Annotated in this window: 53 protein-coding genes and 1 tRNA gene (1 of these 54 running past the window's edge); 26 read left to right on the top strand and 28 right to left on the bottom strand. The window is 69.2% G+C overall.

The window, feature by feature from the left end; all coding sequences use genetic code 11:
- A protein-coding gene (locus D3273_RS02080; RefSeq protein ID WP_129222979.1) for a phage tail tape measure protein crosses the window boundary here: on the top strand, positions 1-606 show its final stretch. It extends 2,793 nt beyond the left edge of the window; the window shows 606 of its 3,399 coding nt (coding positions 2,794-3,399); its start codon lies off the left edge, out of view; it ends in the stop codon at positions 604-606.
- 17 nt (positions 607-623) lie between these two features.
- The gene (locus D3273_RS02075) at positions 624-1,259 is read left to right on the top strand and encodes a hypothetical protein (RefSeq protein WP_129222977.1); all 636 of its coding nucleotides are present in this window, start codon (positions 624-626) and stop codon (positions 1,257-1,259) included.
- 2 nt (positions 1,260-1,261) lie between these two features.
- On the opposite strand, the gene D3273_RS02070 is transcribed toward D3273_RS02075, so the two are convergent.
- Positions 1,262-1,942, bottom strand: coding sequence for a recombinase family protein (locus D3273_RS02070; RefSeq protein ID WP_129222975.1), 681 nt, complete (start codon positions 1,940-1,942; stop codon positions 1,262-1,264).
- Between the two features lie 249 nt (positions 1,943-2,191).
- Here D3273_RS02070 and D3273_RS02065 point away from each other — a divergent pair, with 249 nt between their 5' ends.
- On the top strand, positions 2,192-2,479 hold the full coding sequence (locus tag D3273_RS02065) for a hypothetical protein (protein WP_129222974.1): 288 nt from the start codon (positions 2,192-2,194) through the stop codon (positions 2,477-2,479).
- Entirely contained in the window at positions 2,469-3,407 is a 939-nt protein-coding gene (locus D3273_RS02060) for a hypothetical protein (protein WP_129222972.1), read from the top strand. The genes D3273_RS02065 and D3273_RS02060 overlap by 11 nt, the downstream gene beginning before the upstream one ends.
- Positions 3,408-3,458: 51 nt before the next feature.
- Here the strand turns inward: D3273_RS02060 and D3273_RS02055 are convergent, their stop codons facing one another.
- Positions 3,459-4,463, bottom strand: coding sequence for a tyrosine-type recombinase/integrase (locus tag D3273_RS02055; RefSeq protein WP_129222970.1), 1,005 nt, complete (start codon positions 4,461-4,463; stop codon positions 3,459-3,461).
- 21 nt (positions 4,464-4,484) lie between these two features.
- Positions 4,485-5,084 carry a helix-turn-helix domain-containing protein gene (locus tag D3273_RS02050; RefSeq protein WP_165359337.1) on the bottom strand — a complete coding sequence of 200 codons (600 nt, stop codon included), beginning with the start codon at positions 5,082-5,084 and terminating at the stop codon, positions 4,485-4,487.
- Positions 5,085-5,163: 79 nt separating this feature from the next.
- On the opposite strand from D3273_RS02050, the gene D3273_RS02045 reads away from it, so the two are divergent.
- Together D3273_RS02045 and D3273_RS02040 are read left to right on the top strand one after the other, a co-directional pair.
- Positions 5,164-5,403 (top strand): helix-turn-helix domain-containing protein, encoded by a 240-nt coding sequence (locus tag D3273_RS02045; protein WP_129222966.1) that lies wholly within the window; start codon positions 5,164-5,166, stop codon positions 5,401-5,403.
- A 683-nt stretch (positions 5,404-6,086) separates the two neighbouring features.
- Complete coding sequence (locus D3273_RS02040; RefSeq protein ID WP_129222964.1) at positions 6,087-6,347, top strand: hypothetical protein; 261 nt, start codon at positions 6,087-6,089, stop codon at positions 6,345-6,347.
- A gap of 1,406 nt (positions 6,348-7,753) precedes the next feature.
- On the opposite strand, the gene D3273_RS02035 is transcribed toward D3273_RS02040, so the two are convergent.
- The 8 genes from D3273_RS02035 to D3273_RS02000 all read right to left on the bottom strand — a co-directional run bounded on the left by D3273_RS02035 (position 7,754) and on the right by D3273_RS02000 (position 15,700).
- A complete protein-coding gene (locus D3273_RS02035; RefSeq protein WP_129222962.1) occupies positions 7,754-10,237 on the bottom strand; it encodes an AAA family ATPase in 2,484 nt (827 codons plus the stop codon).
- A gap of 717 nt (positions 10,238-10,954) precedes the next feature.
- Positions 10,955-11,248: a hypothetical protein gene (locus tag D3273_RS02030; protein ID WP_129222960.1), complete on the bottom strand. Its 294-nt coding sequence runs from the start codon at positions 11,246-11,248 to the stop codon at positions 10,955-10,957.
- 382 nt (positions 11,249-11,630) lie between these two features.
- Positions 11,631-11,704 (bottom strand) — tRNA-Gln (locus D3273_RS02025).
- A gap of 184 nt (positions 11,705-11,888) precedes the next feature.
- Complete coding sequence (locus D3273_RS02020; protein ID WP_129222958.1) at positions 11,889-12,569, bottom strand: hypothetical protein; 681 nt, start codon at positions 12,567-12,569, stop codon at positions 11,889-11,891.
- Positions 12,570-12,651: 82 nt separating this feature from the next.
- Positions 12,652-13,230 carry an invasion associated locus B family protein gene (locus D3273_RS02015; protein ID WP_129222956.1) on the bottom strand — a complete coding sequence of 193 codons (579 nt, stop codon included), beginning with the start codon at positions 13,228-13,230 and terminating at the stop codon, positions 12,652-12,654.
- Between the two features lie 115 nt (positions 13,231-13,345).
- A complete protein-coding gene (gene mdcG, locus D3273_RS02010; RefSeq protein WP_129222954.1) occupies positions 13,346-14,038 on the bottom strand; it encodes a malonate decarboxylase holo-[acyl-carrier-protein] synthase in 693 nt (230 codons plus the stop codon).
- Complete coding sequence (locus D3273_RS02005) at positions 14,035-15,255, bottom strand: DUF2252 family protein (RefSeq protein WP_129222952.1); 1,221 nt, start codon at positions 15,253-15,255, stop codon at positions 14,035-14,037. The genes mdcG and D3273_RS02005 overlap by 4 nt, the downstream gene beginning before the upstream one ends.
- A 7-nt stretch (positions 15,256-15,262) precedes the next feature.
- Positions 15,263-15,700, bottom strand: a complete 438-nt coding sequence (locus tag D3273_RS02000; RefSeq protein WP_245500933.1) for a hypothetical protein — start codon at positions 15,698-15,700, stop codon at positions 15,263-15,265.
- A 133-nt stretch (positions 15,701-15,833) separates the two neighbouring features.
- Here D3273_RS02000 and D3273_RS01995 point away from each other — a divergent pair, with 133 nt between their 5' ends.
- The 3 genes from D3273_RS01995 (at position 15,834) to D3273_RS01985 (ending at position 19,784) form a co-directional block, all read left to right on the top strand.
- A complete protein-coding gene (locus tag D3273_RS01995) occupies positions 15,834-16,313 on the top strand; it encodes a GNAT family N-acetyltransferase (protein WP_165359336.1) in 480 nt (159 codons plus the stop codon).
- Between the two features lie 262 nt (positions 16,314-16,575).
- Positions 16,576-17,787: an NADP-dependent isocitrate dehydrogenase gene (locus D3273_RS01990; protein ID WP_129222948.1), complete on the top strand. Its 1,212-nt coding sequence runs from the start codon at positions 16,576-16,578 to the stop codon at positions 17,785-17,787.
- 137 nt (positions 17,788-17,924) lie between these two features.
- On the top strand, positions 17,925-19,784 hold the full coding sequence (locus D3273_RS01985; RefSeq protein ID WP_129222946.1) for a potassium transporter Kup: 1,860 nt from the start codon (positions 17,925-17,927) through the stop codon (positions 19,782-19,784).
- Between the two features lie 43 nt (positions 19,785-19,827).
- Here D3273_RS01985 and D3273_RS01980 read toward each other — a convergent pair whose 3' ends face one another.
- Positions 19,828-21,024, bottom strand: coding sequence for a glycosyltransferase family 87 protein (locus D3273_RS01980; protein ID WP_129222944.1), 1,197 nt, complete (start codon positions 21,022-21,024; stop codon positions 19,828-19,830).
- Entirely contained in the window at positions 21,021-21,458 is a 438-nt protein-coding gene (locus D3273_RS01975; protein ID WP_165359335.1) for a pilus assembly protein N-terminal domain-containing protein, read from the bottom strand. Before D3273_RS01975 ends, D3273_RS01980 begins: the two co-directional genes overlap by 4 nt.
- A gap of 333 nt (positions 21,459-21,791) precedes the next feature.
- On the opposite strand from D3273_RS01975, the gene D3273_RS01970 reads away from it, so the two are divergent.
- From D3273_RS01970 to puhE, 7 genes are all read left to right on the top strand, one after another.
- A complete protein-coding gene (locus D3273_RS01970) occupies positions 21,792-21,968 on the top strand; it encodes a Flp family type IVb pilin (RefSeq protein ID WP_129222940.1) in 177 nt (58 codons plus the stop codon).
- 108 nt (positions 21,969-22,076) lie between these two features.
- Positions 22,077-22,580, top strand: coding sequence for an A24 family peptidase (locus D3273_RS01965; protein ID WP_129222938.1), 504 nt, complete (start codon positions 22,077-22,079; stop codon positions 22,578-22,580).
- Positions 22,581-23,262: 682 nt separating this feature from the next.
- Entirely contained in the window at positions 23,263-24,075 is an 813-nt protein-coding gene (cpaB, locus tag D3273_RS01960) for a Flp pilus assembly protein CpaB (protein ID WP_129222936.1), read from the top strand.
- Positions 24,072-25,604 carry a type II and III secretion system protein family protein gene (locus D3273_RS01955; protein ID WP_129222935.1) on the top strand — a complete coding sequence of 511 codons (1,533 nt, stop codon included), beginning with the start codon at positions 24,072-24,074 and terminating at the stop codon, positions 25,602-25,604. The genes cpaB and D3273_RS01955 overlap by 4 nt, the downstream gene beginning before the upstream one ends.
- A gap of 53 nt (positions 25,605-25,657) precedes the next feature.
- On the top strand, positions 25,658-26,422 hold the full coding sequence (locus tag D3273_RS01950; protein WP_129222933.1) for a CpaD family pilus assembly protein: 765 nt from the start codon (positions 25,658-25,660) through the stop codon (positions 26,420-26,422).
- Positions 26,419-27,672 carry a CpaE/TadZ family protein gene (locus D3273_RS01945; protein ID WP_129222931.1) on the top strand — a complete coding sequence of 418 codons (1,254 nt, stop codon included), beginning with the start codon at positions 26,419-26,421 and terminating at the stop codon, positions 27,670-27,672. The genes D3273_RS01950 and D3273_RS01945 overlap by 4 nt, the downstream gene beginning before the upstream one ends.
- 302 nt (positions 27,673-27,974) lie before the next feature.
- Positions 27,975-29,849 (top strand): putative photosynthetic complex assembly protein PuhE, encoded by a 1,875-nt coding sequence (gene puhE, locus D3273_RS01940; protein WP_129222929.1) that lies wholly within the window; start codon positions 27,975-27,977, stop codon positions 29,847-29,849.
- Between the two features lie 43 nt (positions 29,850-29,892).
- Here puhE and D3273_RS01935 read toward each other — a convergent pair whose 3' ends face one another.
- Positions 29,893-30,753 (bottom strand): DMT family transporter, encoded by an 861-nt coding sequence (locus tag D3273_RS01935; RefSeq protein WP_129222928.1) that lies wholly within the window; start codon positions 30,751-30,753, stop codon positions 29,893-29,895.
- A 153-nt stretch (positions 30,754-30,906) separates the two neighbouring features.
- On the opposite strand from D3273_RS01935, the gene D3273_RS01930 reads away from it, so the two are divergent.
- The 5 genes from D3273_RS01930 (at position 30,907) to D3273_RS01910 (ending at position 36,697) form a co-directional block, all read left to right on the top strand.
- A complete protein-coding gene (locus tag D3273_RS01930) occupies positions 30,907-32,295 on the top strand; it encodes an aminotransferase-like domain-containing protein (RefSeq protein ID WP_245500932.1) in 1,389 nt (462 codons plus the stop codon).
- A gap of 171 nt (positions 32,296-32,466) precedes the next feature.
- Positions 32,467-33,108 (top strand): cysteine hydrolase family protein, encoded by a 642-nt coding sequence (locus D3273_RS01925; protein WP_129222926.1) that lies wholly within the window; start codon positions 32,467-32,469, stop codon positions 33,106-33,108.
- 174 nt (positions 33,109-33,282) lie between these two features.
- On the top strand, positions 33,283-34,710 hold the full coding sequence (locus D3273_RS01920; protein ID WP_129222924.1) for a TadA family conjugal transfer-associated ATPase: 1,428 nt from the start codon (positions 33,283-33,285) through the stop codon (positions 34,708-34,710).
- A complete protein-coding gene (locus D3273_RS01915) occupies positions 34,710-35,699 on the top strand; it encodes a type II secretion system F family protein (protein ID WP_129222922.1) in 990 nt (329 codons plus the stop codon). The genes D3273_RS01920 and D3273_RS01915 overlap by 1 nt, the downstream gene beginning before the upstream one ends.
- Positions 35,700-35,719: 20 nt before the next feature.
- On the top strand, positions 35,720-36,697 hold the full coding sequence (locus tag D3273_RS01910) for a type II secretion system F family protein (RefSeq protein WP_129222920.1): 978 nt from the start codon (positions 35,720-35,722) through the stop codon (positions 36,695-36,697).
- 53 nt (positions 36,698-36,750) lie between these two features.
- On the opposite strand, the gene fumC is transcribed toward D3273_RS01910, so the two are convergent.
- The 10 genes from fumC to D3273_RS01860 form a co-directional block, all read right to left on the bottom strand.
- Positions 36,751-38,163, bottom strand: coding sequence for a class II fumarate hydratase (gene fumC / locus D3273_RS01905; RefSeq protein ID WP_129222918.1), 1,413 nt, complete (start codon positions 38,161-38,163; stop codon positions 36,751-36,753).
- 131 nt (positions 38,164-38,294) lie between these two features.
- Positions 38,295-39,113: a tetratricopeptide repeat protein gene (locus tag D3273_RS01900; protein ID WP_129222916.1), complete on the bottom strand. Its 819-nt coding sequence runs from the start codon at positions 39,111-39,113 to the stop codon at positions 38,295-38,297.
- 202 nt (positions 39,114-39,315) lie between these two features.
- Entirely contained in the window at positions 39,316-39,480 is a 165-nt protein-coding gene (locus D3273_RS01895) for a Flp family type IVb pilin (RefSeq protein WP_129222914.1), read from the bottom strand.
- 205 nt (positions 39,481-39,685) lie between these two features.
- On the bottom strand, positions 39,686-40,429 hold the full coding sequence (gene phoB, locus D3273_RS01890; protein ID WP_129222912.1) for a phosphate regulon transcriptional regulator PhoB: 744 nt from the start codon (positions 40,427-40,429) through the stop codon (positions 39,686-39,688).
- Between the two features lie 65 nt (positions 40,430-40,494).
- Positions 40,495-41,220, bottom strand: a complete 726-nt coding sequence (gene phoU / locus D3273_RS01885; protein ID WP_129222910.1) for a phosphate signaling complex protein PhoU — start codon at positions 41,218-41,220, stop codon at positions 40,495-40,497.
- Between the two features lie 26 nt (positions 41,221-41,246).
- Positions 41,247-42,065 (bottom strand): phosphate ABC transporter ATP-binding protein PstB, encoded by an 819-nt coding sequence (pstB, locus tag D3273_RS01880; RefSeq protein WP_129222908.1) that lies wholly within the window; start codon positions 42,063-42,065, stop codon positions 41,247-41,249.
- Between the two features lie 10 nt (positions 42,066-42,075).
- The gene (gene pstA / locus D3273_RS01875; RefSeq protein WP_129222906.1) at positions 42,076-42,918 is read right to left on the bottom strand and encodes a phosphate ABC transporter permease PstA; all 843 of its coding nucleotides are present in this window, start codon (positions 42,916-42,918) and stop codon (positions 42,076-42,078) included.
- Between the two features lie 4 nt (positions 42,919-42,922).
- Positions 42,923-43,918, bottom strand: a complete 996-nt coding sequence (pstC, locus tag D3273_RS01870; protein WP_129222904.1) for a phosphate ABC transporter permease subunit PstC — start codon at positions 43,916-43,918, stop codon at positions 42,923-42,925.
- 215 nt (positions 43,919-44,133) lie between these two features.
- Positions 44,134-45,183, bottom strand: a complete 1,050-nt coding sequence (pstS, locus tag D3273_RS01865; RefSeq protein ID WP_129222902.1) for a phosphate ABC transporter substrate-binding protein PstS — start codon at positions 45,181-45,183, stop codon at positions 44,134-44,136.
- A 159-nt stretch (positions 45,184-45,342) separates the two neighbouring features.
- Positions 45,343-46,380: an ATP-binding protein gene (locus D3273_RS01860; protein WP_129222900.1), complete on the bottom strand. Its 1,038-nt coding sequence runs from the start codon at positions 46,378-46,380 to the stop codon at positions 45,343-45,345.
- Between the two features lie 241 nt (positions 46,381-46,621).
- Between D3273_RS01860 and rfbC the strand changes: the two genes are divergently transcribed.
- Genes rfbC through D3273_RS01840 form a run of 4 tightly spaced genes read left to right on the top strand, consistent with a single transcriptional unit; the run spans position 46,622 to position 49,852 of the window.
- A complete protein-coding gene (gene rfbC / locus D3273_RS01855; RefSeq protein WP_129222898.1) occupies positions 46,622-47,194 on the top strand; it encodes a dTDP-4-dehydrorhamnose 3,5-epimerase in 573 nt (190 codons plus the stop codon).
- Positions 47,191-48,270, top strand: coding sequence for a dTDP-glucose 4,6-dehydratase (rfbB, locus tag D3273_RS01850; RefSeq protein ID WP_129222896.1), 1,080 nt, complete (start codon positions 47,191-47,193; stop codon positions 48,268-48,270). The genes rfbC and rfbB overlap by 4 nt, the downstream gene beginning before the upstream one ends.
- Before the next feature lie 5 nt (positions 48,271-48,275).
- Complete coding sequence (gene rfbD, locus D3273_RS01845) at positions 48,276-49,175, top strand: dTDP-4-dehydrorhamnose reductase (RefSeq protein ID WP_129222894.1); 900 nt, start codon at positions 48,276-48,278, stop codon at positions 49,173-49,175.
- Between the two features lie 14 nt (positions 49,176-49,189).
- Entirely contained in the window at positions 49,190-49,852 is a 663-nt protein-coding gene (locus tag D3273_RS01840; RefSeq protein ID WP_129222892.1) for a regulatory protein RecX, read from the top strand.
- Positions 49,853-50,042: 190 nt separating this feature from the next.
- Here D3273_RS01840 and D3273_RS01835 read toward each other — a convergent pair whose 3' ends face one another.
- From D3273_RS01835 to D3273_RS01825, 3 genes are all read right to left on the bottom strand, one after another.
- Positions 50,043-51,278, bottom strand: a complete 1,236-nt coding sequence (locus tag D3273_RS01835; protein ID WP_129222890.1) for an argininosuccinate synthase — start codon at positions 51,276-51,278, stop codon at positions 50,043-50,045.
- A 170-nt stretch (positions 51,279-51,448) separates the two neighbouring features.
- Complete coding sequence (locus D3273_RS01830; protein WP_129222888.1) at positions 51,449-51,859, bottom strand: hypothetical protein; 411 nt, start codon at positions 51,857-51,859, stop codon at positions 51,449-51,451.
- Positions 51,860-52,014: 155 nt separating this feature from the next.
- On the bottom strand, positions 52,015-53,289 hold the full coding sequence (locus D3273_RS01825; RefSeq protein WP_129222886.1) for an amidohydrolase family protein: 1,275 nt from the start codon (positions 53,287-53,289) through the stop codon (positions 52,015-52,017).
- A gap of 157 nt (positions 53,290-53,446) precedes the next feature.
- Between D3273_RS01825 and D3273_RS01820 the strand changes: the two genes are divergently transcribed.
- The gene (locus D3273_RS01820; RefSeq protein WP_129222884.1) at positions 53,447-53,722 is read left to right on the top strand and encodes a hypothetical protein; all 276 of its coding nucleotides are present in this window, start codon (positions 53,447-53,449) and stop codon (positions 53,720-53,722) included.
- 224 nt (positions 53,723-53,946) lie between these two features.
- Here D3273_RS01820 and typA read toward each other — a convergent pair whose 3' ends face one another.
- Entirely contained in the window at positions 53,947-55,770 is a 1,824-nt protein-coding gene (typA, locus tag D3273_RS01815; RefSeq protein ID WP_129222882.1) for a translational GTPase TypA, read from the bottom strand.
- Positions 55,771-55,829: the final 59 nt, after the last annotated feature.

Below are 55,829 nucleotides of genomic sequence, written 5' to 3'. Positions count from 1 at the left end.
GCTCGCGGGCTGGGCATTGTGTCGGGCGTGGGTGATGTCGCCTTCGCCGCTCAGAGCGTCATCGATATCGGCACGGCCCGGCGAGATCGGGAGAACGATGTGGAGGGGCAGATCCGCCGCCGGTTCGATGCGGACGCCGCGCTGAAGCGTCGAATGGACTTCAGCACGTTCCACGACAGGGAGTATGGGAAGATCGGCTTCAACCCCTTCCGCTCCGGGATGCCCGAAAGCGTGTGGGAACAGGGGCGCCGGGCGGCCGATGAGTTCCACCGTGATCCCGAGGGTACGCGCGGCCGGAATGCGGTGGCGAACGAACGGCTGACAACGGCCGGGCAGGTGCCCGCGGGTCCGGCGCAGCCGCTCCAGGTGACGGTCGCGCCGTCTCAGGTGAGCGTCAACGGGTCCGCTGAGGTTCACAACACTACGTCCATCATCATCGAGCCGTCCACCTACTTCCTTGGGTTGGTGCGGACGGTGGAGCACTTGGCTCAACTCAGTCTGTCGGGCAAGATGGGAGAGACCATGATGGGTGGAAAGCTCGCCGGCAACAACGGCGTTCAGCCTAGCATGCCGTCACCGGCCTTGCTCGGGACCGGGCATATGTGAATTTTGTGGAGCTAGGCGTGGCGGACTTGAAGAATAGCGACAAACGCTTCTTGTTCGCTGTGCTTGCCGTTCCATCCCTCATGCTGGTCTATGGCCTTGTTCGCGCGATGCCTTGGACACCCGATTGGGTTGCAGCATACGGTGGATGGCTGAGCGGTATAGGCAGCTTCGCCGCCGCTGGAACGGCGTTGTGGGTGAGTACGCAAGAGCAGAGAAATAAGGAGAGGGAGCAGAAAATCGATTTGGACAAAAAAAGGCATGTAATACTCACTCGTATTCAAATTTATACGCTGAAAATTAGGACGCATGTTCAGGGAGTTTTACGACATGAGAGAGACGGCAGGCTTCGTATTATATTTGAGCAAGGTAATTATGAAGGTCTGTATGAGGTCCTATTTGGGCAGATCCGCCTTAATCCCCGGGACCCATTTAACGAGTTGCCCCTTATCGACGAAATCAGCGCTCCCATAATTATGTTTGAAGAAGAGCTTTCAGGTTATTTCGACTGCCTCGACCATATTAGAAAAAATAAAGGGAAGCCACCTCTGTTTTGGTATAACTCTGCCGTTGCCCGTGCAGCTTCGATCGAGATCAAAGCTACAAGGCTCAATGAGGCCGCCGTCTCACTCATCAAAACACTGCGAACGTCTTAGTTCTACCTTTCAATCGTCGCCAGCACGCGTTGCACCTGAACCGCCGACCATGTGCCGCCGCGCGCCGTGGGGATCTCACGGGCGTTCAACGCCTCAGCGAGGCCCCGCAGCGTTGTGACGCCGTCCGCCTGCAATGACGACAGGATGGGGGCAAGGTCCCCGGCGCGGGCCTTGGCCTTGCTCTGGCGGACCTGAGTGCCCTTGGCGCGGCCAGCGGCGCCGACCACGGCCAGGTTGCCCCGATCGCCGCCGAGCTTCGTGCCGCGAGCCTTGGCCGCCGCCAGCGCCGCCTTGGTGCGGGCGGAGATCATCTTGCGTTCGGCCTGAGCGACAACGGCCATGATCCCCACCACCATCTCATTGGCTTCGGGCATGTCGGCAGCGACGAACCGCACGCCGGCCTTCTGAAGGCCAAGCAGGAAGTGCGCATCGCGGGACAGCCGGTCCAACTTCGCGATGACCAGCGTGGCGCCGTGGAGCCGGCACAGCGCCATGGCCTCGGCCAGCTTCGGGCGATCGTCATTCTTACCGCTCTCGACCTCGACCACTTCGGCGATGAGCGACCAACGGCCGCCGTTGAGGAAGTCCGTCACCGCCGTGCGCTGCGCATCCATTCCCAGGCCGCTGGCGCCCTGCTTGGCGGTGGAGACCCGGAGGTAGCTGACGAACTTGCCATTTGCCATGGTGCCGACCCGCTGCAACGAAACACACTACGTTCGTTGCCAGAAACGTAACACAGCGCGGGGCAGTGTCAACCCCGCCACCGTGGCGTGGGAGGATGCCAAGCGCCCGCGGTGACCGGCTCAGGTGAGGCATTGACGCAACACTGGACAGAAAATCCAGCAAGCTCAAGGACCCTTCCCAATTTGAGCTTGCTACGCTGAAATCTGTTTTTTACGATCTTGGAACTTCTAAACATAGAGGTGGCTTTGATGTCGAAGTCGGGGAATATTCTTTTAATTGCTTTCATGCTGAATCTCAGCATTTTGGTTCCAACTGTTGCTTTGGCTGTCACAAATAAGGCCGAGGCTAGGAAACACCATCGAGCAGCTTTTGTAAGGAAATCAGGCACTAAGAAATTGCCGCAGATCACGGTAAAAAACGGCTCTATCGAGTCCCCGGAAACGGTTCCACTCTTCAAGAGCGTTCCTATTTCCAGCCTGCCGCAAGCCTTCCCGAAGTTCTTCGACCTGGACAAGGAGGGCAACAATGGAAAGTAGCAGAAATATTTTTATATCATTGTTCTCGCTATCAACTTTACTGGGTGGTTGCGGGCTTAGCGTTCCGACTCTGCATGAACCGTACGAAGAAGCGGACGTAGATGATGCAATGAGTTATCGCATCCAAAAGAGTATATATTGTGAGCTTCGAAAAGCCGTCAGCTTATACGGTCCTAAGAAAATATATCGATATGGGAAAATAGAGGACTCCATACCCAACGATTGGGCGGCGCAAGAAACGTTGCAGTTGCAGGTCGATGAGACTGGATCTCTCAATGCAAATATCGCCTACAATCAAACATTACGCACGGCTAGTCTTCCCTTTAAGGGTCAGGACCAAATCAAGGTGCCGCAGAGTTTCAGTCTCCCAGTTGGTGCTACGGCGTCCTCACAAGCAACACGAAATGAGAAGTTACTTTTCCTTTACGATCTCGGTCAATTCAAGATGCCGATCGATGTTGAAAAGGATTCATCGTGCCGACAACCTGGTGGGCCGCCTTATAAGGATTTGGACAGGCACGGTAGCTCTCTTTTGTTTGGAGATCTGGGCATAGGAGACTGGCTGAAAAGTGCTCTAGCAGCCTACAACAGTTTACCTACCTCGTATTCATTGGATAAATCACAGACGAAATACAATGCATTTTCATATGAGGTCAAATTCATCGTTACAACAACGGGTACGGTGAACCCGATGTGGAAGTTGGTGACAATATCAACGGGGGGGGGCGCTAACCCGCTCATCTCGGAAAGTAGGATGCGGACGCATGATCTGCTGATTACGATCGGTCCAACGCAAGAGAGTAAAACCCCTAGAGGCTTTGCTATAGGCAGAGTGCCGTCGCAAGCAGCTTTGAATCTTCACTTCACAGGTGAAATTCAGCAGGCAATCAGCGCTGGCTTCAGGTCGGCACTTGCACCCATCCAATGATAGCATGATTGTCGCCACGAAGGCGGAGGGTTGGTACATCACGGAATCCAGCTAGAAATCCAGCGATTCAGCCGCCTTGCGGAGGTACTCCGGGCTGAACCGCGCATAGACCTTTCGCGTCACGGTCACGTCGCGGTGCCCGAGGAATTGTGCGATCTCTTCCATAGGCACGCCGCCCTCAGCCATCCAAACCGCGGCGGTGTGACGGAACACATGGGCGGTGACGCCTTCGACCCCACTGCGCCGGCACGTCTGCGCCAACGCCGTTTTGAGCGAGGCGACGCGCCCGCCGCGGTACTGCACGACGAACGCCGTGGAGCCCATGGCAATGTGATCTCGCTGGCGCGCGGCCAAAAGCTCGGCGTGCAAGCGGTCGTTGATCGGCACGATGGCCCGTGATTTCGCGGTCTCTGGTGCTTTCGGGTCTGTGAGGTGAAGCCGGCGCCGTCCCATGTCTATTCGATCCCACGTCAGCCCGAGGATGGCTTCCCGGCGGGCCGCAGTCGCCAGCGCGAGTACGCAGAACAGCCGAACATGTAGGGCCGCGATCCCGTCCAGGAAGGTGCGCGCCTCCGCCTTGGTCAGGAAGCGATCCCGCGGCGGTGGAGCGCGCGGCCGAACGATGACCGGCGCACGGTCAAGCAGTCCTGCCTTGACGGCGTAGTTCAGTGCGTTTGAGAGGCGGTTCAGCTCCGTCAGGATCGTCCCGTCCTTGCGGCCCTGGCCCCGCCGATATTCAATGTAGCGTCGGCACGCCTCTTCGGTGATGAGGTAGGCTCGCAGATCGCCGAAGAATGAGAGCAGATGCTTCCACTCATAGGCCATCGTCGTGTAGGCCGGCCGGCCTTTAAGCCGCTCGCGATACCGCTCCCATACCTCGGCGATGGTGATTGTTGGCGCCCGCGCCTGTGCCATCGCTCGGATGAACGCGTCGGCGCGGACTTCAGCCTCAACCTTTTCCGTGGTGCCGAGGGAGTACCGCCGCGATCGGCCGTCCTCCCGCCAGTAGAGGGCGAACCGGCCCCGATGAAGCCGGAGCCGGTAGCTATGGAGCATTCAGCCTCCGAATGGGTGAGGTCATGAGGCTGCGGCCCTCGCAGAGCGTGCATTGGCTCGCAGACGAGTCGCGACGGCATTGAGGATGAGGGTTGTTCGGCTGACATCGCCGGCTGCCTCAGCCAGCATGCTGCGGATGGAGTTCGCGCGTTCGAACCTGTCCAGCGCATCGCGGCGGATCCGGTGCCTTTGGCCGACTCGGAACGCGGGCAGGTGGCCGCCTTCGATGAAGTATCGAATGGTTTCACGCTTGCAGTTCCACCGCTCGGCTATGTCAGCCGTCGTCAGGGTCATTAAGCGGACCTCGGCCGCGGTCGGCGCGCGAACCTGATGCCGAGCCTTGCCGACCCACTCCGCCGCTTGCAAATCGTCCAACTCGAATGTCTCGTCTTCGAAGTCGGGATGATCGGAGAACATGTGCAGCGTGAAGCCAATGTCCGCGTTCCGGCACAGCAGGGAGCCGAAGGCGCACCATTCGTGGACCCACGCGCGCGTGGTCTTGACGCGCTGGGCTGGTGCGAGCGCCTCGGTGCGCTGCATTATGAGCGCCATGGCGTCGCCGAGGTCGGCGGGGTTGACGAGGTAGTCATGTCGGATCGCGCAACGGCGGGACGGGTTCATGGGTGATCTCACGGCCTTAACCTGGCGCAAATTATTCCAGCTTACGGCGTAGTCAACGCATTTTGTTCCAGGTTGGCCCATGATCTCCGTCAGACAGCTCAAAGCCGCTCGCGCCCTCCTTGGCTGGAGCCAGGATGAGATGGCGTCGAAGTCCGGCCTTTCGCGCACCACGCTCGGGCGTCTCGAAATGGCCGACGAACAGCTCGGCGGATATGCGACCACACGAGACAAGATCGTCCGCACATGTGAGGCGGCAGGCATAACGTTCCTCTCCGAGGATGATGGCTCCGAAGGAGTTAAGATCAGCGGCTCGGAATGAGCAAGTTCAATGTGTGTCGGGACATGTAGGTCCTCACACATACATCGTATGCGCTGGCAGACTTATGTCGCTCTGCCGCCTCTGCACTTGTCGTGTTTGTCGGGTTCTGGAGTGAGTGATTGCATGGTGCGACAAGTTGGCCCGTCTGCGCATGCTGCTGTGCCGAGCGAGACATCCATGCTCGAACGCCGCACGATACGCCTATGAGGCTAAGAGGCACATCGGTTCGGCTCGCCTGCATCGCGGTGGGTGCAGCGCTGTCGGCATGCTCTCTCGCGCCCGAACCACCGCCCGATGTGGTCGCTCCCCTCGCGCCGCTACCGCCCCACGGCCTCACTTTGCGCATGTCAGGCCGGGGCATCGCCCGCCATCGCATGCACCTCGCACGAGAGACGAAGTCGCATCGCCACTGCGCCAACTTCGGGTACGGCCAGCGCTCGGCGTTCGTCCGAGCATTGGCCCGGAGGAACGAACGTCACCGCAGCTCGACCCGACGCCGGCCCTTGCAAGCCCCGTCCCGAACGGCGCGACAAGGCCCCCACCCATCGGAGCATGGGGCGCCACCATTCCTGGCGCTGTGTCTGTGCGTCCTGGTAGCTGGGCAACTTCACCATAGAGTGTGTGTTGAGCAGGCACGCGCGCCGGCCACGTCCCATCCCGCCGGCCGCGTCGAGGTCCGAACGATGACCATCCGCGCCGCCGGCATCATGACAGCCATAGGCCTCACCATCGCGGCGACGATGCCGCTCGGCGCCATGCCGCTGAGCCGCATGTCGCTGGGCCTTGATGTGCAGCACGTCAGCCTGCACGAGCTGTCATCGCGCTCGCTACTCATCCGCCGCGGCGTGACGACGTTGGCGGTGGGGCCCGAGTGGACGGAAGGATGGGGCGTGCCGATCGTCGGCAGCGTGCGCATCCGATCTGCGCAACTGGAGCGTTGGTAAGCCGTGAGCGGCTCGCTGGCGGGCGTTTGATTGATCAGGCTAGTCAGGTAGCGGGCAGGTCAACTTTGCTTCTGTGCGAGGCTGTGACGAGCGCCTGAGAGCATGGGGCAGGGCACGGCCCCGCCGGCTGGTGGGCTGGAGCTGGCACGCGGCAGGCGTGGCGCGCTGGAGGCGGCAGGCTGGCACCGCCCCCCCCCGGTCACGGGTCCCTGCTAGCCACCCCCCGGGGGGCCGGGGGCTTGCGCTGCCCCTGAAAAGCACATCGATTTTTTGTGAAATACGAACTGTTGGCCAGAGGCGTCGAGCAAAGCGGCCGTGAGTTTGCGACTGTTCGATCAATGGCGCACAAGCGTTTTCACAACGGCCGGTATGAGAAGTTGGTCGTTCTCCGCTTGGTTTTGACCTCCATCACTTACCCACATGACTAGATAACATTGAGCATTAGGTTCGATATCGCTTTCATCTGGTACACTTGAGCCTTGTATAAGGCTGAATCCGATAAGTGCAGCCTGATGGGCAGGTATTGAGAATTGGCTTGTATCTTCTCGGAGGCGAAGCACAAAGTTAGACTTTGGCTTCCCTTCGGCGCTACACCTTACGAAGGCACCTGGCTCGGGGTACACAGGTAGGCTTAAGGGATTGATCGCTCTTAGGACGACTTCACCGGGCAGAACCGTATGAAGTTCGGTTTTGATCGGGTTCGGTTTGTGTGGAAACTGATTTGCATAGTTCGAGTACGCTAAACTCGCGAGAGAAAGGGCACCAATCACCCAAGGCGATCCCACGCCTACCAAACGCGTCCACCAGTACAAGCCCTGGAAAGAACGACATTTGGGGCAGACTGTCGCGCGCCTGTCTATCGGGCTGAAGCAACTTGAACACGGCTTTTCAAAAAGACCTGCAGCAGGGGAAGGTTGACCTGCGGGAACGGGCTGAGCGTCAGTCATCCATCATCTCGCTGTCGTGATAGGCGCGACACCTAGCGTGGTCCGGATGCCAAAGGAATGACCCCTATCCCGCCCGAACGCAGCGATCCCCAAAATTTCGACCCGCTCCGGCATGTTGCGTTCCACCTCGACCGGATCAGACACCGCGCCCAAGCTACTGCCCCCATCCTGCTTCGCTCGGGCATCGGTGAGCCTGCGATCTGCCTTCGTCCGCCTTCATCCGCTCCGTCCGGCTCGCCCCTCCCCCATCCTTAAAGGATGGGGGGAGTGGACGGACGAAGCCCAAAGGTTTACGGAAACAGCCCTTTTCCGGACGAAGGCGGACGAAGCTAAGCCGTTGCACGCACTAGCTTACTGCGTCCGTTTCCTCGCCCATGTCCTTCGTCCGGCCGGACACCCGTTTTCCGGACGAAGCGGCCGGACGAAGAACCGGACGAAGGAATGCCGTTTCCGCGTGCCTCAGGAGCCCTCGGGCAGGGAGATTTGCCGACTGTTTCCCGTTCCGATCCGGCGGAGACGTGGGGGTGTTGTCTCGACAAGATCCGCTATCAGATCCTGCAACACCGTTCGGCCGAGCGGTTCTTTCCTTCCGCGGCGGCGTTTGGCGTTGAAGGTCGCGAGTAGGTCGCCGAACCGGATGGCCTGCTCAGGCGCCTCCGCAACGATTCCGAGGATGAGATCATGGCGGGCGACCTCTTCAGGGTCTGGCGGGATGGGGGTAGCGTCGACAGGCTCGGGCAGGGCAGCCGCCTCGGCCTGATCCTCATCGTCCACGGCGCCCATCGCCGAACCATCTGAAGGCTGCTTGCCCGGCTTCGGCAGCTCGACCACCGCCACCGGCGCCCGTTCCATCACGCCATCCGTGTTGAGCCCCGCATCCCACTCGACCACCTGAAACCGCACTACCTCGCGGCTGCCGCTATCCCGCTGCTTGCCGGGCACCAGCATGAGCGCGCCCTTCTCCGCCTTCACGCTGAAGGCCGCGTCCACGTTGGACGTCACCGCCGTCGAGCCTGCCGCGCCCTTGCTCGGGTCCTTTGTCTCGTGATGCACGAAGCCGACCGCGCAGCCGTGAGCATCGCGCAGCCGGGCCAGCCTCGCCGTGAACACCCCTACGTCCTTCGCAAGGTTCTCATCCGCGCCGGGCGTGACCTGGCGCATGGTGTCGAAGATGACGAGCGCGCATCCGACGTCGTGGCGCTGGTGGAACGTCTCAACCTGCTTCGATATGGCGACGAAGTGCGCATCGCTGGTGAACATGTCCGTAGCGACCCGGCGAGTTTCAATCGGCCCATCATCCTCGGCGAAACCGATCGCAGTTTGCCGGAGGTGCCAAGCATCTTGCCGCCGCACGAACCCGTCCGGCCCCTCTGGGCACACGTAGAGCACGCCCGCCCGCATCACCTTCCGCCCGGCCCAATCGCGGCCATAGGCGATGCTGTAGGCAAGATCCGTCGCGATGAGCGTTTTGCCGGTGCCCTCTCGGCCATGGATGACGAACACCGTGTTCGCCGCGATCATGTCGGCGATGAGCCAAAGCGTCGGTTTCCGCGTCCTGGTGCGCAGGCTGGCGCGGGTCTCATATACAGGAGCGGGCGTGATCTCGGGCGCGTTGACGGCCGCGCGCAGGCTTTCGAAGTTCGATGGCAGCGGCTCCCATATGCCCGCCCGAATGCTGCCGAGCATAACATCCAGGCGCTTCGCCGCGGCGCGGCTCAGGCTGTCCTCTCTCAGCTCGCGCCGGATCGCAGCCTCGGCCGGTGCCGAGTCACTGTCGAGCACCACGGCGTTGAGGAAATCGGCAAGGGCGCTGTCCCCCGTACTACGGCAGTCCGGCGCGGGCATGTCGCCATCGTCCACCATCCCGAACGCCTCACCTGTCGAGATCGGGCGCGCATCGGCATTCTTTCCCCACTCGCGCGCGACGTCATAGGGCGCGTACAGGCCCTGGCCGCGGTAGTCGCTGAACACGCCAGCGCCGTCCCATGTGTCCAGCAAAGCGACGAAGTGGTGGACCGTCACCGCCTGCGATCCCCGGCGCCCGCGCAGCGCTTGAGCGAGCTTCCACCGGTTGTCGCTGTGGTCGGGGCTCGGGTGGTCCCATAGCTCGCCGATGCCGAAGGCCGGGCTCCGCATCTCGGCAGCCAGCGCGTCCACTTCAGCCTCAGGGATGTCCACCTCGGGTCCCGCTTCGACCTCCGCCTGTAACTCGGGAAACTCGGGCTTCGGCTGTGCTCCCGTCTTCCCGCCGTGCAAGGCGCGAAGGCAGGGCGGCAGCTCGGGCAGGGTATCGATGCGGATGGCCTCGACAAGGTTCAGCGAGCCCGCCGCGGGCACATAGCGCCTGGCCGTCCCGTCGCCATCCGGCGCGGGAGGGAGCAAGCTGCCCGGCGCCACAACAAGGCCGCCCATGCCCTTCCAATCCGCCTTCAGCTCGCGCGCGACGCCGTTCCCAAGGCCTTCGGGGTTGCGGAACCACGCGTGACGCCCCTCGCGCCGGCCGGATGCCACGATGGGGGTCCGGTTCGAATCGAGGCTAAGGCCGTGTGCGACCAGATGCGCGCGTAGCAAGGCCGCGTCGGCGTTGTCGCCTTCCTTGTTGTCGCAGTCGAGCACGATGGCGCCGCACAGGCCGGGGCTGATGCCCGTCGCCAGTTCGCCGGGCGTGCTCCGCCACCAATGTCGGATCGTCGCCTCGTCAGTTGTCGAGCCGATGCCGAGCGGTTCAAAGCCATGCTTCGCGACAAAGCGGTCGTGCCGCGCCTGCCGTCGCTCAGGAGAGATGTCCCGATCCAGCTCTCCATACATACAGATCGCCGGCTCTTTGTCTTTGAGCGGCATGATCGGGATGCCGTTCGCCGCGAAGTGCAGCGCGACTTCCAAGTTATGTGCTTTCCGGCTTTGGGCGGTTGTGCCCTTGCCGTCCTCAAACTGATCCGCCATAATACGCTCGCGAACTGAGAGAACCTAAGCCCGTTCGGCATCGCAAGTGCCGTGCGGGCTTCTTTCTGTGCGGGCGCCGGGTGAGACGGGGCGGGTGTCCGGTACAGGGATGCCGTGCGATCTAGAGCCTATTGAAGAGGTCCCGATCGGCGGCCTATGACGATGCCTGGCTGAAGCTCGTTTGCCTTACCTTCTCCCGTTTCGAACAGGCCGTGAATGCCTGCGGAGTAGCGGGCATGTGCGTCGAGCGCTCTGAACCAAGCATCCTGCCGTGCGAAGCACGTCACCACCAGCAAGGCCCGCCGAGCCGGGCGGAGTATGGCTTCCAGCCTTGTCGCGACTGGTCCGATAGGGTCCAGGCTGAAAATAACGAGCGTGTCCGATGTCCGCGTGAGCCAATGTAGCAAGCGAGTGTCGAACGCTTCAGGGCCGGTCGGTTCTGTCGCGTTATTCGCCGCCAGCGCGGCCACGTGAAGCCCGGACAGGCTGCGTACCCGAGGCCGAAACTCGGCTAGCGGAATGGGATAGTGAGGCGGAATGCTCGTGAAAGCAGCGCCCTCGCCGAGGTGTACGCCATGGGAGCCAAATGGCATTAGAGGCGATAGGAACGTTGGCACCAAGCGCGCTTGTGCAGCGCCCCCATTTGGGGTAATCATTACACGGTCTCCAGATGTGAAATGCGACGCCGAGCCTAGCCTCTCGGCGTCGTTTCGCGTTTCAGGCGGCCTCGACGTGGCGGTGGCGTGCTGTGCGCTCGTAGCGCTGGCGGCGCGCGGCCATGTGCCGTTCCGACGCCTCGGCCTGCGATGTCAGGTAAGCGAGTAAGTCGCTTACCCGGTAGAAAACGCGGCCGGACATTTTGATGTACTTCGGACCCGGCTTGCCCATCGAACGATTGTGGGCGCGCGTGGCCGTCGAGCCAAAGATGCCGAGTTCGTCGACTTGCTTGTTGTCGAGGATCTGGGTTGACGGCAGGTCGAAGATATTGAGCGGTGATGCGGTCGCGTTCATCCGCGATCCTCCGAACATGACCGTCTTGCAGGTGTGCGGGCACGCTGCGCAACAGGTCGGTTGGGAAGGGTCGTCAGGTACGCGGCGCCCGTCGTGTAGGCTGTCCGCTCCGGCCCCTGGACACTCAGCGCTGAAGCGCTGCCAGGCACATTACCGTTATCGCGAGGGCTCGACGCCACTCGCTGCTATGCCCAGCGCCTTCGAACGCCGCACAGCTCACTGCTTGACGTCCGCATCATCTGTCAGGAGAAGCAGGTTTGTCAAGCCGACAAACGTCCCCAATGATTTCAACGGGGAAGGTGGAAGCCTCGCGGGGTGCTTACCTGCTGCTTACCCGGTTGGGGTGGGGCGGCTTACCCGTACGCTAAGTGCTTGTATTCGTTGGCTGGGGGACCTGGATTCGAACCAAGATTGACGGAGTCAGAGTCCGCTGTTCTACCGTTGAACTATCCCCCAACTGAGCCCGATCACGTCTTCCATTCCTCTGAACTTCGAGAGGTCGAAAGATGGTGTCGGCATCGGCTCGGCCGGTGTGGTGCCTATACGGCGCGGAGGCGGGCCGCGCAAGCTGTTTTTGTCGCTGGGCGCGGGGAGGGGGCGGTGTCGGGATGGTCCGCCCGCCCCGTCGCGTCCGGCTCGCTCAGCCGTGAGGCGCCGCGGCGGCCGGCTTGGTCCGGGCACCGCGGCGGGCACCCTTCTGGCCGGTCGCCGCGGCGGGCGGCGCCTTGCCGGTGGCGTCGAAGCCGACCAGGATCGTGTAGTCCTCGTCGGCGTCGGCCGTCACGAAGGGCACTGCGATGGGGTCGGACACGATCTGGAACGTGGTCGCGTCCTCGCCGGCGGCGATCGTCGCCGGCACCTGGTAGAGCTTGGTCGCCACGGCCTTGCCGTCGCCGTCGTGGCGCACCGCGATGCGGACCGGCACCGTGAAGGCGCCGGGGCTCCCCGCGGGGCCGAGCAGCACGCGGCCCTCGACGCCGACCTTCAGCAGCACCTCCTTGCCGCTGTGCGTGCATTCGCGCGCGACCTCGCCCATGGAGAACTGATAGCGCACCGCGTCGTTGGTCTGCGTCGCCCCCGCGTAGGTGCGATACGAGGCCGTGCCGTCGAGCACCTCGATCGTGGGACATTGCAGGGGCCGCTCGGCGGCGCCGTTCGCCACCGGGGCCGGGCCCGGCGTCGTGGTGTTGAAGGCGAGGAGGTTGCCGAAGGCGGAGCCCACCCGGCCCGCCGAGGGGATCAGATTGTCGGTCGCCGCGCATCCGGCGAGGGCCAGCCCCGCACAGCACAGCGCCAGGGCCCGCGCTCCAACTCGTCTCATCCCCGTCGTCCCTCCGTCCCGGCGCGGCGCGCCCGATCCCACGATCCTACCACGCGCGCACGGCCGGTGCCGGCCGCTCGCGTCACGGCAGCTTGTCGAAGCCATCCTTGAAGCCCGTGAGCGTCAGCGGGATGCCGATCCCCTCTTCGGGCGTCTGGAAGATGATAAATGTCGCCGTCGCGCCCGCCTTCAGCTGGTCGATGAGCTTGTCCTCCATGGCCACCTCGGCCACGCAGCCGGTCGGCAGGCAGCGGACGAAGCCGGCCCGGCCCACGTCCGCATTGTCGATCTTGAGCCCGAGCCCCGACGGCAGCAGCACGCCGAGCGGCGCCACCACGCGCAGCAGGCGGCTCTTGCCGTCCGCCGTCTTCAGCACGATCACCACGAGGTTGACGTTGGGCTTGTCCTCGGCCTCGATGCGCTGCAGCAGGGCGCATTGCTCCTTGGGGGCGCCGGACGGTGTTTCGCAGCGCATCTCCCAGTCGCCGTACTTGCCCTTCACCACGCCCTGCGCCCGCGCCGGCGCGGCGCCGAGCGCCGCGAAAGCCGCGCCGGCCAGCACCAAGGCCGCCACGGCCGGCGCTCGATCGAAGGGGCGCTCGGCCGCCGCTCGGCAGCCTACCCGCGCCGCGGCCGCGACGGCCCGCAGGATTGTCAGCATGTCGTCTCCACCGCTGGCGGGCCCGCCCCGGTCGCGGAAGGCCGACGGACGCTCCCGCCCTGGCGCGAGGCCTGACAAAAACGCCGAAGGGAGTCAAGGCGCGGCGGACGAGCCTTCAGGGGGCGAAGAGCGGGGCGACCGGGCGCAGCGCGACGCCGTCCATCGCCTTGGCGAGCACGCTGCCGTTCGGCTCGCCCCGCGCGCGGTCGAGCTCGCGCCAGTGGAGGCCGGCCCCGTCCGGCAGCAGGATCTCGCCGTCGATGGCGACGATGCCCAGGTCGTCCACGCGCCGCAGCCCGTCGAGCAGCCGGTGCAGGTCGGTGTCGGCGGTCACCGGCCACAGCAGGTCGAGGTCGGAAGCGGGCCCGAGATAATCGAGGCCCGTCAGCGCCGCCCACAGGAGCGAGCCGGACGCCCGGGGCGCGACGCCGACGTCCGCGCCGAGGTCCGCGAGCGCCCGGCAGGCCGGGCCCCAGGCCGGGGGCGCGGCCGCGAGCGCAGCGGCGGACAGCGTCGGCTCGGCGACACGCTCCGCCGCCGTCCCCGGGGGCAGCGACAGTTCCAGCCGCAGCTTGCCGAGGCGGGGGGGCAGGGGCACCCCGAGCGGCACGATCCCCGCACCGTCGCCGGTCCCCCGGCGCCGCACCACCGCGGGGCGGCGGAAGGTCGCCCAGCCGGCCACGACGGCGCGCGCACCGTCGGCGAGGGCGGCGAAGGCTTCGGACCGCGCCAGCGCGGCGTCCCAGTCGGCGGGCGCCACGCGAACGAGGTCGTGGCGCGCGAAAGCGGGGGCGGCTGGCCGGGTCACCCGGCGCGCGCCAGGGCGAAGTCGCGGCAATGGTCGAGGTACCCACGCTCGTGGCGCGCCACGAGGTCGACCACGGTGGTCCACAGCCAGGACGGCGCGTCGAGCCCGCCGGCGCGATGCAGCCGCAGTTCGTCCGCCCAGGCCCGGCGGTCGGCGGGCTCCATCTGCCGGGCATGCGCGTGGCCCACCACGGCGGCGAGGAAGCGCGCGGCACCCACCGCCTCGTCGCGGGTGAGGTCGTCGATCTCGAGCTTCAGGTCCTGCGGCATCAGTTCCCGCAGCACCACGGGGCGGCCGAGCAGGCGCGCCGGCAGCATGCGGTCGCCCAGGCAGGGCGACAGCGCGCGGGCGCCCTGCACCACGCGGTCCGCGGGATCGGCCGCCGGGGCGTCCGGGGTCGCGGGGGCGACGCTGGCCACCGCTTCCTTGACGTCGATCAGGCAATAGCTCGGCTTCGCCTTGCCGGAACCGATGCGCAGCAGCACGGCGTAGCGCAGAGTGCCCAGCGACGAGCAGCCCTTCATCCAATAGGCGGCGTCCAGCACCGTCACGGCGTGGTGGCGCCCGCGGCCGTGCAGCGCGCCGACGAGTTCCAGGGCGGCCTCCGACGACACCAGCGCCGCGATCGCGGAGCGCTCCGCCTCGGACAGGGGCCAGAACCGCTTGCCGAGCGGGATGGTGGGCTCGATCCGCTCCAGCCGCTCCTGCGCGAGGTGTTCCCAGCGCCGGTGCGTCGCCCGCCGCAGCACGGCCCGCACGGCCCGCCCCGCATGGGCCTCCGACAGGCTCTCGTCGTGGCCGAGCAGCGCGTCGCGGTAGCCGTGGACCATCTCCTCCAGCATGTGGGCTGTGGTGACGCCGGGCAGGTCGGAACCCCGCGCGGCCGTCGACAGCGACAGGCCGAGCCGGATCACGTCGTGGGCCGGGTTGCCCAGCACCGTCTGGTCGAGGTCGCGGATGCGGATGCGGACCTTGCCGGCCGCGTCGGCGAGCGGGCCGAGGTTGCCGAGGTGGCAGTCGCCGCAGATCCACACGGGCGGCGCCGCCGGCACCAGGCCGGCATCGACGTCGCCGAGCCAGGCGTAGAACTGCGCCGTCGAGCCGCGCACATAGGCGTGGGCCGAGCGCGCCATCTTCAGCGTGCGCTTGCGCTCCAGGACGCCGGCACGCTCGTCGAGGCTGGGGAAGCGCGTCGGGTCTCGTCTGTCGGTCGGCATGGAACGCTCACTCGCCGGGCCCCGAAACGGGTCCACCCTGGGCAACGGCGCCCGCTCCGGATTCGTTCGGTCCGTCGACGCCGCTGCGCGGTTCTGAAGCGAGCGTGGTGAACCACCCGGCATAGGGGGTGTTGCGCGCCATGTGCCGGTTCAGGTCGGGGGCGCCGTCGTCCCACCAGACCGGGCCGCGCTCGCCCAGCCCGCGCTTGGCGCGGTCCACGGCGGCATGCGCTTCGGCCTCGGCGGGGCGGTCGGCGGCGCGCTTCGCCGCCCCCACGGCCCGGCGGGCCCCCATCAGCTCGCGCACCAGGGTCGCGCGCTCGGCCGGCGGCAATCCGGGGTCGCTGCAGCGCCAGAGCCGGCCCCGCACCGTGAAATAGCGGCCGTCCGGCGTGACGGGCGGGCCTGTCCGGGGTTTCGAAGGCGCCCCGTCGCGTTTCGCCATGGCGTCGTGCTCCCGATGCCCGTCGACGCCCCGACGCGGCCCGCGGTTCCACCGGGGCCCCGCCGCCGCCGCAGGGCCGCGCGAACGCTGGCGGTGCTGGCGGCACGGTGCGGCTCATGCGAAAGGACGCCGCATGACCGCCGACCCGACCCTCCGCACGCTCCGCCCGGACGACGCCGAAGCCTGTGCCGCCCTCGTCCGGTCCGCCTTCTCGGCGCAGGACGTCGTCACCGACCCGCCCTCGTCCGCGCTGCGCGAGACCGGGGACAGCCTGCGCGCGTGGATCGCCGCCGGCGGGGGGGTCGGCATCGCCGCGGGGGATCGGCTGCTCGCCCTGCTGCTGTGGGCCGAGCGCGACGGCGGCCTGTATTGCGGCCGGCTCGCCGTGGATCCGGCGGCGCGGGGCAGGGGCTTCGCCCGCGCCCTGGTGGCGGAAGCGGAGCGCGAAGCGCGCCGACGCTCGCTGCCGCGGCTCCACGTCCGCGTCCGCCTCCAGCTCGCGGGCAACCTCGCCCTATTCGCTTCGCTGGGCTTCCGCGAGATCGCCCGCGACGTCCATGCGGGCTATCCGGAGCCCACCCTCGCCGTCCTGGAGAAGCGTCTCGACGGGTGACCCCGGGTCGGGTTCGCAGGACCGTCGTCGCGATGACGTCGCCCGCGATGCGTCGGGGCTCGGCGGCGCCGGTGCGGGCCGGCCCGACGCTCAATCCAGCGTGGCGCCGCACCCGGGACCAGGCCCCGCTTCGCCGACGCGGTTCGCCGTTTCCCAACCCGCCGGTTTCGCTTTATAGCGGCAGCGGGACTCGAAGCCGCGCCCGGCGCAGCGCGGCCGACCACGCCAGGGACGGGCGCGCCAGCCCGAGGGAACGGTCAGCATGGACAAGATCAAGGTCGCGAACCCTGTCGTCGAACTCGACGGCGACGAGATGACCCGAATCATCTGGCACTACATCCGCGACAAGCTGATCCACCCTTACCTCGACGTCGACCTCCACTATTACGACCTGTCGGTGGAGAACCGCGACGCCACGAACGACCAGGTGACGGTCGACGCCGCCAACGCCATCAAGCAGCACGGGGTCGGCGTGAAATGCGCCACCATCACGCCCGACGAGGCGCGCGTGCAGGAGTTCAACCTCAAGGAGATGTGGCGCTCGCCCAACGGCACGATCCGCAACATCCTGGGCGGCGTGATCTTCCGCGAGCCGATCATCTGCCAGAACGTGCCCCGTCTCGTCCCGGGCTGGACGCAGCCGATCGTCATCGGCCGCCACGCCTACGGCGACCAGTATCGCGCCACCGATTTCGTCGTGCCCGGCAAGGGCCGCATGACGATCAAGTTCGAGGGCGACGACGGCACCGTCATCGAGAAGGAAGTGTTCAAGTTCCCCGGCGCCGGCGTCGCCATGGCGATGTACAACCTCGAGGACTCGATCCGCGACTTCGCCCGGGCCTCGCTGAACTACGGCCTGCTGCGCAAGTTTCCCGTCTACCTGTCGACCAAGAACACCATTCTGAAGAAATACGACGGGCGCTTCAAGGACATCTTCCAGGAGATCTACGACGCCGACTTCAAGGACCGCTTCAAGGCGGCCGGCATCACCTACGAGCACCGCCTCATCGACGACATGGTGGCGTCGGCGATGAAGTGGTCGGGCGGCTACGTCTGGGCCTGTAAGAACTACGACGGCGACGTGCAGTCCGACACGGTGGCGCAGGGCTTCGGTTCGCTGGGGCTGATGACCTCCGTGCTGATGACCCCGGACGGCCAGACCGTGGAAGCCGAGGCGGCGCATGGCACGGTGACGCGCCACTACCGCGAGCACCAGAAGGGCAAGGAAACGAGCACCAACTCGATCGCCTCGATCTTCGCCTGGACGCAGGGCCTCGCCCACCGCGCCAAGCTCGACGGCAACGACGCGCTCGGCCGCTTCGCCAAGACGCTGGAGAAGGTGTGCGTCGCCACCGTCGAGGGCGGCGCCATGACCAAGGACTTGGCGCTGCTCGTCGGGCCCGACCAGACCTGGCTGTCGACCACGGGCTTCCTCGACAAGGTCGACGCCAACCTGCGCGCCGCGATGGCCTGACGGGCGCTCGGCGAGCCTTGTTCCGGTGCGCTGCCCGCAGCGCACCGGCGCGGACGTCGCCCCCGGGGCTCGGCCCCGAACCCTTCCGGAGGCCGACGGCCTTCGGACACCGGTGCCAGAACAGAAAACCAGGGTGGATGGCCGAAGCTCCGAAGTTCTCAGCCGCCGGAATCGTCGGGTCGCTCGGCATCGTCTTCGGCGACATCGGCACCAGCCCGATCTACACCTTCCGCGAATGCCTCGGGGCCGCGGGCAGGGGGGCGGACCCCGCCACCGTCACCGACCTCCTGTCCCTGATCCTGTGGACCCTCGCGGTCGTGGTGACGCTGAAATACGTCGTCCTCGTCATGCGGGCCGACAACGACGGCGAAGGCGGAATCGTCGCCCTCCTGGGCCTCGCGCGCGACGCCGAGCCCGGCCCGCGCCTGTCCTACGCCCTGCTCGTCGCCGGCTTGGTCGGCGCCTCGCTGTTCTTCGGCGACGGCATGATCACCCCCGCCATCTCGGTGCTGTCCGCCGTCGAGGGGCTCGACACCGCGACGCCGGTCTTCCACCCCTACATCGTGCCCATCACCGTGGCGGTGCTCGTGGCGCTGTTCGCCGTGCAGTCGCGCGGCAGCGCCAAGATCGGGTTCCTGTTCGGCCCCGTCATGGTGGTCTGGTTCACGCTGCTCGCCGCGACGGGCGTCGCGCGCATCCTCGCCTATCCGGCCGTGCTGGCGGCCCTCGACCCGCGCCACGCGGTGGCGTTCCTGGCCACCCACGGCACCGTGTCCTTGGTGGTCCTCGGCTCGGCCTTTCTGTCCGTGACGGGCGCCGAAGCGCTCTACGCCGACATGGGCCACTTCGGGCGCGGGCCGATCCGCCTGTCCTGGAGCGCGATGGTGCTGCCCGCGCTGGCGCTGAACTACCTGGGGCAGGGCGCCAACGTGCTGGTCGATGCCGATGCGCTGCACAACCCGTTCTACCGCATGTTCCCCGGGTGGGCGATCTACCCCGTCGTGGCCCTGGCGGCGCTCGCCACCGTGATCGCCTCGCAGGCGGTGATCTCCGGCGCCTTCTCGCTGGCCCAGCAGGCCATCCAGGTGAGCCTGATGCCGAGGCTCGACGTGCGGCAAACGTCCGACGAGGCGATGGGGCAGGTCTACGTCCCGCAGGTCAACTGGATCCTGATGGTCGCCGTCATCGGGCTCGTCTTCGGCTTCGGCTCGTCGGAGCGCCTCGCGTCCGCCTACGGCATCGCGGTGTCGGGCACCATGGTGGTGACGACGCTGCTGCTCGCCGTGGTGGCCCGCCGCCGGTGGGGATGGGGCCTGCCGCTCACCGTCGCCGTCATGGGCACCCTCGGGGCCGTGGATGTCGCCTTCTTCGCCGCCAATGCCCTCAAGGTGGCGGACGGCGGCTGGTTCCCGCTCCTCGTCGGCGCGCTGGTGTTCACCGTGATGTCGACGTGGCACCGCGGGCGCTCCCTCGTGGTCGAGCGGATCGACGAGGAGAACGCGGCCATCGACGAGTTCGTGCGCGACGGCGCGCCGAGCCTTCACCGCGTGAAAGGCACGGGCGTGTTCCTGGCCTCGCCGCGGGGCACGATCCCCGCCGCGCTGGCCGAGAACATCCGCCACAACAAGGTGCTGCACGAGCGCGTCGTGCTGTTGACCGTGGTGACGGAGCCGACCCCCACCGTGCGGCCCGAGCGCCGCATGGTGGTCGAGCCGATGGAGCAGAACATCGCCCGCGTGTTCCTGCACTTCGGCTTCGCCGAGCGGCCCGACGTGCCGAAGGCGCTGACGGCGGACAGCGCCCGCTTCGCGATCGACCTCGACGACACGTCCTTCTTCGTCGGGCGCGCCATGTCGGTGCCGGGACAGCGGCGCGGCCTCGCGCCCTGGCGGGAACGCCTCTTCGCCTTCCTCAGCCACAACGCCGTCGGCGCCTCGGATTACTTCGGCCTGCCGCCGGCGCGCGCCGTGGAGATCGGGATGCGGGTCGACTTGTGACGCGAAAGCGGGGCCGCCGTCGGCATGACGAGCCCTCGCGGCGTCAGGCCCGCGCTTCGGACGCCGGGGTCGCGTGGCGGCGGACCAGCTGCAGCGCCGATCCGAAGCTGAGGAGCACGAAGAGAGCCCCGAGGGAGGGGCGGTATCCATCGGTCGCCATGACCTCGATCATGCCGGCGGCTCCGGCGCCCGCGAGCCCCGCGAGCGACAGGGCGACCAGCTTTCGAGGGCCCGTCGTGGCGCCCAGGACGAGGGCGAGGCCCGCCCCGACGACGGGGAGGTCGTAGTCGTAGAAGTAGGGGCTCACGAAAGCCGTTGTCATCAGGAGCAGGCCAGCTTCGGCCCGGCCGCCGCCCGCCCGCCGTCCCACCAGGATCGCGGCGGCCAGGAGGAGGGCTGCGGCCGCGAGGTGGGACCCGAGGGCGACGCCGCTGGGCAGCCCCAGCGCGCGCAGCCCGGCATAGACGGAGGTCATCCTGTGGAGGGGGAAGCGCCCCGCCGCCAAGGCCTCGCCCGTCCCGGCGAGGCCGCCCAGGAAAATCCCGACGATGCCCGGCCCGAAGCACAGCACGGCGAGGCCCGCCAGGGCGGACCCGGCCGCCGCCATGGCGACCAAGGCCCGACCCTGGCCACGGAGCACCAGCATGAGGGGAAGAACCACGGCCACCTGGGGCTTCAGGGCCGCGAGGAGGCCGGCGACACCGCCCGCCGCCGGCCCGCGCCGTTCGAGCGCCCAGGCGGTCGCGAGCCCGGCGAGCCCGCCGGTCAACATGCCGTTCTGGCCGATGGCGATGTTGATGCACACTGCGGGGACGAGTGCGGCGAAACACGGCCAGAAGGCGGTCGGGGCGAGGCGGCGCAGCGCGGCGGCGATGAGCCCGAGGCCCAGGGTCACGAACCCGAAATAGGCGGCACCCGTCGAAAGGTGGGCCAGCCCCGCCATCGCGAGGGCGAAGGGGGGCGGATAGGCGAAGGGCCCGAAACCCGTGGGCTTGCCGCCGAGCGCGATCTCGAGGTCCCTGAGCCGGCTCCAATCGTAGGCGTCGGCGAGGTGGCCCTCGACGGCGAGCCGCCCGGCGATCCGGAAGATGTCGAAATCGATGAGGGACGGCGCTTCCGTATTGTCGTCGAGGAAATAGGCGAGACGCCCGATGACCACGAGGGCGCAGAGAGCGAGGGCCGGCCCCCAGGGTGCTCGCCGAGGCGATGTCCGCATCGGAGCGGAGGAGAAGGCGCTCATCGGGCCGGTCCGTTCGACGCCGCACCGCTCGCCAGGGCATTGCGGGTCTGGATGTCGGTCGCCGAGCGTTGGAGGAAGATGGAGCTGTCGCCCAACGTCACGGTCGGTTGGCAGCGCGGATGGCAGGCGTAGGTTTGCCGGTCCGCGCCATGCTGCACGACCAGCGTGGTGGGCGCCTCGCGCACGCGGAGCCGGGCCTCCTCCAACAACGTGCCCCTGCCGTCGAGGAACAGCAGATTGGTTTCACCGAAGCCCTTGCCGGTGAGGATGATCTCGCCGGCGTTGCGCAGCATCGTCACGTCGACCACGATGGGGTTGCCGACCACCACCGTCTCGGTCGCGTCCGGGTAGCGCATGATCTGCGCCTGATCGAGCTGAACGTTAACGAACCGCTCGGCCGCTGAGGCCGGGACCGCGATGGCCAGGAGGGCCATGGCGGCGAGACCGATCGGGCCCGATGACGACGGGGCGGGCCGCAGCCGCATTGTGGTGCCTTTCATCTCTGGATTCGCGCATGCCAAGGTCGCCCAAGAGGGTCAACAAAGCTTGAAGAGGTGCTTGTCGCGATGCTCGCTGCAGTGCCGGCCATCGCTGCGTAGTCGCGCCATGCCGGACACCGACGATTAACCATCCCTGCGACGCCCGGCGAAGCTTTCGATCTTCGCGCCCCGGATTAACGCCTTCGCAAGCCACGTGACGCAACTTGGCGTCACCCCGGGACTGGCGCAGCCGCCGCCGCCGGTGACCATCAGAACGGAGACGTCACGATGAACATGCTCAAGCGTTTTGTGAAGGACGAGTCCGGCGCGACCGCCATCGAATACGGTCTGATCGCCGCCCTGATCGCCGTCGTCTGCATCGGCGCGATGACCACGCTCGGCACGAACCTCAAGGCGAAGTTCAACATCATCGCCACTTCGATCGGTGCCGCCACCACGACCTGAGTGATCCTGGTCGTCAGGTCCCGCAGCGCGGTCGCCGTCGAGTGGCGACCGCGCGGCGGGGCGTCGGGGCTCCCGGCGCGTTTCACGCTCAGCAAGCCGGATCTCCCGATGCAGATCTTCCTCACGCTCGCGGTGTTTCCGGTGCTGATGGCCTACTCGGCCATCTCCGACCTGATGACGATGACCATCCCCAATCGGGTGTCGTTGGCGCTCATGCTTGGGTTTTTCGTCCTCGCGGGCTTGGCCGGCGTGGGATGGCACGCCGTGATCGTCGATCACCTCACCTGTGGGCTCTGCGTCCTGGCCGTCACGTTCGCGCTCTTCGCGTTCGGGTGGATCGGTGGGGGCGATGCCAAGCTGGCCGCGGCGACCAGCCTCTGGATCGGTTGGGATCATATCGCGGACTACGGCGTGAGTGCTTCCCTGCTCGGGGGCCTGCTCACATTCTCCATCCTCGTCGCCCGCCGCCAGCCCCTCCCCCGTTTCATGGCATCCTGCACCTGGATCGCCCGCATCCACGACGCCAACAACGGCGTGCCTTATGGGATCGCCCTGGCGGTCGCCGGCCTCGCCCTCTACCCACAGAGCCTGATCTGGTCGTCAGCGACCTGACGCGGAGTCGCGCCGAACGGCGAGGTGCCGCATCGGCGATCAGTTTTCTCGCCGAGCAGTGAACCCGTCGCGCCCGTCATCGTCGTCGCATCATCGATGCCGATGCGCCGGCCATACCGATGCTCTCGCCGGCATCGGGTGCGTCACGTCCGGCAGGAAGGCCGTGCCGAAGCCCGCATGGACCGAGAAGCGAGGGGCTTATCCCGTTCCACCCAGCGCCCGGTCGTGTCTGTGGCCGCACTCGGGTACGGATCGACCGTCTGCCGCACCCGGCCAACCCTGCTTGTCGGTCGACATCGGGCTGGAGATCCGGGCGGTACCCTCCGGCCTGGCGGCCTCCATCGCGCCCGGCAACATCCCGCCCTGGCTCGAGCCCCTCGCCCTGGGGGATACGCCCTACGAAGTCTATGCGGTCCAGCGAGACGCCGTGGGTGAATAGAGCTCTCGGTGGAAGACGGGCGACAATCTCCGCCTGCCTTCAACGGACCATGCAGGAACTCCGCGATGCGTTACAGGTGGTCAGCCGAAGATCGCCTCCGACCCTCCCCGGCGCGACGAGCCCGGAGGCGCGGCGTCGCTGCCCTGCCGAGAGTCCGACAGGATTTCTTTACCATAACTTGACCTTTGGCTGATTGATTCAGCTCGCGAAGCGCGCCGTGCCCGGCGCGCCCCAGGTCCGGTCATGAAGAAGTCGCGCATCATCGTCCTGTTTCTGGCCCTGGCCGCCGCGGCCGGCGCCTTCATGATGGCGGGCGGGTCGAGTCCTCCGCCCGCGCCCGTCGCGGCGTTGCCGCCGCCGCCCCCGCCGCCGCCCACCACGGACGACGTCCTCGTGGCCGCCAAGGACCTGCCGCTCGGCACCCGCATCGGCGACGGCGACATGGCGTGGCAGAGCTGGCCCAAGGACGCCATCCCGGCCGGCATGCTGCGCAGGAGCCAGGACGGAAAGGCGATGGAGGAGTTCAAGGGCGCGACCGTGCGGGCGTCGATCTTCGCGGGCGAGCCGGTGCGCAACGAGAAGCTCATCAAGGGCGACGGCGGCCTGATGGCCGTGATGCTGCCGTCGGGCCGGCGCGCCGTGGCGATCAACATCGACAGCCAGGGCGCCACGACGGCGGGCGGCTTCATCCTGCCCAACGACCGGGTGGACGTGGTGCGCACCTTCCGCCAGGAGCCCAAGCCCGGCGCGCCGGCGGGCGGCGGCGACAGCTTCGCCACCGCCACGCTGCTGACCAATATCAAGGTCCTGGCCATCGGCCAGAACGTCCAGGACAAGAACGGCCAGCCCGTGGTGGTCGGGTCCAACGCCACGCTGGAACTCGACCCGCAGCAGGCCGAAGCCGTGATCAACGCCCAGCGCACCGGCCAGTTGTCGCTCGTGCTGCGCTCCGTGCTGGACGCGCGCCAGGCCGGGGGCGCCGCGCCGGCGCACGAGGCCGCGCACGGCCTGTCGGTCGTCCGCTACGGCACCGTCTCCGAGGATGCCGGCCGATGACCCCCGCACCGTTCCGCCGCCGCGCCGCCGTCGCGGCCCTGCTCCTCGCGGCGTCCGCCCCGGCCGGCGCGCAGACGCCCGTGCTGGTGCCCCGGGCGAGGGACGCGGCCTCCACCCCCGCCCCCAACGTCCTCAAGGTTTCGCCCGGGGCGCGCACGCACAACATCACCATGCCGGTCGGCAAATCGATCATCGTCGACCTGCCGGAAGACGCGGCCGAAATCTTCGTCGGCAAGCCCGAGGTCGCCAACGCCACGGTGCGCACCGCCCGGCGCCTCTACGTCATGGCGCTGGCCAAGGGCCCCACCACCATCTTCGCCATGGACAAGGACGGAAGGCAGGTCGCGGTCCTGTCGATCAACGTCACCGATCGCGACATCGGCGCGCTCGAAGGCATCCTGAAGACCGTGCTGCCCGACGACGACATCCGGGTCCATGCGGTCGACGACACGGTGATCCTCACCGGCACCGTGTCGTCGGCCGTCGACGCGCAGCGCGCCTTCGACATCGCGCAGGCCTTCACGGGCTACACGGCCGTGGGCTCCGGGGGCAGCGGTGGCGCGGGCGGCGGTGGCGGGGGCAGCGTGTCGGTGTCCGCCGGGACGCCCGTCGTGGTGCCGGGGCGGATCATCAACTCGCTGATCATCCGCGGGCAGGACCAGGTCACCCTCAAGGTGTCGATCGTCGAGGTCCGGCGCGACGTCGCCAAGCAGCTCGGCGTCGACCTGACGGGAGACTGGCGCTCGACCGCCGCGGCCGCGGCTACCAACGGGCTGCTGTCCAGCACGGGAGCGGGCGGCACGTCGGCGACGCTGAACTATCTCGGCAACCGCAACTCGCTCAGCGCCAAGCTGAGCGCCTTCGAAAGCAACGGCGTCGCCCACACGATCGCGGAGCCCAACGTCACGGCGGTGTCGGGCGAGACGGCGAAGTTCCAGGCCGGCGGCACCATCCCGATCCTGCAATCGTCGACGGCCGCCACCACGCTGCTGGGCCTGCCCACCTGCAACTACATCCAGCAGCAATACGGCGTGACGCTGAACTTCACCCCGACGGTGCTGTCCGGCGGACGCATCTCGCTGCACATCTCGACGCAGGTGGTGGAGCCGGACGCCAACACCAGCGTCACGGCCGGAACGTGCGGCACCATCGTTGGCTTCCGCCAGCGCCAGAACGAGACCACCGTGGAACTCCCGTCCGGCGGCTCCATCGCGTCGGCCGGCCTCGTCCAGCAGACCAGCCAGCAGACGCTGACCGGCACGCCGGGCCTCTTCAACCTGCCGATCCTGGGCGCGCTGTTCCGGTCCCGCCAATACCAGCGCAACGAGAGCGAGCTGATGATCGTCGTGACGCCCTTCATCTCGAAGAGCCTGCGCCCCGACCAGGTCAGCAAGCCCGACGACGGCTTCACCGATTCCACCGACCCCCAGGCGATCCTGCTCGGGCGGATGAACCGGATCTATTCCCGCGCCGACAACCCCGCCCTGGCCAAACAATACCGCGGCCGCGTCGGCTTCATCAACGATTGACGGCCCGGCCGGCGAAAGCCGTTCCCGCGCCCCGCATCTCCTCGGGATCGATCATGACCCATCACCGGCCGTCCCACGGCACATCCCGTTCGCCCCGCCGTGCCGCGGGCGCCATCCTGGCCGCGGCCGCCCTCGGGGGGGCTCTCGCAGGCTGCTCCAACGTGGACCGGACGGTGGCGACCTCGGCCATCCCGGTCGACTACCACGAGCGCCACCCGATCGTTCTGGCCGACCGGCCGCGCTCGCTCGACGTCTTCGTCGGCACCGGCGACCGGCTCGACTATCGCCAGCGGCACGACCTCGAAACCTTTGCGGCCGAATACCGCGCCCAGGGGCGGGGCCGGATCCGGGTGCTGGTGCCGCGCGGCGGCGTTGACCCGGCCGCCGCGGATGCGACCCTGATGGCGGTGCGCCGGGGCTTGGCGGCCGCGGGCGTTTCGGGGGCGATCGAGGTCGGCACCTATCGCGTCGGCGACCCGCGCCTCGCGTCCGTGCTGCGGCTGAGCTTTCCCGAGCTCCAGGCCGGGACGGCGCGGCCCTGCGGCGACTGGCCCGAGGACCTCGGGCCGGGCGACGCGGCCTTCGACATCTCGAACCGCCCCTATTCCAACCTCGGCTGCGCCACGCAGCAGACCCTGGCGGCGCAGGTGGACGACCCGCGCGACCTCGTGCGGCCCCGGGCCGAGGAGCCGGGCGACGTTTACATGCGGACGCGCGCCATCCAGGACCTCCGCGGCGGGTTGGGCGCCCCGAACGGCCAGGACCCCGGCACGAACTGGACGCAATCCAAGCTCACCCCCATCGGCAGCGGCCAATGACCTTCGACCCTTCCCGCCCGGGCCCCGAGGCGCCCGCCATCCCGCCGGTGCCGCGCATCACCGTCCAGGCCTTCTGCGAAACGCCGGAGATCGCCGGGCTGATGAACGAGGCCATGGCGGACCGGCGCATGAGCCGGGCCCACGTCAAGGTCCACATGGGCGGGGCGCCGGCGGCCGTGGAGGCCTACCGCACCGCGCCCACCCCGAACCTCATCGTCATCGAAACCTCGGGCGACCGGGATACCCTGGTGGCGCATCTCGACAGGCTCGCCGAATATTGCGATTCCGGCACCAAGGTCGTCGTGATCGGGCGGTTGAACGACATCGTCCTCTACCGCGAGCTCATCGGCCGCGGCGTCAGCGACTACATCGTCGCCCCCTTCGCCGTGCTCGACCTCGTCCGCGCGCTGTCGCACCTTTACTCCCACGGCGCCGCCACCCCGGTCGGGCGCGTGATCGCCGTCGCGGGCGCGAAGGGCGGGATCGGCGCATCCACCCTGGCCCACAACGTCGCGTGGTCCATCTCGCGCTCCTTCGACATCGCCACGGCGATCGTCGACCTCGACCTGCCCTACGGCACCGCCGGGCTCGACTTCAACCAGGATCCGCCGCAGGGCATCGCGGAAGCGGTCTTCGCCCCCGACCGGCTGGACGCCAACCTCGTCGACCGGCTGCTGTCGAAATGCACCGACAAGCTGTCGATCCTCGCCGCCCCCGCGCTGCTGGAACGCGCCTACGACTTCGGCGAAACGGCCTTCGACGGGCTCTTCGACATCCTGCGCGCCACCGTGCCGGTGGTGGTGCTCGACGTGCCCCACGGCTGGACCGCCTGGAGCCGCCGCGCGCTGATCGGTGCCGACGAGGTGGTGGTCGCGGCGGCCCCCGATCTCGCCAACCTGCGCAACGCCAAGAACCTCATCGACGTGCTGAGGACGGCGCGCCCCAACGATGCCGCCCCGCGGCTCGTGCTGAACGGCGTCGGCCTGCCGAAGCGTCCCGAGATCGCCGTGACGGACTTCGCGAAATCGTTGGAAATGCAGCCGAGCGCCGTGGTGCCCTTCGACGCCAAGCTGTTCGGCACGGCTTCGAACAACGGCCAGATGATCGGCGAGGTCGAGGCGGGCGGGCGCACCGCCGAAATCTTCGCCGAGATCGGCCGGGGCGTGATGGGGCGGACCGAGCCCCGCCGCGGCCGGAAAACCCTGTTCGACCCGCTGGTGGCCCGGTTCGCGCGCAAGAAGGCCTCGTGAGGACGGCGGCCGGGTCCGCGACGCCCTGGCCGGTTCCCGTTCGCCGGGGCGTCACGTCCCGTGGACGCTTTCGCTGACGGACTGTCAACTCAACTTGACACACGGGAGGTGATGCCCGCATCTGGAGCGGACGAGCGCGAGCCGGGGTCCCCGATCGACATGCGGACGAGCAGTGGCCGAGCGGTCCGGACGCGCCCGCGCGATGGCGGGCGGCAGCCTGGCGCCCCGCGACGGTCGGCCGGCCGACCAGCGCCGGAGGGCAGGCCCCGCGCCCTCCCTCGCCCCCCGGGAAGGAGCCTCCCATGATCGCCTATGTCGGCCCCGCGCTCTTCGCGCTCTTCGTGTGGTGGGCGTCCACGGTCGCCATCATCTACCTCGACAACCTGCCGCGCCCGACCTTCAAATGGTCGATGCTCGGTGCGACGGTCGTCTTCGCCGTGGCGCTGTACGGGCTCGCGGCCTCGTCGCGCGACACGTCCACGGCGGGGGCTTACTGGGCCTTCACCTGGGGCCTCCTCGCCTGGGGCTGGCAGGAGATGAGCTTCTACATGGGCTTCGTGACGGGCTCGCGGAAGCAGCCCTGCCGCGAGGACTGCGGCGGCTTCGGCCATTTCGTCCACGCCGTGCAGACCAGCCTCTACCACGAGCTCGCCATCATCGGCGCCGCCATCGCGGTCGTCTGGCTCACGTCCGGCGGCGCCAACCAGGTCGGCACCTGGACCTTCATGGTCCTGTGGTGGATGCACCAGAGCGCCAAGCTCAACGTGTTCTTCGGCGTGCGCAACCTCAACGAGGAGTTCCTGCCCGAGCACCTGGAGTTCTTGAAGAGCTTCCTGCGCAAGCGCAGCATGAACCTGCTGTTCCCGGTGTCGGTGACGGTGTCGACCGTCATCACCGTGCTGGTCGCCAAGGCGGCGCTGGCCGACGGCGCCACGGTGGCGGAGCGCGCCGGCTACACCTTCCTCACCGTGCTGATGGCGCTGGCCATCCTGGAGCACTGGATGCTGGTGCTGCCGATGCCGGCCGGCGCCATCTGGTCGCCGGGGCTGAAGTCCCGCGGCGAAAAGAAGCCCTTCGAGGTCGAGATCGTCGTCGGCTTCCTCGGCGCCGGCAAGACCACCTTCCTGCAGCGCAAGCTGAAGGAAGCCGATCCCGCCCTGAAGACCGTCGTCCTGGTCAACGATTTCGGCGCCCTCGGGCTCGACGGCGCGCTGCTGGAAGGCCGCGGCGCCGACGTGGTGGAACTCAGCAACGGCTGCATCTGCTGCTCGCTGCGGTCCGACCTCGCCGCACAGCTGAAGCAGGTCGTGGCGGAGATGAAGCCGGACCGCGTCTTGATCGAGCCGTCGGGCGTGGCCGACGTGGCGTCGCTGCTGCGCGCCCTGCACACGCCCGAGATCGCCCCTCTGATCAAGACCCGCCGCCTGTATACGGTGATCGACGCCGGCGCTTTCCTGGCCGACTACGTCCGGATGCCCGACTATTTCGACGTGCAGACGCGGCTCGCCCCCGTGTTCATCCTGAACAAGACGGACCTCGTGTCGGCGGGCGAACTCGCCATGGTGGCCGAAACCCTGCGATCGCAGAACCCGGACGCGCTGGTGGTCCCCGCCCGCTACGGCATCCCGGTCGAGAAGACAGACCTCGACCGCTCCGCGCCCGTGGCGGCGCCTGAGGCCGACGGCGAGGACGCGATCGACCGGCCGAAGCCCCGCGAGGAGGTCGCGCTGGGGCTCGAATCCTGGAGCGCGCCGTTGCTCGGCGACCTCGACCTCGACCGGCTGCACGCCGCGCTGGCGGCGCTGGCGGGCGGTGCGCACGGGCAGGTGATGCGCGTCAAGGGCATCGCGACCGCGGGCAAGGGCTGGGTGAAGTTCGACCTGGCCGGTGGCCGCGCCACGGTCGCCGCCCACGTGCCGCAGGGCGACGAGGCGCCGCGCGCCCTGGCGATCGGGCTCGGGCTCGACCGCGCCGGCATCGCCGACGCTTTCCTGGCCTGCACGCCGGGCGCCGACCGCGACGCCGCGCGGGTCGCCACCGCGGCGGCGCTCGACCGCGCCTTCGGATCGGCCAACGGCCGAAGCGCCAGGGCGGGCCTCCACCCCCTCGGCTGCGGCTGCACCGACCACGCGCCCGGCATGAGCTGCGACGGGGTGCCCGCCATCGCGGCGGAGTGACCCTCGCGATGCGGGCGCCGGCACGCCCGCGTCGCTGCGGCGGTCACGCGAAACGCTTCGCGCCCGCGACGCAGAGCACCACGAGCCCCGTGACGGCCACCATGCCGGGCGCCACGGGCTCGCCCAGCAGCAGCGCCGCCAGCGACAGGCCGAAGAACGGCTGCAGCAACTGGAGCTGCCCCACGCCGGCGATGCCGCCCAGCGCCAGCCCGCGATACCAGAACACGAAGCCGACCAGCATCGAGAAGACCGACACGTAGCCGAGCCCCGCCCAGGCCGGCAGGCCGACGCCGCCGAAGTCCCCCGGCCGGGTCGCGAACGCCAGGACGGCCATGGGGGGCAGCGCCAGCACCAGCGCCCACGAGATCACCTGCCAGCCGCCGAGGCGGCGCGACAGCGTCGCGCCTTCGGCGTAGCCCAGGCCGCAGAGCAGGATCGACGCCACCATCAGAAGGTCCCCCTCCGGGGATGCGCCGCCGTCCCGCGCCAGCGCGAAACCCGCCACCCCGGCGGCGCCGAGCGTCGAGAAGAGCCAGAAGGCGGGCTTCGGCCGCTCGCCGCCGCGCACCACCGCGAAGGCCGCCGTGGCGAGCGGCAGCAGCCCGATGAACACGATGGACCGCGCCGACGTGATGTGGCGCAGCGCCAGCGCGGTCAGCAGCGGGAAGCCGACCACGACGCCGAGCGCCACCAGGGCGAGGGGGCCGAGGTCGCGGCGCGCCGGGCGCTTCTGCTTCAGCGCGACGAGGAGAGCCGTCCCGAGGACCGCCGCGATCACGGCCCGCGCGGAGGTCAGGAACAGCGGCGTGAATCCGCCCACGGCGATCCGGGTCGCCGGCAGCGAGCCGCTGAAGATCGCCACGCCCACGAGGCCGCTGCCCCACCCGCCCGCCTTGTGCCGCATCTCGTGGATCTTTCCCCGGCGCCCGCGATGGCGGGGCCGCCCGCAATGGCTCCCGCGATAGCGTGGCGGGGCTGGCGAGGACAGGCACGGTGCCATACGGTTCGACCGAACCGTATGGGTCCGACGGGCCGCACGGTCGGGGCAGGACGCGCGATGGATCAGGCGGCGGCGACCCGCACCGGGGCCGTGATGGAGGCGATCCGCCGGCGCATCGCGGCGCGTGCGCTCGGGGCCGGCGACAGGCTGCCGTCGATCCGCGGCTTCGCCGCCACGATGGGCGTTTCGCCTTCCACCGTCGTCGAAGCCTACGACCGGCTGGCGGCGGAAGGCCTGATCCGGTCGCGCCCGGGGTCCGGCTTCACCGTCGCGGGCCACCCTCCGCTGGCGGTCGCCGCCATCGCGGCGCGGCCGGACCCCGCGATGGACCCGCTCTGGGTGTCGCGCCGGTCGCTCGACGCCGGCGCGGCGATCCCGAAGCCCGGGTGCGGCTGGCTGCCGCCCGATTGGATGCCGGTCGCCGCGCTGCGCCGGTCGATGCGCCGGATCGCCCGGGGCGGCGATGCCGTGCTGACGGACTACGGCGACGCGCGCGGCTCGGCGGACCTGCGCCGCCTCCTAGCCCGCCGCTTCGCCGCCGAAGGGCTCGACGCGGGGCCGGACGCGATCCTCCTCACCGCGTCGGCCAGCCAATCCTTCGACCTCGTGTGCCGCGCGCTGCTGCGACCCGGCGACACCGTGCTGGTCGACGACCCCTGCTACTTCAACTTCCAGGCCGCCCTCCGGGCCCATGGCGCGCGGGCGGTCGGCGTGGCGATGACGCCGAGCGGGCCCGATCCCGACCTCTTCGCCGCCGCGCTGGACGCGCATCGCCCGCGCATCTACGTGACGAATTCCGCGCTGCAGAACCCCACGGGCGCGACCCTGTCGGCCCAGGCCGCCCACAGGCTGCTGGGCGCGGCGGCCGCGCACGACCTCGCCGTCGTCGAGGACGACACGTTCGCCGACCTCGAACCGGAGCCCTCGCCGCGCCTGGCCGTGCTCGACGGCCTGGGCCGGGTGATCCGCATCGGCGGCTTCTCGAAGACCCTGTCGGCCTCCACCCGCTGCGGCTACGTCGCGGCGAAGCCCGACCTGGTCGAAGCGCTGGTCGACCTCCAGGTGGCGACGAGCTTCGGCGGCCCGAGCCCCGTCGCGGCGGGGCTGGTCCACGGCGCCCTGTCCGACGGCAGCTATCGCAAGCACCTCGCATCGCTGCGCACGCGCCTGTCGGAGGCCCGGCGCGACACGGCGGGCCGCCTGTGCGACCTCGGCATCCGGCCCTGGCTCATGCCGCGCGGCGGCTTCACCCTGTGGTGCCGCCTGCCGGACGGCCGCGACGCCGCCGCGGCCGCCCGCGCGGCGTCGCGCGACGACGTGGTCCTGGCCCCGGGCGACGTGTTCAGCGTTTCGCAGACCGCGACCGACATGATGCGGTTCAACGTGGCGCAGATGTCCGACCCGCGGGTGTATCCCGTGCTGGCGCGGGCGCTGGCGGCGGCATGAGGGGGCCCGGCCCCGTCACGGCGCAGAACCGGCCGGCCGGGCGTATCCTTTCCCGGGCCGGGGTGGCATGGGTCTTCGGAACGGGCGATGCCGCGGCGCCCGAGCGGGCCGCCGGATCGGGGCCTGCCCGTAACCTGCCCCCGTTGCGGCCCTGTCCGGAGGGATGGACGCATGAGAACACGCTCGACGATCGCGGTGCTCCTCGCCGGCCTCTGCTCGCCGGCCGCCGCGGCGGCCACCATCGTGGACGATTGGGCCTCCGTGGCGGTGCCGCCGCCGCCCGAGCTGAAGCCCGTGACGGTCGACCCGAAGGCGACGGCCCTGCTCGTGCTCGACTTCAACGGCCGCGAGGACGCGGCGAGCGGCCCCTGCAACGCCGCCACCAAGCCCCGCTGCCTCGCCTCGGTCCCGATCGTCCGGCGGCTCGTCGACACCGCCCGCGCCCGCGGCGTCTTCGTCGCCTACAGCACCAGCGCGTCGGGGCGGCCCGACGACATCCGGGCCGGGGTGGCGCCCCTGCCGGGCGATCCCGTCGTCCGCGCGGGGCCCGACAAGTTCATCGGCACCGACCTGCGCGACCTGCTGGCGCGGCGGGGCATCGACACCGTCGTGGTCGTGGGAACCGCGGCCGAAGGGGCGGTGCTCGACACCGCCACCGACGCGGCGCTGCACGGGATGCGCGTCGTCGTGCCCGTCGACGGCATGTCGTCGACCGAGCCCTATGCCGAGCAATACGTGGCCTGGCACCTCACCCACGCGCCGGGCGTGGCCCAGAAGACGGTGCTGACGCGCGTCGACGCGATCGGGTTCTGACCGGGAAGGCCCGCCGATCCCGGCCCCGTGAGGCGTCCGTGCCCGTCGTCCCGCGCGGCCCGCTCGCATGCCGCCGGCCTGTTTTCGGAAAAGGTAACCATTCCCGCCCATTGTCGGACGCACGGGGCCGGGCGATCGGCTCCCCGCCCGGACCGTGGAAGGAAGCTCGCAGGCATGTTCGGACGACGCGCGTCCACGGGGGCCGCTCCCGCCGCGGCCCCGATCCCGTCGCGGCCCGAGCCGGCCGCCGCCTACCGCCCCACGATGGTCCCGGCCGCGCCGCCGCCGCCGGCGGCGGAGCCGCGCCGCTCGGACGACTACTACCTCACGAAGAGCACCATCTTCTCGGCCCTGATCGAGGCCATCGACCTGTCGCAGCTGTCCAAGCTCGACGCCGAAACCGCGCGGGAAGAGATCCGCGACATCGTCAACGAGATCATCTCGATCAAGAACGTCGTGATGTCGATCGCCGAGCAGGAGGACCTGCTCGACGACATCTGCAACGACGTGCTGGGCTACGGTCCGCTCGAACCCCTGCTCGCCCGCGACGACATAGCCGACATCATGGTCAACGGCGCCGCCAAGACCTACATCGAGGTCGCCGGCAAGATCCAGCTCACCAACATCCGCTTCCGCGACAACGCGCAGCTGATGAACATCTGCCAGCGCATCGTCAGCCAGGTGGGGCGCCGCGTCGACGAGTCCTCGCCCATCTGCGACGCGCGCCTGATGGACGGCTCCCGCGTCAACGTCATCGCCCCGCCCCTCGCCATCGACGGGCCTGCCCTCACCATCCGCAAGTTCAAGAAGGACAAGCTGACCCTGGATCAGCTCGTCAAGTTCGGCGCCATTTCGCCCGACGGCGCCGAGGTGCTGAAGATCATCGGCAAGGTCCGCTGCAACGTCCTGATCTCCGGCGGCACGGGCTCGGGCAAGACCACGCTCCTGAACTGCCTCACCAACTACATCGAGCTCGACGAGCGGGTGATCACCTGCGAGGACGCCGCCGAGCTGCAGCTTCAGCAGCCCCACACGGTCCGGCTTGAAACGCGGCCGCCGAACCTCGAAGGGACGGGCGCCATCACGATGCGCGACCTCGTGCGCAACTGCCTGCGCATGCGGCCCGAGCGGATCATCGTCGGCGAGGTGCGCGGCCCCGAAGCCTTCGACCTTCTCCAGGCGATGAACACCGGCCACGACGGCTCCATGGGGACGCTCCACGCCAACTCGCCGCGCGAAGCGCTGAGCCGCCTGGAATCCATGATCACCATGGGGGGCTTCTCGCTGCCGTCGAAGACCATCCGCGAGATGATCGTCACCTCCGTCGACGTCATCATCCAGGCGACGCGCCTGCGCGACGGCTCGCGCCGCATCACCCACGTGACGGAGGTGCTGGGGCTCGAGGGCGACGTCATCATCACCCAGGACGTCATCCTCTACGACATCCTCGGCGAGGACGCGCAGGGCAAGCTGAAGGGCCGCCATCGGTCCACCGGCATCGGCCAGCCGCGCTTCATGGAGCGCGCCCGCTACTACGGCGAGGAGGAGCGCCTCGCCGCCGCGCTCGACCGCGCCGACCTCAAGGACGGATCGCTGCTGTGATGCCCCTGCCGGCCCTGGATGGGAACACGGCCATCGCCTACGGGCTCGGGATCGCGGCGCTCGGCTGCGTGTTCTTCGTGGCGAGCCCGTACCTGTCCGGCGACATCAAGGCCGAGAAGCGCCGCCAGGCGGTGGCGACGCCCCGTGCCAAGCGCGTGGGCGTCGATCGCGTGGTCGACGCGGCGAGCCGGCGCAAGCAGGTCGCCGACAGCATGAAGGAGGTCGAAAACCGCGGGAAGGCGAGGAAGGCGACCCTGGAGATCCGCATCCAGCAGGCCGGCCTCGAGTGGAGCCGCAAGACCTACCTTTCCGTTTCGGCGGGGCTGGCGGTCCTGATCGGGCTGGTGCTCCTCGTCGTGCAGGACAGCCTGGCGGTCGCGGGGGTGGGCGTGCTGGTCGGCGGCTTCGGCCTGCCGTCCTGGTTCCTCGGCTTCAAGAAGAAGAGGCGGCTCGCCAGTTTCGCCAACGAGTTCCCCAACGCCGTCGACATCGTGATCCGCGGCGTGAAGGCGGGCCTGCCGCTCGGCGACTGCCTGCGCGTGATCGCGACGGAATCGCCGGAGCCGCTGCGCTCGGAGTTCCGGCGCGTCGTCGAGGCGCAGACCATGGGCCTCGGCATCGGCGAAGCGGTGGAGCGCATGGCGGAGCGCGTGCCCATCACCGAAACCAACTTCTTCGCCATCGTGATCTCCATCCAGGCCAAGGCCGGCGGCAATCTCACCGAAGCGCTGGGCAACCTGTCGCGCGTGATCCGCGACCGCAAGAAGATGAAGGCCAAGGTCAAGGCCATCTCGTCGGAAGCCAAGGCTTCGGCCGGCATCATCGGCAGCTTGCCGTTCATCGTCGGCACGCTGGTGTGGTTGATGTCGCCCGACTACATTTCCGTGCTTTGGACGACCTCGATCGGGCAGATGATGGTCGCGGCCGGCGCCTGCTGGATGAGCATCGGCATCGTCGTGATGAAGAAGATGATCAATTTCGACATTTGAAGGCCGGCGGACGTCAAACGATGATCGAGATCCTGTATGTCCGGCTGTCGGACCGACACTTCGTCACCAGCCTGCTCGCCGCGGTCGCGGCCGCAGCCACGATCCTGACGCTGGTGATGCCGCTGCTCGAGACCGACACGCTCGGACGGCGGATGAAGCAGGTGTCCTCCGAGCGCGAGCGCATCCGGGCGCGAGAGCGCGACAGGATGGCGAAGACCGGCAAGGCCAACCTGCGTCCGGAGGCCAAGCCCTTCATGGCGCGCATCGTCGACGGCTTCAGCGCCTCGAAATGGCTCGGCACCGAGGGGAGCAAGATGAAGCTCGCCATGGCGGGCTTCCGCGGGCAGGGCGCGGAGGTCACCTTCCTGTTCTTTCGCCTGGTGTCGCCGGCGGTCTTTTTCCTGATCGCCCTGGGCTACGTCGTGGCGATCGGCAATCCCGACATGGCCTTCGCGTTCAAGGGCGGGATCTGCCTCGCCGGCGCCTATGCGGGCATCAAGGCGCCGGAGATCTTCCTGTCCAACACCACGAGCAAGCGGCAGAAGTCGGTCCGGCAGGCCTTCCCGGACACCCTCGACCTGCTGCTGATCTGCATCGAATCCGGGATGTCGCTCGAACACGCCGGGCGCAAGGTCGCGTCCGAGATCGGCGTGCAGTCCGTGCCCATGGCGGAGGAGATGACGCTCACCATGGCGGAAATGTCCTACCTGCCGGACCGGCGCGTCGCTTTCGAGAACTTCGCCAAACGGACGGGGCTCGAGATCGTCCGGTCGCTGTCGACCGTGCTGATCCAGTCGGAGAAGTACGGGACGCCGCTCGGGGCGGCGCTGCGCGTCCTGTCTCAGGAGGGCCGCGACGTCCGCATGATGGAGGCCGAGAAGAAGGCCGCCTCGCTTCCGCCCAAGCTGACGGTGCCGATGATCCTGTTCTTTCTTCCGGTCCTCTTCATCATCATCGGCACGCCCGCAGCCGTCCAGATCATCGGCGTGATGAAGTGAGCGGCCGGCCGGCGGGTTCCCCCGCCCCGTGACGGGGCGGGGGTGGAGGCCGCTCAATCGGCGAGCGGCTTCGTCATGTCGGCGGGGCGCACCCAGGCGTCGAAGTCCTCGCCGGCCACGCCGAGCGCCACCGCGGCGTCGCGCAGCGTCATGTCGTCCCGATAGGCCTTCAGCGAGATCTTGGCGGACTTCTCGTAGCCGATATGCGGGTTCAGCGCCGTCACCAGCATCAGAGAGCCATCCAGGTTCTGCTTGATCCTGCGGATGTTGGGCTCGATGCCGACCGCGCAGAAGCTGTTGAAGGCGTGCAGCCCGTCCGACAGCAATGCGACCGATTCCAGGATGTTGTGCAGCATCACCGGCTTGAACACGTTGAGCTGGAAGTTCCCCTGCGATCCCGCGAAGGCCACCGCATGGTCGTTGCCGAACACCTGCACGGCCACCATGGTGAGGGCCTCGCATTGCGTCGGGTTGATCTTGCCCGGCATGATGGAGGAGCCGGGCTCGTTCTCGGGGATCGTCAGTTCGGCGAAGCCGGCGCGCGGGCCGCTGGCGTACCAGCGCACGTCGTTGGCGATCTTCATGCACGCGCCCGCCAGCACCCGCAGCGCGCCCGAGGCCGCCACGACGGCGTCGTGGGCCGACAGGGCGGCGAATTTGTTGGGCGCTGTGACGAAGGGGTGTCCGGTTTCCGCGGCGATCATCGCCGCCGCCACTTCGCCGAAGCGCGGATGCGTGTTGATGCCCGTGCCGACCGCGGTGCCGCCGAGCGCCAGGGCGTAGAGCCCGGGCAGCGAGCGGCGCACGCCGTCGAGCGCTTCCTCGAGCTGGGCGATCCAGCCCGAGAACACCTGCTCCAGGGTGATCGGCGTCGCGTCCTGGAGGTGGGTGCGGCCGACCAGGATCACGTCCGCGCCCTTCGCGGCCTTTTCGGCGAAGGTGTCGCGCAGCGCCGTCACGGCCGGCACGAGCCGCGCCTCGATCTCCTCGACGATGGCGATGTGCATCGCGGTCGGGAAGGCGTCGTTGGAGGATTGGCCGCGGTTGACGTCGTCGTTGGGGTTGATGGGCTTCTTCGAGCCGAGGACGCCGCCGGCCGTCCGGATGGCGAGGTTGGCGATCACCTCGTTGGCGTTCATGTTGCTCTGCGTGCCCGAGCCCGTCTGGAACACCACGAGCGGGAACTCGCCGTCGTGACGGCCGTCGATCACCTCCTGGGCGGCGGCGGCGATCATGTCGACCTTGTCCCGGGGAAGCTGCCCGAGCTCGCCGTTGGCGAGGGCGGCGCATTTCTTCAGCACCCCGAGTGCCCGGATCACCGGGCGGCCCCAGGCGAAACGGTCGACGCCGATGGGGAAGAAGGTCGCCGAGCGCTGCGTCTGCGCGCCCCACAGGTGGTCGGCGGGGACCGGCACCTCGCCGAGGGAGTCGCGCTCGATGCGCAGGGTGCTGTCGGTGGCGGTCATGGCGGGCGGCCTTTCGGGGAAAGCGCGAAGCGCGGATTCGACGATGCCGTGTAGCCGTTCGGGGCCCCGCGATCCAGACGGCGCGCCGGTGCCGGTGCCGCGCCCACCCGCCGGCGTGGCATGGGCCTCCGTCAGCCGGCGGGGGGCTTCGCCGGCCCGGGGCCGCCCCGCACGCCCCGCCAGCGCGGGTCTTCGGCGATGGTCTGCCGGATGGCCTCGACGCTGGCGGCGGCGTCGGCCGGCGACAGGTCCGTGGCGGCGACGCCCTCCGCCTGCTTGTACTTGCCCCCGAGGGACAGCACCAAGGCGTAGTTCTGGCGCACCCGCGCGTCGGCCCTGGGGTCGGCGGCGGCGAGCCGCATGACCTCCTCGGCCCTGGGCAGGTCCTTCGCCAGGGCGTAGGACAATCCGAGGTTGGACAGGACGGCGGGCTCGCCCGGCCTGAGCTTCAGCGCGGCGTCGTAATAGTTCACCGCGCCCGCGTGGTCGCCGAGCTGGTCGGCCACCGTCCCCTGGGCCGACAGCACCGACCAGTCCGGGCGGTCGGGCGTATGCGCCCGTTCCAGCACCGCCATGGCTTCGCGCGGCCGGCCGGCGTCCGACAGCGCCTTGCCGTAGGCGGCGAGCAGCGCCGTGTCGGTCGGATGGTGGGCCGCGGCGGCCTCGAGCACGGCCGTCGCCTGGGCATATTGGGTCAGCCCGCGCAGCGCCCGCGCGTAGGCGATCGTCGCGCCGGCGTCGTCCGGCGCCGCCTCGTGGTTGCGCTGCCAAGTGGCCGCATAGGCGCGCAGCGCCGCCGGATCGTCGGGCAGGGGGGCGGTCGCCGCGATGGCTCCCGTCGCGTCGCCGCCCGTCACGCAGCCGCCGAGCGACAGGGCCAGCCCGGCCGCCACAGCCAAGCCCGCGGCGCGGAGGTTCGCGGGGCGCTGCGGCGCGGCATATCTCGGCATGGCGGGGCCTTCTGGTCCGGATCGGGGCGATCCCCCGATGGGACGGCGATAGGCCGCCGAACTTAACGCTCGGTTAACCGCGCCGGGAGCGCCTTGCGGGCGCCCGCGCCGACGGGCTCCGCCGGCGCGACGGTCCGCGGTCGGGCCGCAGCGCGTGGGCGGGGACATGGCCTCGGCCCGACGCCGGCCCGTGTCGACCCGGTCACTTCAGGGCCGCGGCGATCTTCCCGAAATTGGCCTTGAGCTGCACGCCCATGTTCTGCAGCGTGCCGATGAGAGCACAGGCGATCATGGCGACGATGAGGCCATGTTCGATGGCCGAGCCCCCCGACCGATCGGCCAGAAATCGTCGAAACAGCGGACCCATGCGGCACCTCGGCGATGCGAAGCCCCGCACCGTTCGCCACCGTGGCACGCGAGAATGAGGCCGGGATGATATGGCTGGTCGCTCCGCCCTCCGCGGTCCGGCCCGGGGCGCCCGCGCCGACGGGCTCCGCATCTTTCCTGCCGGGATCCTACCCGCAGCCGGTCCCCGACTCTTCCGGCCCGCCGAGCGTCCTGGGGAGTCGGGTTCACGCCTTCCCGAACGTTTCGTCGAAGCTGTAGCCCGCGCCCCGCACGGTGCGGATCGGGTCGCGCTCGCGGCCGCGGGACAGGGACTTGCGCAGCCGCCCGACGTGGACGTCCACCGTGCGCTCGTCGATCTCCACCGCCTGGCCCCACACCCCGTCGAGCAGCTGGGAGCGCGAGAAGACCCGGCCGGGGCGCTCCATCAGGTAGTCGAGCAGGCGGAACTCCGTCGGGCCGAGGTGGATGTCGCGCACGCCGCGGCGCACGCGGCGGGTTTCGCGGTCGAGGTCGAGGTCCCCGGCGGACAGCCGGCTCGCCACCCGCTCGGGCCGCGACCGCCGCAGCAGCGAGCGCACCCGCGCCATCAGCTCCGGCACCGAGAAGGGCTTCACCACGTAGTCGTCGGCCCCGACCGAGAGCCCCCGCACCCGCTCGGCTTCCTCGCCCCGCGCCGTCAGCATGATGACGGGCAGCGTGCGCGTCGCTTCCCGCGCGCGCAGGCGCCGGCAGATTTCCAGCCCCGACACGCCCGGCAGCATCCAGTCCAGGATCACCAGGTCGGGGACGGCTTCGTTGAGGCGCAACTCGGCCTCGTCGCCGCGCTCCGCCCGCTCGACGGAAAAGCCCTCCGCCTCGAGGTTGTAGGCCAGGAGCGTGCCCAGCGCCTGCTCGTCCTCGACCACGAGGATGTGGGGGGCGGTCCCGCCCGGTGGCGCCTTGGCGGGCGCGCTGCGCATCACGTTCATCTTTCACACTCCCGAAGGGCGCGCCGCCGCGGTCCGGCGGGCGCTTCGTGGACGGGTCCGGCGCGTCAGGGCTCGTCCTGCGCCTCGACCGGCGCCGCCAGGCTCGCCCCGGGCCTCGCCTTCGGGCGGTCGAGCGGCATCGTGCCGCCGGTGACGAGGTAGAAGACCGTTTCGGCGATGTTGGTGGTGTGGTCGCCGACCCGCTCGATGTTCTTCGAGCAGAACAGCAGATGCGTGCAGAAGGAGATGTTGCGCGGGTCTTCCATCATGTGGGTGAGGAGGTCCCGGAAGATCGAGTTCTCCAGCGCGTCGAGTTCGGCGTCGCGCGTCCAGACCGCCTGGGCGCGCTCGACGTCCCGCTCCGCATAGGCGTCGAGCACGTCCTTCAGCTGGTTGGCGGCGAGCTCGTTCATGTGGCGCAGGCCGATCACGGCGCGGGGCACCCGCTGTTCGCCGGCGATGAGGATGGCGCGCTTGGCGATGTTCTTGGCGAGGTCGCCGACGCGCTCAAGGTCGCCCGACACCCGGATCGCCGCGACGATCTCGCGCAGGTCGACCGCCATGGGTTGGCGGCGCGCGATCGTCATGATCGAGGCGGCCTCGACGTCCCGCTGCAGGAGGTCGAGCCGCCCGTCGCTGATCACGACCGACTGCGCGAGATCGACGTCGAGCCCCGACAGCGCGTCCATGGCGTCGGACAGCATCTTCTCGGCGATGCCGCCCATCTCGGCGATCTTGCGGCCGAGGGACTCGAGTTCCTGGTCGTAGGAGGTGACGGTGTGCTGGGCCATGGCGCGAGGTCCTTCTCGACTCGGCCTCAGCCGAATCGCCCGGTGATGTATTGCTGGGTCTGCTTCTGCGTCGGCGACGTGAAGATGTGATGCGTGTCGGCGAACTCCACGAGCTCGCCGAGGTACATGAACGCCGTGTAGTCCGAGCAGCGGGCCGCCTGCTGCATGTTGTGGGTCACGATGGCGATCGTGTACTGGCCCTTCAGCTCGTCGATCAGCTCCTCGACGCGGGCGGTCGAGATCGGGTCGAGCGCCGAGCAGGGTTCGTCGAGCAGGATCACGTCCGGCTTCAGCGCCACCGTGCGGGCGATGCACAAGCGCTGCTGCTGGCCGCCCGACAGGCTGAGCCCGCTGGCGCCCAGCTTGTCCTTCACCTCTGGCCACAGGGCCGAGCCCTTCAGCGCCGTCTCGACGCGGCCGTCGAGCTCCGACTTCGACACCTTCTCGTAGAGTTTGATGCCGAAGGCGATGTTGTCGTAGATCGACATGGGGAAGGGCGTCGGCTTCTGGAACACCATGCCGATGCGGGCGCGCAGCAGGTTGAGGTCCGTCTTCGGGTCGAGGATGTTCTCGCCGTCGAGCAGGACCTGCCCTTCCGCGCGCTGGCGCGGATACAGGTCGTACATCCGGTTCAGCACGCGCAGAAGGGTCGACTTGCCGCAGCCCGAGGGGCCGATGAAGGCCGTGACCTTGTTGGCCTCGAGGTTCAGCGACACGCCCTTGAGGGCGAGCGTGTCGCCGTAGAAGAACTTGAGGTCGCGCACCGCGATCTTGTTGGCGCGGTCCTGGTCGGCGGCCGGGCGCGGCGGGGCCGCGGTGGTGACGGGCTCGGCATCGTGGGTCATGTCGCGGTCCTCATTTCGCAGTTCGTGTGGAGCCGAGAGAACGGGCCGCGATGCTCAGCAGCAGCACGGTGGCGGTGATGATGAGGGCGCCGGTCCAGGCGAGCTGCTGCCAATCCTTGTAGGGCGACAGCGCGAACTGGAAGATCACGGTCGGCAGGCTGGCGGTCGGGCCGGAGATGTCGGTGGTCCAGAACTGGTTGTTCAACGCGGTGAACAGCAGCGGCGCGGTTTCGCCGGAGATGCGGGCGAAGGCGAGCAGCAGGCCCGTGACGATGCCGGGCCGGGCTGCCGCATAGGCGACCTTCCACACCACGTGCGAGCGCGGCAGCCCCATGGCGGAGGCCGCCTCGCGCAGCGTGTTCGGCACGAGAAGCAGCATGTCCTCCGTGGTGCGGGCCACGACGGGGATCACCAGCATGGCGAGCGCGAGGGCGCCCGCATAGCCCGAGAAGTGGCCGAGGCGCGTCACCACCACCTCGTACACGAAGAGGCCGATGATGATGGACGGCGCCGACAACAGGATGTCGTTGAGGAAGCGCACCACGACGGTGAGCTTCGCGTAGCGGCCGTGCTCGGCCATGTAGGTGCCGGCGAGCAGCCCGACCGGCGCCCCGATGGCGAGGCCGAGCACCGTCATCACCACCGAGCCGTAGATGGCGTTGAGCAGGCCGCCGGCGGAGCCCGGGGGCGGCGTCATCTGCGTGAACACGCTCGGCTTCAGCCCCGCGACGCCGTTCCACAGCAGCGCGGCGAGGATGAACACGAGGGCGACCAGCCCGAGCGCCGCCGCGCCGAAGGACAGGGCGAGGAACACGCCGTTCTCGATGCGCCGCTTCCGCGAATAGACCGCCATGGGATCAGGCTCCGGCGCGGCGCTGGATGCGCAGCAGCATGTAGCGCGCGATCGCCAGCACGATGAAGGTGATGACGAACAGGATGAGGCCGAGCTCGATCAGCGACGAGGTGTACAGGTCGCCGACCGCTTCGGTGAACTCGTTGGCGATGGCGGCCGATATGGTGGTGCCGGGCAGCAGGATCGACGAGGAGATCCGGTGCGCGTTGCCGATCACGAAGGTGACCGCCATGGTTTCCCCGAGCGCGCGGCCGAGCGCCAGCATCACCCCGCCGATCACGCCCGTGCGGGAGAACGGGATGACGATGTTCTTCATCACCTCCCAGGTGGTGCAGCCGAGGCCGTAGCCCGCCTCCTTCAGCACAGGCGGCACGGTTTGGAACACGTCGCGCGACACGGAGGAGATGAACGGCAGCACCATGATGCCGAGGATGATGCCGGCGGTCAGCACGCCGATGCCGTAGGGGGGGCCCTGGAACAGGGCGCCCAGCACCGGGATGGGCCCCAGCACGGCGATCAGCGCCGGCTCCACGTGGGTCTGCAGGAATGGCGCGAAGATGAACAGGCCCCAGATGCCGTAGATGATGCTGGGGATGCCGGCGAGCAGCTCGATCGCCATGCCGATCGGCTTGCGCAGCGCGAAGGGGCAGAGTTCTGTCAGGAAGACGGCGATGCCGATCCCGACCGGGATGGCGATCACCATGGCGATGACGGAGGTGACGACCGTGCCGTAGATGGCGCCGAGCGCCCCGTAGACGTCGTCGTTGGGGTTCCACACCTCCGTGTACAGGAAGCGCAGGCCGAAAGCCCGGAAGGCCGGCATCGAGCCGATCACCAGCGAAACGATGACGCCGCCCAGCAGCACCAGCACCAGCAGGGCCGCGCCGAGGGTCATTCCCGCGAAGATGGAATCGACGGTGCGGAAGCGCGACAGCACGGCCGCGCGTCCCGCATCGACACTGCGGCGCGCGGGCCGGTCCCGCATCGTGATGTCGGCCATTGAAGATCCTCGGTGGGGCGACGTGGTCCCCCGCCGCCCACCCCCGCGGAGGCGGGGATCCGGGGCGGGGAGCCGGACGCGGGCCGGCCGTCCTGCACGGGGCAGTCCGGCCCGGCGCGCGTCCGGGGTGGCGGCCCTCGGACGACGGGCCGGTCAAGATCCCCATGGGCCGCGGCCCGCGGGGATCGGCGGTCGGGGCTGGACGCCCGTCCCGCTCACTTCATGTCGTAGACGGGCTTGCCGCCGGCCATGATGGACCCGTTCACCTTGGCGTCGATCAGCGTCACGACCTTCGGCGGGATCGGGATGTAGTCGAGGGCCTCGGCCTCCTTCGTGCCGTTCTTGAAGGCCCAGGAGAAGAACTTCAGGGCTTCGGCCGAGGCCGCGGCGTCCTTGGGCTCCTTGTGCATCACCACGAAGGTGGAGGCCGTGATCGGCCAGGACTGCGCGCCCGGCTGGTCGGTCAGGATCTGGTAGAAGCCGGGGGCGTGTTCCCAATCGGCGTTGGCGGCGGCCGACGAGAAGGTGTCCATGGCGGGCGCGACGGCCTTGCCGTCGTGGTTCACCATCTTGGTGGACACGAGGTTGTTCTGCTTGGCGTAGGCGTATTCGACGTAGCCGACCGCGCCCTTGGTGTTGCCGACGTTCTGGGCCACGCCCTCGTTGCCCTTGGCGCCGAGGCCGACGGGCCATTCGACCGCGGTGTTCTCGCCGACCTTGCCCTTCCAGTCCGCGGACACCTTCGACAGGTAGTCGGTGAAGTTGAAGGTCGTGCCCGAACCGTCGGAGCGATGCACCACCACGACCGCGGTCTCGGGCAGCTTCATGCCGGGGTTGAGCTTGGCGATCGCGGGATCGTTCCAGGTGTTGATCTCGCCCATGAACAGCTTGGCGAGGGTCGGGCCGTCGAGGGTGATGTCGCCGGCCTTGACGCCGTCGAGGTTCACGACCGGCACGATGCCGCCCATGATCATCGGCCACTGGACGAGGCCGGCGTCGTTCAGGTCCTTCTCGGCCAGCGGCGCGTCCGTGGCACCGAACGTGACCGTGTTGGCCTTGATCTGCTTGATGCCGCCGCCCGAGCCGATCGACTGGTAGTTGATGCCCGTGCCGGTGTCCTTCTTGTAGGTATCGGCCCACTTGGCGAAGACCGGGTAGATGAAGGTCGAGCCGGCGCCGGAAATGTCGGCGGCGCGGGCCGAAGCGGCGCCGGCGCCCAGCACGGTGGCGGCGAGGGCCGCGCGTGCGATGAGTTTCATGGTCATGATCCGCCTTGGTTCTGTCGTCGAACAGGTCTCGTCCCGTCGCGCGGGCGTGGTCGCCCCGGCGATGGCGGCCGAAGTCGTAGCCGAAACGCGAGTTGGTTTTACGACAAGCGGCTGACGGGATTATGACAGTGCAAATGTCTGTGCAGGCTCGCGAAATCAGGTCTTCAGCGGAATCGCCACGGTGATGAGCGTGCCGTGGCCGAGGTCCGAATCGATCTGCAGGCGACCGCGGTGCCGCGCCACGATATGTTTGACGATGGCGAGCCCGAGGCCCGTTCCGCCCTTGGCGCGGCTTTGCCCGGCGTCGATGCGGTAGAAGCGTTCCGTCAGCCGCGGCAGGTGCTCGGGCGCGATGCCCGGCCCGTAATCCCGCACCGTGAGCACGCCCGAGCGGCGCTGCACCCGCACCTTCACCTCCACGCGGCCGTCCGCGTATTTGATCGCGTTCTCGACGAGGTTCTCGGCCACGCGCAGGAGTTCGTCGTGGTCGCCCGCCACCACGACGGGCTCCCCCGCTTCCACGCCGATCGCCGTGCCGCTTTCGGCCGCGAGGGGCCCCAGCGTTTCGGCGACGTGGCGCGCCGCCAGCGCGAGGTCGACGGGCTTGTTGGGCCGGACGTGCAGGTTCTGCTCGATGCGCGACAGCGACAGGAGGTCGTCGATGAGCCGCGCCATGCGTCGCGCCTGGTCGGCCATGATGGCGAGGAACCGGTCCCGGGCCCGGGCGTCGTCCCGCGCCGGACCCTGCAGGGTTTCCACGAAGCCGAGCAGGGACGCCAGCGGCGTGCGGAGCTCGTGGCTGGCATTGGCGACGAAGTCGGCGCGCATGCGCTCGATGCGGAGCGATTCCGTGACGTCGCGCAGCGTCAGCACGAGCGCCCGGTCCTCGTCGGGCCTGTCCAGCGGCGCGACCGTGACGTCGAACACGCGTTCCACGGGCACCCGGTCGCGCCACGACACCTGCTCGATCTGGCCCGAGATCAGCACGCGGTCGACCGCGTCCAGGATGTCGGGGTCGCGCAGCGCCAGGGTGAGGTCGCCGCCGATCCGCAGGGCCGGCATCACGGTCTTGGCCGGGGCATTGGCGGCCAGCACGCGGCCCTCGCCCGTGACGGCGAGCACGGGCTCCGGCATGGCGTCGATCAATGCGGCGACGAGGGCCGCCGTGGCCGATGGTTGCCTCGTGTCCAACATGTCGCGCTTCGCCTCGGCCATCCGTTCGTCCACCCCGCGCCGGACTGTCCGACTTCGGCCGTGACGCCCTGATGACATGCGGGGCGGCCGTGTGTCGCCCCATGGCGTGAAAGCCCGCCGACCGGCGGTGGCCCGGGCCGGAGCCCGTCCGGCGCATCGCGCCGCCGGGGGGTGCGGACCGCCGCGTCTTGTTGTATCCCGCCCCTTGATGCGAGCCCGATCTCGCGGCGAGGACCCCGACATGCAGGCGACGAGATTGGCCATCCCCGACGTGGTGCTGCTTCGGCCGAAGCGGCACGGCGACGCGCGCGGCTACTTCGTCGAAAGCTTCAACGCCCGCACCTTCGCGCGCGAGGTGGGCGTCGACGTCGCCTTCGTGCAGGATAACGAGGCGCTGTCGGCCGCGGTCGGCACGGTGCGCGGCCTTCATTTCCAGCGGGAGCCCGCCGCCCAGGGCAAGCTCGTGCGCGCCATCAAGGGGGCGATCTTCGACGTCGCGGTGGACATCCGCACCGGCTCGCCCACCTTCGGGCGCCACGTGTCCGCCACGCTGTCGGCCGAAACCGGCGACCAGCTCTGGGTGCCGCCGGGGTTCGCCCACGGCTATTGCACCGTCGAGCCCGACAGCATCATCGCCTACAAGGTGACCGACTTCTATTCCGCCGCCGCCGACGGCGGCATCGCGTGGGACGACCCGGCCCTCGGGATCGAGTGGCCCGTGGCGCCGGGCGCCGCGCTGCTGTCCGACAAGGACACCCGCCAGCCGAAGCTCGCCGACCTGCCCCCCATCTTCACCTTCGGAGCACGCCCGTGAAGCGCGTCCTGGTCACCGGCGGCGCCGGTTTCATCGGCTCGGCCGTCGTGCGCCACCTCGCCGGCGAGCTCGGCGTCGAGGTGCTCAACGTCGACAAGCTCACCTATGCGGGCAACCTCGAAAGCCTCCGGCCGGTGTCGAACCTGCCGAACTACCGCTTCGCCAGGGCCGACATCGTCGATCGGGGCGCGCTCGACGCGCTCTTCGCCGAGTTCCGCCCCGACGGCGTGATGCACCTCGCCGCGGAAAGCCACGTCGACCGCTCCATCACGGGCGCGGGCGACTTCGTGCAGACCAACATCGTCGGCACGTTCTCGCTGCTCGAAGCGGCGCGCGCCCATTGGTCCGGCCTCGACGCCGACGCCAAGGCGGCGTTCCGCTTCCTCCACGTGTCGACGGACGAGGTTTACGGCTCGCTCGGCGCGGACGGCCTGTTCGAGGAAACGACGCCCTACGACCCGTCCTCGCCCTATTCGGCCTCCAAGGCCGCCTCCGACCACCTCGCCCAGGCCTGGATGCGGACCTACGGCCTGCCGGTCGTCATCTCGAACTGCTCCAACAACTACGGGCCGTTCCACTTTCCCGAAAAGCTGATCCCGCTCGTCACGCTGAACGCGCTGGCGGGGAAGCCGCTGCCCGTCTACGGCCGCGGCGACAACATCCGCGACTGGCTGTTCGTCGAAGACCATGCCCGCGCGCTGTGGACGATCCTCACCACGGGCCGGCTGGGCGAAAAATACAACGTCGGCGGCCGCAACGAGCGCACCAACCTCGAAGTGGTCGAGACCATCTGCGACGTGCTCGACGAGTTGCGCCCTGCGGCCCGCCCGCGGCGCGAGCTGATCAACTTCGTGACCGACCGGCCGGGCCACGACCAGCGCTACGCCATCGACGCCACCAAGCTCGAGGACGAACTCGGCTGGCGCGCTCGCGAAGACTTCGCCAGCGGCATCCGCCGCACCGTGGCGTGGTACCTCGACAATGAATGGTGGTGGAAGCCGCTGCGCGAGGGCGTCTATTCGGGCGAGCGCCTCGGCCTCGGCGCGGCCGAGACCTCCACTGCGAAGAAGGGTTGAGCCGCATGCGCATCGCCGTCACGGGACGACACGGGCAGGTGGCCCGCGCGCTCGGCGAGATCGCCGGGCGACACGGCCACGAGGTCGTGCTGCTCGGCCGTCCGGGCCTCGACCTCGCCGACCCGTCCACGGTGCTGCCCGCCATCCGCGACGCGGGGGCCGAGGCGGTGATCAACGCCGCCGCCTACACGGCGGTGGACAAGGCCGAATCCGAGCCGGACCTCGCCGAAGCGGTGAACGGCGCCGGCGCGGGCGCCGTCGCGGCGGCGGCCGCGGAGCTGGGCCTCCCCGTGCTCCATGTGTCGACCGACTACGTCTTCGACGGGTCGAAGCCGGAACCCTATGGCGAGGACGACGCCGTCGGCCCGCTCGGCGCCTACGGCCGCTCGAAGCTCGCGGGCGAGCGCGCGGTCGCGGCCGCCAACCCGCGCCACGCGATCCTACGCACGGCCTGGGTCTACGCGCCCTACGGGGCCAATTTCGTCCGCACCATGCTGCGCATCGCCGGCAACAAGCCGGACGTGAGCGTGGTGGCGGACCAGCACGGCTGCCCGACGTCGGCGCTCGACATCGCGACGACGCTGCTCGCCGTCGCGGCGCGGATGGCGGCCGAGCCCGAGAACCGGGACCTCACGGGCGTGTTCCACATGGCGGCGCGGGGCGAGGCGGTGTGGGCCGACGTGGCCGAGGCGGTCTTCGCGGCGTCGCGCGCCAAGGGGGGCCCGAGCGCGACCGTCAACCGCATCACCACGGCCGAGTTCCCCACCCAGGCGCGGCGACCCGCCAATTCCCGTCTCGACTGTTCCAAGCTCGAACGCGTCTACGGCATCAGCCTGCCGGAGTGGCATGGGCCGCTGGAGCGCACGGTGTCGCGGCTCCTCAACGACGCGGCCCGCGCCGGCTGAGGGAAGACCCGGCGATGGGGGCTCCGACCGCGAAGGATCGCGCCACGGTGGAGGGAGCCGCCGCGGGCGATCCGGACGCCCGCGCGGGCGTGCTGCTGTGGGACGACGTCCCCGAAGCGCCGCGGGGCCGGCCGGTCGATGAAGCCGGGGCGGCGGACGGGCGGCGCGCGCCGAAGCCGGCCGTGTCGCCGGACGCCCTGATGCGGATGGCGAGCTTCTACCTCGCCCGTTATTCCGCTTCCACGGCGCGGCTGCGCGAGGTGCTGGAGCGCAAGGTGCGCCGCCGCTGCGAGCTCAACGACGCGCCGCTGCCCGAGCCGGCCGAGATGCGCGCGCTGATCGACGGGGTCGTCGACCGCCTGACCCGCGGCCGCCTGATCGACGACGCCGCCTATGGCCGCGGCCGTGCGGCGGCGCTGGCCCGCAAGGGGTTGCCGGCTTGGCGCATCAAGGCGGACCTCGGGCGCCAGGACGTCGACGTGGCCGAGCCGAGCGTCGCGGAAGCGCTCGACCTCGACGAACCCGCCCAGGCGGCGCGGCTGGCGCAGCGCAAGCGCCTGGGGCCCTACCGCCCCGGCGAGCGCGAGCCCTATCGCGACAAGGACGTGCGCGCCCTCGTGCGGGCGGGGTTTCCCGTCGGCCTGGCGAAGCGGATCGTGGACGGCGAGGCGGAATGACCGCGCCCGCCACGCGGCCCGCCGGGCCGTGGCGGGCGCATCGACGATGCCGCGGTCCTCGGCGCTTCGGCCGACGTCGGCGGCGCCTGAGTTCACCTGCTCGGCGGATGTCCGACACCCGCCGGGCCCGACCGCTCGAACCGACGGAAGCCCGAGCGGCGCGATCGCCCGGCCCCCGCCGTGCCGGCGCTCAAGCGCCGCGGCGGTTGCGCTTGGCGAGGGTGCGCAGGCGAAGCGCGTTGAGCTTGATGAAGCCCGCCGCGTCGCGGTGGTCGTAGGCCACAGCGCCCTCCTCGAAGGTGACGAGGTCCTGGTCGTAGAGCGAATGGGGGCTGGAGCGGCCGATGATCGAGGCCGAGCCCTTGTAGAGCTTCATCCTCACCGTGCCGGTGACGAACTCCTGGCTCCGGTCGATCAATCCCTGCAGCAGCTCGCGCTCGGGCGAGAACCAGAAGCCGTTGTAGATCATCTCGGCGTAGCGCGGCATCAGCTCGTCCTTGAGATGGGCCGCGCCCCGGTCGAGCGTCAGCTGCTCGATGCCGCGATGGGCGAAATACAGGATCGTGCCGCCGGGCGTCTCGTACATGCCGCGCGACTTCATGCCGACGAAGCGGTTCTCGACGAGGTCGAGCCGACCGATGCCGTTCTCGCGGCCGAGCTCGTTGAGCTTCGCCAGCAGGGCCGCGGGCCCGAGCGCTTCGCCGTCGATCGACACGGGATCGCCGCGCTCGAAGCCGATCTCGATGACCGTCGCCCTGTCCGGCGCCTGCTCGGGCGACACCGTGCGGGAGAACACGTAGTCCGGCACTTCCTCGGCCGGGTCTTCCAGCACCTTGCCCTCCGAGGACACGTGCAGGAGGTTCGCGTCGACCGAGAAGGGCGCCTCGCCGCGCTTGTCCTTGGCGATGGGGATCTGGTTCTTCTCGGCGAAGTCGAGCAGCGCCGTGCGGGACGTGAGGTCCCATTCGCGCCACGGCGCGATGACCTGGATGTCCGGCTCCAGCGCGTAATAGCTGAGCTCGAAGCGCACCTGGTCGTTGCCCTTGCCGGTGGCGCCGTGGCAGACGGCATCGGCCCCGACCCGCCGGGCGATCTCGATCTGCTTCTTGGCGATCAGCGGCCGGGCGATGGAGGTGCCGAGCAGGTAGAGCCCCTCGTATTGCGCGTTGGCGCGGAACATCGGGAACACGTAGTCGCGCACGAACTCGTCGCGCAGGTCCTCGATGAAGATGTTTTCTGGCTTGATGCCGAGCAGCAGCGCCTTCTGGCGCGCCGGCTCCAGCTCCTCGCCCTGGCCGAGATCCGCCGTGAAGGTCACCACCTCGCAACCGTAGGTGGTCTGCAGCCACTTCAGGATGATGGAGGTGTCGAGACCCCCGGAATAGGCCAGGACGACGCGGCTGATCTTCTTCGCGGGCTGCTGCATGGGTCGACTTCGGCCGGTTGGGGAGGGTCGGAAACCCTCGCAAGGAACGGGCCGGGACTAGCGCGGGGCGGCTCCCCGCGCAAGCCGCGGGGCCGGAGACGGGCCGTCGATGCGGAGAAGGCCGGCCCGAACCGGACCGGCCTCCCCTCGTCGACCCGCGGAGGGGGCGATCACTCGCCCTTGTGGCTCTCCATATAGGCCTTGGTGTGGTGGTGGACGTTGCCCTGCGCGTCCGTGTATTCGCGGGACTTGAGGTCGGCGTCCTCGGCGGAAGCTCCGCCCTTGGCAGGCGCGTCCTTGGCGGGCTCGTCCTTGCTGGCGGCGGCCTTCTTGGGCTCCTCGTGCGCCGGCTCCTTGTGGGACTTGGCCGGGGCCTTCTTGGCGTGCTCCTCGTGCGCCGCCTCGTCCTCGTGCTTCTTGGCGGCCGCGGTCTTCTTGGGCTCGGCGTGGCCCTTCTCGTCGGGATGCGTGCCCTCGGCGTGGGCCTTGGGGGCCTCGCCGCCCGTGTGGCCCTTCAGCCGGCCGTCGTGCTCCGGATCCTTGACCTGGCCCTGGTGATTGCTCGCGTTCTTCGTCGCCATGGCGTTCGTCCCTCGTTGTCGATGGCCGGGTGAGAGCGTCGCGCATCGCCGCGCCGTCTTCCGTGCGGCCACAAGCGATCCGCCGCCTGCGCGGTTCCGGGCCCCTTGGGGATAACCGGCGCCTTGCGCCCACCGGTCGCAGCGCGACGCGGCGGCTACGCCCCGCTCGCCGTCGATCCGTCGCGACGCTGCATCGCGGCCGCGCCGGCCGGCGACGTCAGCCGCGCCGGCGGGCGCAGAAAGGTTTGGCGCCCGTCCTTGAAGCCGATCTCCGGAGCCACTATCCCCGCCACGATGTCGGCGCGGCCCGTCGCGTCGAAGGCCACGAAGGTCGCGGGACCGCCGACCGCGATCGCGTAGTCGGGGAGACCCATCACCCGTGCCGCCGAGCCGGTGACGAGGTCGAGGCAGGCGGCGAGGTCCGTCTCGCCCGCCACCTGCGCCACGTTGGCGAACAGGTTGGCCATGCGCACCAGCGAGCCGTCGCCGTAGGGCGTGAAGGGGTTGCGGACGTTGTTGGTCGCCGCCGAACAGGTGACGCCGGCGGCGGCCAGCCGGTGCGCCGGGGCGACGCCGCGCGGCACGTCGTGGTCGCTGTCCCGTCCCATCAGGAACAGGTCGGTGGCGGGCAGCACCGTGACGGCGACGCCGGCGCCGGCGAGGCGGCGGGCATAGGCGGCCAGCCGCTCGGGGGGCAGGGCGGACAGTTTCGTGGCATGGCCGATGGCCGTGCGGCCGCCCCAGCCCCGCCGCTCCGCCTGGCGGCACACCTCGTCGACGTCGAGGCTCGACGCGTCGAGGGAAAAGTCGAGGTGGAGGTCGACGTCGAGGTTTCGCTCCTGCGCGAGGTCGAAGATCCGCGCGATCTGGCCGTGGCTGTCCCGGTCGATGTAGGGCGCGCCACCGATGAGGTCCGCGCCGAGGTCGAGCGCGGACACCAGCACGGCGTCGCAGCCGGGATCGTCGAGCAGCCCTTCCTGCGGAAACACGCAGAGCTGCAGGTCGATCGCCCAGGCGTAGTCCCGCTTCAAGCGGTGCAGCGCGCGCAGGCTCGTCAGCCCCACCCGGGGGTCGACCTCGACGTGGCTGCGCATGCGGTTGGTGCCGTGGGCGATCGCCATCTCCAGGACGCGGGCCGCGCGGGCGTAGACGTCCTCTTCCGTGAAGTGCCTCTTGGCGTCTGACACGCTCTTCACGGCGTCCTTGAGCGCGCCGCCGCAGGGGCAGCGGTCGTCGAGGCAGGCCTTGTCGAGGTGGATGTGGGTGTCGACGAGGCCGGGCAGCGCGAGCCTGCCGCCGAGGTCGACCTCGGCGGCCTCGCAGGCGAGGCGCGGCTCCAGCGCGGCGATGCGCGTGCCGGCGATGCCGATGTCGATGGGGCCGCGGCCGTCGCCGAGGTCGGCCCGGCGGATCACCGTGTCGATGCGCATGCGTGTCCCCGGTTCGGGCCGCGGCCGAGTGCCACCGCCATCGCCGCAACGAGACCACGTTCCGGGCGTTCCATCTCCACCCTGTACCCCGGGCGCCGCGCTCGCGCGACGGAGAAGGCGGCGGCCGGGGCAGGGAAGGTCACGAGAGGGAGGACCGATGGATCCGAGATCGACCGTGGACGTGGTCCGCGACGCCGAAGCGCTGGAAGTCGTCATCGACGCGCAGCGCGCCGAGCAGCGCAACGCGGAATCCCTGCTGTCCCGCCTGTGGGAGCTGCGCGACGCCCTCGTGGCGCGCGGCACCGAGGAGGCCCGCGTTCGCCTCGACGCGCTCGACCGCGACATCGCCGCCGGCACGGCGCGGGTCAAGCAGGCGCTGAGGCTGCAGGCCGAGCTGACGATGCGCCTCGGCCGGGCGCAGGGCGCGCACTGACGCTGCCGTCCCGGGGGCCGCAGGGCTGTCGTCCCGGCCCCGAGCCGGGAACCGGCCGAGCCGCCGGATGAGGCGCCCCGGGGTTCGGCCCGGTTGCCCGGCCGGGGACGACACCGTCGAGCAACGAGTGGGTCCACGCAAAAAGGGCGGCCCGGAGGCCGCCCCACATCGATCCCGGTCTGTGGATCCCCGCTGGCGCGGGGATCGCCGCGATCGGGTTTCGCTCAGTCCACCAGTTCCTTCGAGCGCTCGGCGCGCTTGCGCTCGTTCGGGTCGAGCTTGGTCTTGCGCAGGCGGATCGACTTCGGCGTCACCTCGACGAGTTCGTCGTTCTCGATGTAGGCCAGCGCCTTTTCCAGGGTCATGCGGATCGGGGGCGTCAGGCGCACGGCCTCGTCCTTGCCGGCGGCGCGGATGTTGGTCAGCTTCTTGCCGCGCAGCACGTTCACCTCGAGGTCGTTCTCGCGGGTGTGCTGGCCGATGATCATGCCCTGGTACACCTTCCAGCCGGGCTCGATCATCATCGGGCCGCGGTCTTCGAGGTTCCACATGGCGTAGGCCACGGACTCGCCGGCGTCGTTGGACAACAGCACGCCGTTGCGCCGCCCCGCCAGTTCGCCCTTCCACGGCGAGTAGGCGTGGAACAGCCGGTTCATGATGGCCGTGCCCTTGGTGTCGGTCATCAGCTCGCCCTGGTAGCCGATGAGGCCGCGGGTCGGGGCGTGGAACACCAGGCGCAGCCGGTTGCCGCCGGACGGCCGCATCTCGAGCATGTCGGCCTTGCGCTCGCTCATCTTCTGGATGACGACGCCCGAATGCTCCTCGTCGACGTCGACGATGACCTCCTCGATCGGCTCGAGCCGCTCGCCGGTCGCCTCGTCCTGGCGGAACACCACGCGGGGGCGCGAGATGCCGAGCTCGAAGCCTTCGCGGCGCATCGTCTCGATCAGGATGGCGAGCTGCAGCTCGCCGCGGCCTTCAACGATGAAGCTGTCCGCCTGGGGCGAATCGGAGATGCGCAGCGCGACGTTGCCCTCGGCCTCCTTCATCAGGCGGTCGCGGATGACGCGGCTCGTGACCTTGTCGCCCTCGGTGCCGGCGAGCGGCGAGTCGTTGACCAGGAAGGTCATCGACAGCGTCGGCGGGTCGATCGGCTGGGCATGCAGCGCTTCGGTCACTTCCGGCACGCAGAGCGTGTCGGCGACGTTGAACTTGGTCAGGCCCGCGATGGCGACGATGTCGCCGGCTTCGGCCACGTCGATCGGGGTGCGCTCGATGCCGCGGAAGGCCAGGATCTTCGACACGCGGCCGGTCTCGACGACCTTGCCGTCGTTGTCGAGCACCTTGACGTTCTGGTTCGGCTTGATCGAGCCCGAGAACACGCGGCCCGTGATGAGGCGGCCGAGGTAGGGGTTCGACTCGAGCAGGGTGCCGAGCATGCGGAACTCGCCCTCCTCGACCTTCGGCTCGGGGACGTGCTTCAGCACCAGGTCGAACAGCGGCGCCATGCCGTCCTGCGCGCCGTCGGGGGCGTCGGCCATCCAGCCGTTGCGGCCCGACCCGTACAGGATCGGGAAGTCGAGCTGGTCGTCGTTGGCGTCGAGCGCGGCGAACAGGTCGAACACCTCGTTGACCACCTCGGTGATGCGGGCGTCGGGGCGGTCGACCTTGTTGATCGCCACGATGGGGCGCAGGCCGAGCTTCAGCGCCTTGCCGACCACGAACTTGGTCTGCGGCATCGGGCCCTCGGCGGCGTCCACGAGGACGATGACGCCGTCCACCATCGACAGGATGCGCTCGACCTCGCCGCCGAAGTCGGCGTGGCCGGGGGTGTCGACGATGTTGACGCGGGTGTCCTGCCAGACCACGGACGTGACCTTGGCCAGGATGGTGATGCCGCGCTCCTTCTCGAGGTCGTTCGAATCCATGACGCGCTCGGCGACGCGCTGGTTTTCGCGGAACGATCCGGCCTGCTGGAGCAGCTTGTCGACCAGGGTCGTCTTGCCGTGGTCGACGTGGGCGATGATGGCGATGTTGCGGAGCTTCATGGGTCTCGTCGGGCCTCGTCCGTGCGGCCGATCCCGCCCTGTCGAGGGACCGGCCGGAC

Origin of the sequence: Lichenibacterium minor (assembly GCF_004137685.1) — a bacterium.
Classification (GTDB): domain Bacteria; phylum Pseudomonadota; class Alphaproteobacteria; order Rhizobiales; family Beijerinckiaceae; genus Lichenihabitans; species Lichenihabitans minor.
The sequence above is the reverse complement of the archived record's forward strand: the minus strand, read 5'-3'. Positions and strand labels throughout refer to the sequence as shown.

Excerpts from the sequence above, each read along its gene's own strand:
- D3273_RS02070 (WP_129222975.1), bottom strand. The coding sequence starts at position 1,942 with ATGGCAAATGGCAAGTTCGTCAGCTACCTCCGGGTCTCCACCGCCAAG.
- D3273_RS02065 (WP_129222974.1), top strand. The coding sequence starts at position 2,192 with ATGTCGAAGTCGGGGAATATTCTTTTAATTGCTTTCATGCTGAATCTC.
- D3273_RS02060 (WP_129222972.1), top strand. The coding sequence starts at position 2,469 with ATGGAAAGTAGCAGAAATATTTTTATATCATTGTTCTCGCTATCAACT.
- D3273_RS02055 (WP_129222970.1), bottom strand. The coding sequence starts at position 4,463 with ATGCTCCATAGCTACCGGCTCCGGCTTCATCGGGGCCGGTTCGCCCTC.
- D3273_RS02050 (WP_165359337.1), bottom strand. The coding sequence starts at position 5,084 with ATGAACCCGTCCCGCCGTTGCGCGATCCGACATGACTACCTCGTCAAC.
- D3273_RS02045 (WP_129222966.1), top strand. The coding sequence starts at position 5,164 with ATGATCTCCGTCAGACAGCTCAAAGCCGCTCGCGCCCTCCTTGGCTGG.
- D3273_RS02040 (WP_129222964.1), top strand. The coding sequence starts at position 6,087 with ATGACCATCCGCGCCGCCGGCATCATGACAGCCATAGGCCTCACCATC.
- D3273_RS02035 (WP_129222962.1), bottom strand. The coding sequence starts at position 10,237 with ATGGCGGATCAGTTTGAGGACGGCAAGGGCACAACCGCCCAAAGCCGG.
- D3273_RS02030 (WP_129222960.1), bottom strand. The coding sequence starts at position 11,248 with ATGAACGCGACCGCATCACCGCTCAATATCTTCGACCTGCCGTCAACC.
- D3273_RS02020 (WP_129222958.1), bottom strand. The coding sequence starts at position 12,569 with ATGAGACGAGTTGGAGCGCGGGCCCTGGCGCTGTGCTGTGCGGGGCTG.
- D3273_RS02015 (WP_129222956.1), bottom strand. The coding sequence starts at position 13,230 with ATGCTGACAATCCTGCGGGCCGTCGCGGCCGCGGCGCGGGTAGGCTGC.
- D3273_RS02005 (WP_129222952.1), bottom strand. The coding sequence starts at position 15,255 with ATGCCGACCGACAGACGAGACCCGACGCGCTTCCCCAGCCTCGACGAG.
- D3273_RS02000 (WP_245500933.1), bottom strand. The coding sequence starts at position 15,700 with ATGGCGAAACGCGACGGGGCGCCTTCGAAACCCCGGACAGGCCCGCCC.
- D3273_RS01995 (WP_165359336.1), top strand. The coding sequence starts at position 15,834 with ATGACCGCCGACCCGACCCTCCGCACGCTCCGCCCGGACGACGCCGAA.
- D3273_RS01990 (WP_129222948.1), top strand. The coding sequence starts at position 16,576 with ATGGACAAGATCAAGGTCGCGAACCCTGTCGTCGAACTCGACGGCGAC.
- D3273_RS01985 (WP_129222946.1), top strand. The coding sequence starts at position 17,925 with ATGGCCGAAGCTCCGAAGTTCTCAGCCGCCGGAATCGTCGGGTCGCTC.
- D3273_RS01980 (WP_129222944.1), bottom strand. The coding sequence starts at position 21,024 with ATGAGCGCCTTCTCCTCCGCTCCGATGCGGACATCGCCTCGGCGAGCA.
- D3273_RS01975 (WP_165359335.1), bottom strand. The coding sequence starts at position 21,458 with ATGGCCCTCCTGGCCATCGCGGTCCCGGCCTCAGCGGCCGAGCGGTTC.
- D3273_RS01970 (WP_129222940.1), top strand. The coding sequence starts at position 21,792 with ATGAACATGCTCAAGCGTTTTGTGAAGGACGAGTCCGGCGCGACCGCC.
- D3273_RS01965 (WP_129222938.1), top strand. The coding sequence starts at position 22,077 with ATGCAGATCTTCCTCACGCTCGCGGTGTTTCCGGTGCTGATGGCCTAC.
- cpaB (WP_129222936.1), top strand. The coding sequence starts at position 23,263 with ATGAAGAAGTCGCGCATCATCGTCCTGTTTCTGGCCCTGGCCGCCGCG.
- D3273_RS01955 (WP_129222935.1), top strand. The coding sequence starts at position 24,072 with ATGACCCCCGCACCGTTCCGCCGCCGCGCCGCCGTCGCGGCCCTGCTC.
- D3273_RS01950 (WP_129222933.1), top strand. The coding sequence starts at position 25,658 with ATGACCCATCACCGGCCGTCCCACGGCACATCCCGTTCGCCCCGCCGT.
- D3273_RS01945 (WP_129222931.1), top strand. The coding sequence starts at position 26,419 with ATGACCTTCGACCCTTCCCGCCCGGGCCCCGAGGCGCCCGCCATCCCG.
- puhE (WP_129222929.1), top strand. The coding sequence starts at position 27,975 with ATGATCGCCTATGTCGGCCCCGCGCTCTTCGCGCTCTTCGTGTGGTGG.
- D3273_RS01935 (WP_129222928.1), bottom strand. The coding sequence starts at position 30,753 with ATGCGGCACAAGGCGGGCGGGTGGGGCAGCGGCCTCGTGGGCGTGGCG.
- D3273_RS01930 (WP_245500932.1), top strand. The coding sequence starts at position 30,907 with ATGGATCAGGCGGCGGCGACCCGCACCGGGGCCGTGATGGAGGCGATC.
- D3273_RS01925 (WP_129222926.1), top strand. The coding sequence starts at position 32,467 with ATGAGAACACGCTCGACGATCGCGGTGCTCCTCGCCGGCCTCTGCTCG.
- D3273_RS01920 (WP_129222924.1), top strand. The coding sequence starts at position 33,283 with ATGTTCGGACGACGCGCGTCCACGGGGGCCGCTCCCGCCGCGGCCCCG.
- D3273_RS01915 (WP_129222922.1), top strand. The coding sequence starts at position 34,710 with ATGCCCCTGCCGGCCCTGGATGGGAACACGGCCATCGCCTACGGGCTC.
- D3273_RS01910 (WP_129222920.1), top strand. The coding sequence starts at position 35,720 with ATGATCGAGATCCTGTATGTCCGGCTGTCGGACCGACACTTCGTCACC.
- fumC (WP_129222918.1), bottom strand. The coding sequence starts at position 38,163 with ATGACCGCCACCGACAGCACCCTGCGCATCGAGCGCGACTCCCTCGGC.
- D3273_RS01900 (WP_129222916.1), bottom strand. The coding sequence starts at position 39,113 with ATGCCGAGATATGCCGCGCCGCAGCGCCCCGCGAACCTCCGCGCCGCG.
- D3273_RS01895 (WP_129222914.1), bottom strand. The coding sequence starts at position 39,480 with ATGGGTCCGCTGTTTCGACGATTTCTGGCCGATCGGTCGGGGGGCTCG.
- phoB (WP_129222912.1), bottom strand. The coding sequence starts at position 40,429 with ATGAACGTGATGCGCAGCGCGCCCGCCAAGGCGCCACCGGGCGGGACC.
- phoU (WP_129222910.1), bottom strand. The coding sequence starts at position 41,220 with ATGGCCCAGCACACCGTCACCTCCTACGACCAGGAACTCGAGTCCCTC.
- pstB (WP_129222908.1), bottom strand. The coding sequence starts at position 42,065 with ATGACCCACGATGCCGAGCCCGTCACCACCGCGGCCCCGCCGCGCCCG.
- pstA (WP_129222906.1), bottom strand. The coding sequence starts at position 42,918 with ATGGCGGTCTATTCGCGGAAGCGGCGCATCGAGAACGGCGTGTTCCTC.
- pstC (WP_129222904.1), bottom strand. The coding sequence starts at position 43,918 with ATGGCCGACATCACGATGCGGGACCGGCCCGCGCGCCGCAGTGTCGAT.
- pstS (WP_129222902.1), bottom strand. The coding sequence starts at position 45,183 with ATGACCATGAAACTCATCGCACGCGCGGCCCTCGCCGCCACCGTGCTG.
- D3273_RS01860 (WP_129222900.1), bottom strand. The coding sequence starts at position 46,380 with ATGTTGGACACGAGGCAACCATCGGCCACGGCGGCCCTCGTCGCCGCA.
- rfbC (WP_129222898.1), top strand. The coding sequence starts at position 46,622 with ATGCAGGCGACGAGATTGGCCATCCCCGACGTGGTGCTGCTTCGGCCG.
- rfbD (WP_129222894.1), top strand. The coding sequence starts at position 48,276 with ATGCGCATCGCCGTCACGGGACGACACGGGCAGGTGGCCCGCGCGCTC.
- D3273_RS01840 (WP_129222892.1), top strand. The coding sequence starts at position 49,190 with ATGGGGGCTCCGACCGCGAAGGATCGCGCCACGGTGGAGGGAGCCGCC.
- D3273_RS01835 (WP_129222890.1), bottom strand. The coding sequence starts at position 51,278 with ATGCAGCAGCCCGCGAAGAAGATCAGCCGCGTCGTCCTGGCCTATTCC.
- D3273_RS01830 (WP_129222888.1), bottom strand. The coding sequence starts at position 51,859 with ATGGCGACGAAGAACGCGAGCAATCACCAGGGCCAGGTCAAGGATCCG.
- D3273_RS01825 (WP_129222886.1), bottom strand. The coding sequence starts at position 53,289 with ATGCGCATCGACACGGTGATCCGCCGGGCCGACCTCGGCGACGGCCGC.
- D3273_RS01820 (WP_129222884.1), top strand. The coding sequence starts at position 53,447 with ATGGATCCGAGATCGACCGTGGACGTGGTCCGCGACGCCGAAGCGCTG.
- typA (WP_129222882.1), bottom strand. The coding sequence starts at position 55,770 with ATGAAGCTCCGCAACATCGCCATCATCGCCCACGTCGACCACGGCAAG.